This window comes from Fusibacter sp. QWL-12, from assembly GCF_058683495.1.
Map to the genome: position 1 here is coordinate 2,649,117 of NZ_CM178745.1, position 57,671 is coordinate 2,706,787.

Annotated in this window: 49 protein-coding genes and 2 riboswitches (2 of these 51 cut by a window edge); of the genes, 41 read left to right on the top strand and 8 right to left on the bottom strand. The window is 36.3% G+C overall.

All coding sequences use genetic code 11. From position 1 onward, the window contains the following. Window positions 1-1,446 carry the 5' portion of a molecular chaperone HtpG gene (gene htpG, locus AC4PID_RS12770; protein WP_492132389.1) on the bottom strand. Its footprint begins 432 nt before the window's first position, so 1,446 of the gene's 1,878 nt are visible here — the first part of the coding sequence; the start codon lies at window positions 1,444-1,446; its stop codon lies beyond the left edge, outside the window. Between the two features lie 218 nt (window positions 1,447-1,664). Here htpG and AC4PID_RS12775 point away from each other — a divergent pair, with 218 nt between their 5' ends. Together AC4PID_RS12775 and AC4PID_RS12780 are read left to right on the top strand one after the other, a co-directional pair. Beyond that, window positions 1,665-2,291, top strand: coding sequence for a CBS domain-containing protein (locus tag AC4PID_RS12775; protein ID WP_492132390.1), 627 nt, complete (start codon window positions 1,665-1,667; stop codon window positions 2,289-2,291). A gap of 394 nt (window positions 2,292-2,685) precedes the next feature. Beyond that, window positions 2,686-3,831 carry a GGDEF domain-containing protein gene (locus tag AC4PID_RS12780; RefSeq protein WP_492132391.1) on the top strand — a complete coding sequence of 382 codons (1,146 nt, stop codon included), beginning with the start codon at window positions 2,686-2,688 and terminating at the stop codon, window positions 3,829-3,831. Window positions 3,832-3,933: 102 nt separating this feature from the next. Here the strand turns inward: AC4PID_RS12780 and AC4PID_RS12785 are convergent, their stop codons facing one another. Beyond that, on the bottom strand, window positions 3,934-4,629 hold the full coding sequence (locus tag AC4PID_RS12785) for a TIGR01906 family membrane protein (RefSeq protein WP_492132392.1): 696 nt from the start codon (window positions 4,627-4,629) through the stop codon (window positions 3,934-3,936). 127 nt (window positions 4,630-4,756) lie between these two features. Between AC4PID_RS12785 and AC4PID_RS12790 the strand changes: the two genes are divergently transcribed. Genes AC4PID_RS12790 through AC4PID_RS12810 form a run of 5 tightly spaced genes read left to right on the top strand, consistent with a single transcriptional unit; the run spans window position 4,757 to window position 13,931 of the window. Continuing rightward, window positions 4,757-8,050, top strand: coding sequence for a PD-(D/E)XK nuclease family protein (locus AC4PID_RS12790; protein ID WP_492132393.1), 3,294 nt, complete (start codon window positions 4,757-4,759; stop codon window positions 8,048-8,050). Window positions 8,051-8,053: 3 nt separating this feature from the next. Beyond that, window positions 8,054-11,710, top strand: a complete 3,657-nt coding sequence (locus AC4PID_RS12795; RefSeq protein WP_492132394.1) for a UvrD-helicase domain-containing protein — start codon at window positions 8,054-8,056, stop codon at window positions 11,708-11,710. Beyond that, window positions 11,697-12,494 (top strand): 3'(2'),5'-bisphosphate nucleotidase CysQ family protein, encoded by a 798-nt coding sequence (locus AC4PID_RS12800; protein ID WP_492132395.1) that lies wholly within the window; start codon window positions 11,697-11,699, stop codon window positions 12,492-12,494. The genes AC4PID_RS12795 and AC4PID_RS12800 overlap by 14 nt, the downstream gene beginning before the upstream one ends. 9 nt (window positions 12,495-12,503) lie before the next feature. Next, window positions 12,504-13,196 carry a YjjG family noncanonical pyrimidine nucleotidase gene (locus AC4PID_RS12805; protein WP_492132396.1) on the top strand — a complete coding sequence of 231 codons (693 nt, stop codon included), beginning with the start codon at window positions 12,504-12,506 and terminating at the stop codon, window positions 13,194-13,196. A gap of 60 nt (window positions 13,197-13,256) precedes the next feature. Continuing rightward, window positions 13,257-13,931 carry a HutD family protein gene (locus AC4PID_RS12810; protein ID WP_492132397.1) on the top strand — a complete coding sequence of 225 codons (675 nt, stop codon included), beginning with the start codon at window positions 13,257-13,259 and terminating at the stop codon, window positions 13,929-13,931. Window positions 13,932-14,009: 78 nt separating this feature from the next. Here the strand turns inward: AC4PID_RS12810 and AC4PID_RS12815 are convergent, their stop codons facing one another. The 4 genes from AC4PID_RS12815 to AC4PID_RS12830 form a co-directional block, all read right to left on the bottom strand. Beyond that, on the bottom strand, window positions 14,010-15,824 hold the full coding sequence (locus AC4PID_RS12815; protein ID WP_492132398.1) for a sensor histidine kinase: 1,815 nt from the start codon (window positions 15,822-15,824) through the stop codon (window positions 14,010-14,012). Then, complete coding sequence (locus AC4PID_RS12820) at window positions 15,808-16,497, bottom strand: response regulator transcription factor (RefSeq protein ID WP_492132399.1); 690 nt, start codon at window positions 16,495-16,497, stop codon at window positions 15,808-15,810. The genes AC4PID_RS12815 and AC4PID_RS12820 overlap by 17 nt, the downstream gene beginning before the upstream one ends. A 105-nt stretch (window positions 16,498-16,602) precedes the next feature. Beyond that, window positions 16,603-17,106 (bottom strand): hypothetical protein, encoded by a 504-nt coding sequence (locus tag AC4PID_RS12825; protein ID WP_492132400.1) that lies wholly within the window; start codon window positions 17,104-17,106, stop codon window positions 16,603-16,605. Between the two features lie 91 nt (window positions 17,107-17,197). Next, complete coding sequence (locus AC4PID_RS12830) at window positions 17,198-17,668, bottom strand: UBA domain-containing protein (RefSeq protein WP_492132401.1); 471 nt, start codon at window positions 17,666-17,668, stop codon at window positions 17,198-17,200. Window positions 17,669-18,068: 400 nt separating this feature from the next. On the opposite strand from AC4PID_RS12830, the gene AC4PID_RS12835 reads away from it, so the two are divergent. Beyond that, window positions 18,069-19,253 (top strand): MFS transporter, encoded by a 1,185-nt coding sequence (locus AC4PID_RS12835; RefSeq protein ID WP_492132402.1) that lies wholly within the window; start codon window positions 18,069-18,071, stop codon window positions 19,251-19,253. On the opposite strand, the gene AC4PID_RS12840 is transcribed toward AC4PID_RS12835, so the two are convergent. Then, entirely contained in the window at window positions 19,243-19,779 is a 537-nt protein-coding gene (locus AC4PID_RS12840) for an HD domain-containing protein (protein ID WP_492132403.1), read from the bottom strand. The genes AC4PID_RS12835 and AC4PID_RS12840 overlap by 11 nt on opposite strands. A gap of 88 nt (window positions 19,780-19,867) precedes the next feature. Between AC4PID_RS12840 and acpS the strand changes: the two genes are divergently transcribed. From acpS to AC4PID_RS12880, 8 genes are all read left to right on the top strand, one after another. After that, window positions 19,868-20,239, top strand: coding sequence for a holo-ACP synthase (gene acpS, locus AC4PID_RS12845; protein ID WP_492132404.1), 372 nt, complete (start codon window positions 19,868-19,870; stop codon window positions 20,237-20,239). A 73-nt stretch (window positions 20,240-20,312) separates the two neighbouring features. Continuing rightward, window positions 20,313-21,485: an alanine racemase gene (gene alr, locus AC4PID_RS12850; protein ID WP_492132405.1), complete on the top strand. Its 1,173-nt coding sequence runs from the start codon at window positions 20,313-20,315 to the stop codon at window positions 21,483-21,485. 89 nt (window positions 21,486-21,574) lie between these two features. Continuing rightward, window positions 21,575-21,943, top strand: coding sequence for a type II toxin-antitoxin system PemK/MazF family toxin (locus AC4PID_RS12855; RefSeq protein WP_492132406.1), 369 nt, complete (start codon window positions 21,575-21,577; stop codon window positions 21,941-21,943). Between the two features lie 50 nt (window positions 21,944-21,993). Beyond that, complete coding sequence (locus AC4PID_RS12860) at window positions 21,994-24,156, top strand: DUF5693 family protein (protein ID WP_492132407.1); 2,163 nt, start codon at window positions 21,994-21,996, stop codon at window positions 24,154-24,156. Beyond that, a complete protein-coding gene (gene csaB, locus AC4PID_RS12865) occupies window positions 24,149-25,234 on the top strand; it encodes a polysaccharide pyruvyl transferase CsaB (RefSeq protein WP_492132408.1) in 1,086 nt (361 codons plus the stop codon). Before AC4PID_RS12860 ends, csaB begins: the two co-directional genes overlap by 8 nt. Before the next feature lie 14 nt (window positions 25,235-25,248). Continuing rightward, window positions 25,249-25,989: a WecB/TagA/CpsF family glycosyltransferase gene (locus tag AC4PID_RS12870; RefSeq protein ID WP_492132409.1), complete on the top strand. Its 741-nt coding sequence runs from the start codon at window positions 25,249-25,251 to the stop codon at window positions 25,987-25,989. A 29-nt stretch (window positions 25,990-26,018) separates the two neighbouring features. Then, on the top strand, window positions 26,019-27,170 hold the full coding sequence (rpsA, locus tag AC4PID_RS12875) for a 30S ribosomal protein S1 (protein WP_492132410.1): 1,152 nt from the start codon (window positions 26,019-26,021) through the stop codon (window positions 27,168-27,170). Between the two features lie 138 nt (window positions 27,171-27,308). Further along, window positions 27,309-29,759: an AAA family ATPase gene (locus AC4PID_RS12880; protein WP_492132411.1), complete on the top strand. Its 2,451-nt coding sequence runs from the start codon at window positions 27,309-27,311 to the stop codon at window positions 29,757-29,759. Here AC4PID_RS12880 and AC4PID_RS12885 read toward each other — a convergent pair. Next, window positions 29,749-30,321 (bottom strand): 5-formyltetrahydrofolate cyclo-ligase, encoded by a 573-nt coding sequence (locus AC4PID_RS12885; RefSeq protein WP_492132412.1) that lies wholly within the window; start codon window positions 30,319-30,321, stop codon window positions 29,749-29,751. The two genes, AC4PID_RS12880 and AC4PID_RS12885, sit on opposite strands and share 11 nt — an antisense overlap. Before the next feature lie 183 nt (window positions 30,322-30,504). Here AC4PID_RS12885 and ftsE point away from each other — a divergent pair, with 183 nt between their 5' ends. From ftsE to AC4PID_RS13010, 25 genes are all read left to right on the top strand, one after another. After that, window positions 30,505-31,191 (top strand): cell division ATP-binding protein FtsE, encoded by a 687-nt coding sequence (gene ftsE, locus AC4PID_RS12890; protein WP_492132413.1) that lies wholly within the window; start codon window positions 30,505-30,507, stop codon window positions 31,189-31,191. After that, window positions 31,181-32,074, top strand: a complete 894-nt coding sequence (gene ftsX, locus AC4PID_RS12895; RefSeq protein ID WP_492132414.1) for a permease-like cell division protein FtsX — start codon at window positions 31,181-31,183, stop codon at window positions 32,072-32,074. The genes ftsE and ftsX overlap by 11 nt, the downstream gene beginning before the upstream one ends. 9 nt (window positions 32,075-32,083) lie before the next feature. Further along, window positions 32,084-33,223, top strand: coding sequence for a murein hydrolase activator EnvC family protein (locus AC4PID_RS12900; protein WP_492132415.1), 1,140 nt, complete (start codon window positions 32,084-32,086; stop codon window positions 33,221-33,223). A 10-nt stretch (window positions 33,224-33,233) separates the two neighbouring features. After that, window positions 33,234-34,451, top strand: coding sequence for a S41 family peptidase (locus AC4PID_RS12905; RefSeq protein ID WP_492132416.1), 1,218 nt, complete (start codon window positions 33,234-33,236; stop codon window positions 34,449-34,451). A gap of 16 nt (window positions 34,452-34,467) precedes the next feature. Further along, complete coding sequence (locus tag AC4PID_RS12910; protein WP_492132417.1) at window positions 34,468-34,668, top strand: hypothetical protein; 201 nt, start codon at window positions 34,468-34,470, stop codon at window positions 34,666-34,668. 122 nt (window positions 34,669-34,790) lie between these two features. Then, entirely contained in the window at window positions 34,791-36,770 is a 1,980-nt protein-coding gene (gene uvrB / locus AC4PID_RS12915) for an excinuclease ABC subunit UvrB (RefSeq protein WP_492132418.1), read from the top strand. Between the two features lie 19 nt (window positions 36,771-36,789). Beyond that, window positions 36,790-39,714, top strand: coding sequence for an excinuclease ABC subunit UvrA (gene uvrA, locus AC4PID_RS12920; protein WP_492132419.1), 2,925 nt, complete (start codon window positions 36,790-36,792; stop codon window positions 39,712-39,714). A gap of 262 nt (window positions 39,715-39,976) precedes the next feature. Beyond that, entirely contained in the window at window positions 39,977-41,905 is a 1,929-nt protein-coding gene (uvrC, locus tag AC4PID_RS12925; RefSeq protein WP_492132420.1) for an excinuclease ABC subunit UvrC, read from the top strand. 267 nt (window positions 41,906-42,172) lie between these two features. Next, complete coding sequence (locus AC4PID_RS12930) at window positions 42,173-42,655, top strand: NADH-quinone oxidoreductase subunit NuoE family protein (RefSeq protein WP_492132421.1); 483 nt, start codon at window positions 42,173-42,175, stop codon at window positions 42,653-42,655. A 10-nt stretch (window positions 42,656-42,665) separates the two neighbouring features. Beyond that, the gene (locus AC4PID_RS12935) at window positions 42,666-43,031 is read left to right on the top strand and encodes a (2Fe-2S) ferredoxin domain-containing protein (protein WP_492132422.1); all 366 of its coding nucleotides are present in this window, start codon (window positions 42,666-42,668) and stop codon (window positions 43,029-43,031) included. 31 nt (window positions 43,032-43,062) lie between these two features. Further along, window positions 43,063-44,859, top strand: a complete 1,797-nt coding sequence (gene nuoF / locus AC4PID_RS12940) for an NADH-quinone oxidoreductase subunit NuoF (RefSeq protein WP_492132423.1) — start codon at window positions 43,063-43,065, stop codon at window positions 44,857-44,859. Between the two features lie 38 nt (window positions 44,860-44,897). Next, window positions 44,898-46,649 carry an NADH-dependent [FeFe] hydrogenase, group A6 gene (locus tag AC4PID_RS12945; protein WP_492132424.1) on the top strand — a complete coding sequence of 584 codons (1,752 nt, stop codon included), beginning with the start codon at window positions 44,898-44,900 and terminating at the stop codon, window positions 46,647-46,649. A 319-nt stretch (window positions 46,650-46,968) separates the two neighbouring features. Continuing rightward, window positions 46,969-47,601, top strand: coding sequence for a dTMP kinase (gene tmk / locus AC4PID_RS12950; RefSeq protein WP_492132425.1), 633 nt, complete (start codon window positions 46,969-46,971; stop codon window positions 47,599-47,601). Between the two features lie 61 nt (window positions 47,602-47,662). After that, entirely contained in the window at window positions 47,663-48,010 is a 348-nt protein-coding gene (locus AC4PID_RS12955; RefSeq protein WP_492132426.1) for a DRTGG domain-containing protein, read from the top strand. A gap of 48 nt (window positions 48,011-48,058) precedes the next feature. Further along, entirely contained in the window at window positions 48,059-48,505 is a 447-nt protein-coding gene (locus AC4PID_RS12960; protein ID WP_492132427.1) for an ATP-binding protein, read from the top strand. Window positions 48,506-48,528: 23 nt separating this feature from the next. Beyond that, window positions 48,529-49,773, top strand: coding sequence for a [Fe-Fe] hydrogenase large subunit C-terminal domain-containing protein (locus tag AC4PID_RS12965; protein ID WP_492132428.1), 1,245 nt, complete (start codon window positions 48,529-48,531; stop codon window positions 49,771-49,773). Between the two features lie 51 nt (window positions 49,774-49,824). Then, window positions 49,825-50,157, top strand: a complete 333-nt coding sequence (locus AC4PID_RS12970; protein WP_492132429.1) for a DRTGG domain-containing protein — start codon at window positions 49,825-49,827, stop codon at window positions 50,155-50,157. Continuing rightward, window positions 50,157-50,861: a PHP domain-containing protein gene (locus tag AC4PID_RS12975; RefSeq protein WP_492132430.1), complete on the top strand. Its 705-nt coding sequence runs from the start codon at window positions 50,157-50,159 to the stop codon at window positions 50,859-50,861. The genes AC4PID_RS12970 and AC4PID_RS12975 overlap by 1 nt, the downstream gene beginning before the upstream one ends. Further along, window positions 50,858-51,406, top strand: coding sequence for an ATP-binding protein (locus AC4PID_RS12980; protein ID WP_492132431.1), 549 nt, complete (start codon window positions 50,858-50,860; stop codon window positions 51,404-51,406). The genes AC4PID_RS12975 and AC4PID_RS12980 overlap by 4 nt, the downstream gene beginning before the upstream one ends. 69 nt (window positions 51,407-51,475) lie before the next feature. Then, window positions 51,476-51,646 (top strand): hypothetical protein, encoded by a 171-nt coding sequence (locus tag AC4PID_RS12985; RefSeq protein WP_492132432.1) that lies wholly within the window; start codon window positions 51,476-51,478, stop codon window positions 51,644-51,646. Between the two features lie 18 nt (window positions 51,647-51,664). Beyond that, entirely contained in the window at window positions 51,665-52,378 is a 714-nt protein-coding gene (locus tag AC4PID_RS12990; protein WP_492132433.1) for a class D sortase, read from the top strand. An 88-nt stretch (window positions 52,379-52,466) separates the two neighbouring features. After that, a riboswitch (cyclic di-GMP riboswitch) is annotated at window positions 52,467-52,548 on the top strand. Window positions 52,549-52,598: 50 nt separating this feature from the next. Next, a riboswitch (cyclic di-GMP riboswitch) is annotated at window positions 52,599-52,681 on the top strand. An 11-nt stretch (window positions 52,682-52,692) separates the two neighbouring features. Continuing rightward, window positions 52,693-53,484 (top strand): transglutaminase-like domain-containing protein, encoded by a 792-nt coding sequence (locus AC4PID_RS12995; RefSeq protein WP_492132434.1) that lies wholly within the window; start codon window positions 52,693-52,695, stop codon window positions 53,482-53,484. Between the two features lie 196 nt (window positions 53,485-53,680). Then, a complete protein-coding gene (gene typA, locus AC4PID_RS13000; RefSeq protein ID WP_492132435.1) occupies window positions 53,681-55,528 on the top strand; it encodes a translational GTPase TypA in 1,848 nt (615 codons plus the stop codon). 161 nt (window positions 55,529-55,689) lie between these two features. Next, a complete protein-coding gene (locus AC4PID_RS13005) occupies window positions 55,690-56,082 on the top strand; it encodes a hypothetical protein (RefSeq protein ID WP_492132436.1) in 393 nt (130 codons plus the stop codon). After that, a protein-coding gene (locus tag AC4PID_RS13010) for a DUF5702 domain-containing protein (RefSeq protein ID WP_492132437.1) crosses the window boundary here: on the top strand, window positions 56,069-57,671 show its 5' portion. The gene runs 377 nt beyond the window's last position; the window shows 1,603 of its 1,980 coding nt (coding positions 1-1,603); it begins with the start codon at window positions 56,069-56,071; its stop codon lies off the right edge, out of view. The genes AC4PID_RS13005 and AC4PID_RS13010 overlap by 14 nt, the downstream gene beginning before the upstream one ends.

Sequence of the window (57,671 nt, forward strand, 5' to 3'; positions counted from 1 at the left end):
GTTTAAATCGGCATCAATTCTTGAGAAGCTAACGCCTTCGCGTTTGCTTTCTAGCATAGAAATAAAGGCGGAATCAATTCCATGAGATAGAATAACTGCATCTAGGTCATGATCTTTAAACAGTTTGATATATTGTGCTTGCTGTATTGGATCGGACACATAAAAGACTTTATTTTCATGTTTTTCCTTGATGCTTTCCAGGTATTCGTCTAACGTTTTAAATGTGTTATCTAGCGTCTTATAAAGATAAATATCTTTAACCAAATCGTAAAATTTCTCATCTTTTAGGCCACCAAATTTTATGAAAGGACTAATGTCTTCCCAAAATCCTTCAAATGTTTCTTTTTCAGTTTTATATAAGCCGACAAGTTTATCAGCGACCTTTTTACTAATGTAATTTGAAATCTTCTTTACGAAACCGTCGTTTTGTAAGAAGCTTCTAGAAACGTTTAACGGTAAGTCTGGGCAATCAATGACACCTTTAAGAAGTAGTAAAAACTCAGGTATAACTTCCTTGATATTATCTGCAACAAATACTTGAGAATTATACAGTTTAATTTGACCTTCGATGGTATCAAACTCGGTATTTAATTTTGGAAAATAGAGGATCCCTTTAAGATTGAAAGGATAGTCCATATTTAAATGAATCCAGAATAATGGTTCTTTAAAATCGTTAAAGGTATTTCTATAAAATGCTTTGTAGTCGTCGTCAGTACACTCAGATGGTGATTTGGCATATAGGGGTTGCGTTGTGTTGAGCGCTTGAGGTTCTTCGATGATGACATTACCATCTTTATCTTTTTCAGGTTCTTTGCCTACTACGGTTAAGAATATTTCATAAGGCATAAATGAACAGTATTTTTTTATGGTACTTTTAAGTGTGTATTCATTTAAGAAACTGAGGCCTTCTTCACCAACGTAAAGTGTAATTTCAGTACCTCTATCTTGACGTGTTCCCGCTTCGAGTTCAAACTCAGTGCCGCCATCGCATCTCCATAGAGCAGGCTTTGCACCCTCTTTATAGGATAATGTATGAATTTCCACACGTTCTGCTACCATAAATGCAGAGTAGAAACCTAAACCGAAATGACCTATAATCTGATCTTTGTCTGATTTGTCTTTATACTGTGCTATAAAATCTTCAGCACCAGAAAAAGCGATTTGATTGATGTATTTTTTTATTTCTTCATCCGTCATACCAATCCCATTATCTGAGAATGTAATCGTTTTTGCAGCTTCATCTAAAATGACATCGATTTTATAGTTAGCAGACGTCGAAAGGCTAATCTCATTCATTGAAGCAAGCTGCTTTAGCTTAGTAATCGCATCACTTGCATTAGAAATTAACTCTCTTACAAAAATATCGTGATCAGAATAGAGCCACTTCTTAATAATCGGAAAAATATTTTCACTGTGTATGGAAAGAGAACCTTTTTCTTTTGACATATTACTCACTCCTTTGTAAACTAAATAAACTTTCCAAATTAATGATAAAACGCTCATATAAAAATGTCAATACAATTTTAGCACTCGATAGAAAAGAGTGCTAATAAATGTGGCAACTATTTTTTTTATTAATTTAATGATATAATTGTTATGGTATAAATAGTTTGGGAATAAATATAATATTGACACAACATCAACTTGATGAAAGGGGAATTTATATGAGAGTTAGGGCAATAATGACACCAGTAAAGGAATTGACTGTTTTAAAGCCATCTGATTCAGCTAAGAAGGCGATTGAATTAATTGAGGAAAATGGTTTTTTATCTTTGCCAGTAACAGAAAGTAAAAAGTTTATTGGCTTTTTATCCAAACAATTCATTTATGATATGTTTTTTAAATCAGATCAATCCGATTTACATGCTTTTTTAGAAAAACCAGTATCTGATTTTATTCATAATAAGGTAGCACCAGTAACACCAGATTTACTAATTGAAGAAGCTGCTGAAATCTTTTTCAAAGATAAACTACGCTTTATTCCTGTCGTTGGAGATGGAGAAGAGTTTTTAGGCATCGTTACACAAAATGCTTTATTTGGAATACTTACTAAGATTTATGGCCTTCACGATCCGAAAATTTCGATTCTTACAGATGATTTCAAAGGTGTATTAACTAAGATTGCTGAAACGATTTCAAAAAATGGCGGCAATATTACAAATATCGCATTGTTGGATACTGAAGTTATGGGCATCCAAGAGATTTCAATCCGTTTAGAAGGAGCTGATATCGATAAAATTGTGAAAAAACTTGAAGAAAAAGGTTTCAAAGTAAGAGAGTATATGAAATAAACTTGTTTGTTTATGCCAATATAATCCAGATATGAAGCAAGAAATTGGTATCGTATAATTAAATAACAGTGAGACGTAATAAATCGAGAAGTTTTAAATCTAATTGTGGTAGATTTTCAACTTCTCTTTTTTTAGCCACAATCTCGATTGCGGTAAAATCTGAAGACTCGATGCCTGAAGATATGTATTATTCATATTTGTTTTATGTATCTATCAGCATTAAGAGTGATAGCGAGACGAGATTGGTATACATAAAACAACAAAATAACTAATGTGAATATTGATAAAAAATAACAATATTATATAGGACTTTAGACTCATTATTTATTGTGTGTATGGATATTTTGACTCAGTGATGTATAATGAAATAGTAGTGATTTTACGAGGTGAGGAATTGGGTAAAGTATTTAAGTCCTATATGAGCGTATTAACTGTATCAGCAGCTATCTTGTTTGCAATTGCTTTATCAAGAGATTTATTTACCGTTGACGTGAGCTATCTAATCGTTTTAATAGCTTTGATTTTTGCAGAAGTAGGATACATAAGTTACGGTGGATCTAACAAGGCAACAATCACGATGCCAATCGTGACATTCGCATTGGTACGACACGAATTAGTAATGGTTTACATCGCCATTATCATATACAACTTGATTTATCGATTGATTTCAGTTTTTAGAGATAATGCAAATGAACGTATTTTTAATATAAAACTACTCTATGGGATTACTTCTCATATTGTACTAGCGGCATTTACCGCATATATTTTACGATTTTTGTCATTTGAACTAACCGTCATCACTGCGGTTTTAATATGGAGTATGTTTTATGGGCTTGTCATCCTTAACGTTTTAATGACCACAACCGCTATCTATCACAGCGGGGATAAAAGTGCCTATCGTTTTTTTAACCCACTGGCATACTTTCAATTGGTAACTTATTATACAATTGCATTTGTCGTTATATATTTACTGTCAAATGCGTATAATGAAGTTGGCCTAGCAATTGCGTTAATATCTATTTTGTACACACAAACTAGTATGTTGATGAAAAGTAGCTCAAAAGCAATTAATGATCTCTTGATTTTTGATCGTATGACTGGCGCATACAATCGCGCTTACTTTGAAGATCAAATTGCATCACACTTGTTTCGAAAGCAGCCATTCACGTTAACTTTTATCGATTTAGATGATTTTAAGCATGTGAATGATTTATATGGTCATATGACAGGGGATAAGTTGCTGGCGGATTTTGTAGCCATATTAAAAAACATGATTGGACCTGATGAACTTTTGTTCAGATATGGTGGAGATGAGTTCTGTGTCTTTTCACCAGGGAAAGATAAAATGAAGCATTTGAAAAAAGATTTAGACGATTTGATTTTCGTCTATAAGCTGGAAAACTCAGATCAGATGATTCATTATAAGATTTCCTCAGGGGAGTACTTTTATGCTGGCTATGAGACTGTCAACTACAGTGAAGTTATTCATGAGGTCGATCAGCACATGTACTTCAAAAAGAAAAAGAAGAAGATAGAATAGAAATTCTTAATGAGTTTCAAAAAATAAAGAGAGTTCAGTTGCTTTAAACTGAACTCTCTTTTTTTAAAGCCACAAACTCGCTTGTGGTAATATCTTAACGCATTATCGGTTTTCTAAACGACGCGCTGCAAAAAAACCAAGGAAGCAGTAACCAGCCAAAACGATGCCAACATTGGTTAGCCATTTGACCACAAAGGTGGTAAAGAATTCAATTGGCATGAGCATAATCAGTCGATCGGTTCTTGGATCTAGTAGCCAGAGGTCATTTGTAAAGAAAATTTCGTGAAACTTAGTAAATGCCCAGTCAAAATCCACAAAATAGAGTGCATAAAGTCCTGCTAAGGTAAAAATAGTTAGGAAAAAGCTAAGCTTAAAGGGCTTTAAAATCATCTGGAAAAAGGCGCGGTTATTTTCTTTGTTTTGCCACCAAAGTATGAAAAATCCGATGAGCATTAAAAGGTTCATCCCGATTAAAAACTGTCTGCCAAGTGAGACGAGTTTCTGAATATCAGAGAGATGAATGATCTCTTTATCATTATAGAACTGTGTGCTCACACCATTTACAGGAACCTGTAGTGTGACATCGCCACTTCCGTTATCGATATAAGCAACCAGTGCATGTGTGACTTCTTCTAAGCTTGTCTCATCTATGCCAATCACTTGATGCACATTAAGTGATTTAAATAAATCATAGTAATACCCTTCGTCAAATGCTAAGAACTGAAAGGGGAGTAAAAATGCATCTAATACAAGTACAATGCCAATTATTATTATGCTGAGATGACGTAAAAATTTCATAGCTGCCTCCATTTCTTTTTATCATTATACAACGGTCTGAATCATCTGTATAGACGGGAGTCGCTTTCTTGAAGTCTTTGATAAATGGTGGTAAAATAGAGTAATTAAGCGGTTTCAGGAGGATTTCATGTTAAGGATAATTTTCGGTAAAGCAAAATCAGGAAAGACCTACCAAGTTTATTCAGAAATTGCGAAAGCCATGCAAACCAATAAAAAAACAATTCTGATTGTACCAGAGCAATTTACTCTTGAAGCTGAGAAGCAATTGATTGGTCAGATACAGTCAGAAGGATTTATCGGTCTTGAAATCGTAAGCTTTAAAAGATTAGCTCACAAGGTAGTCAATGCAACGGATGAGGTGACATTATCCGATATTGGCAAACAAATGCTGCTGAGAAAACTTTTTTTCGAAAATCAAAGCCAATTAAGTGTCTATCGAAAAGCTTTTACTAAGTTCGGATTTATTGAAAAATTTTCTGAAACGATAAAAGAGTTGAAGCAAAATAGAGTTTCTCCCTTACTTTTAGAAGGCTACATAAAAGACATGCCAAGAAATAATATGACGGCACATAAGCTGTCTGACATTGCAAGCATTTACAGTGCATTAGAAAGCTATAAAGAAAATCAGTACAGTGACGAAGAAGACTTGTTTGAGAGATTTATTGAAGCGATTCCTTCATCTGACCTGATTTCAAATAGTCTTATTTGGTTAGATGGATTTGACAGCTTTACTTTACAAGAGCTTGCAGTAATTAAGGCTATGGCAGAACCTGCAGAGGAAGTATCGGTTACACTTTGCTCAGATGGAAAACTAACAACAGCATTATTTGATCACACCAACTTGTCCTTCCAAAGACTCACAAAAAAAGAGTCTGGTAGGTTTAAGCTCGAAGGATTGAATAGAGAAATACCTAATTCAGATATCATGCACATCGCAGAGAATTTGCAAGCTTATCCCTATCAGGTAAAAGCTATAGATGTTGATACGGCATGCATCTTTGCCTCGGATCACCAATTGGGGGAAGTGACCTATTGTGGGTCTAAAATTTTAGAGCTAGTAAGAGAGCACGACTACAATTGGAATGATATTATACTCATTACAAACAACCTATCCGCTTACTCAGGTTATATTAAACGCACATTTAAAGAAATGGGCATCCCATTTTTTATCGATGAAAAAGTGGGTGTTTCAAATCATCCACTGGTTCAATTGATAAAAACCTATATTAAACTGTTTTCAGTAGGCTTAAATAAAGAAACGGTTTTAGCTCTGGTGAAAACGGGTTTTATCGACTCAAACCCGCTTAATATTGCAGAATTTGAGATCTTTGTATTAGAAAATGGATTTTCAAGACAAAAGTTAAATCAATTACTTGAAGAAGATCATATAAAATTAAATCCAATCGTTAAAGCACTCGATCAGATTCATTATGTTAATTTAAGGCATGGCAAAATTGGTGTGAGAGTTGCGATAGAAGCGATTTATCAAATGCTGGTGGATTTAAAAGTACCGGTATTACTTGAAAATTTCGTCACTACGTTTAACGATAATGGCCTTTCAAATGAAGCACAATTGTTTTCACAAATTTGGGAAAATACAATGGATCTATTTGATCAGCTGGTTGAACTGATTGGAGAGGATATTGTTACATGGGAAGAACTCCATCAATTGCTTGAAAGTGGCTTTGATGCCATGGAGATTGGATTACTCCCTTTATCTGAAGAAGCGGTTTTAATTGGGTCGATGGATCGATCGAAATCTCATCCAGTAAAAGTATTATTCTTTCTTGGGTTTAATGATGGCGTTATTCCAGAGCAAGGCGGTGCCAATCAATTAATCCTTGACTCTGAAAAGGAATGGTTGAAAGAGAATGGTCTGCAGCTCCTTTCTGATAGTAAAATGTTTGTGGATAAGGAACAGTTCAATATTTATTTTGCGCTTTCGAGACCGACAGAACACCTTTATTTTAGCTACGCAAAAACAGATGCTGAAGGTGCAGCATTAAGACCTTCTTATTTGATTCATAAACTAAAGAAAATTTGCCCTAATATCATAGAACGCGACATCTCAGTTCACGACGATCAAGTCAGTTATCTAATAACCTCCGAACAGGCGTCGTTTGAACATTTAGCAGGTCACATTAGAAGTTATGTGGACGGATATCCCTTAAGTTCTGAGTGGATTGCTTTATTGGAATGGTATACGAATAATGCTGTAGAAAACGCTAAACTAATTGAAGCTGGTTTGGCGCACAACAATCAGACGGCTAGGTTATCAGAGGAAGCAGTGAATTTGATTTATGAGTTTCCACTTAAAACAAGTGTTTCAAAGCTAGAACAGTTCGTCCAATGTCCATTTAAGTATTTCGTAAGTGCCGGCTTGAAGCCAGTGGTGCATAAAAAGTTTGAAATTGCTGCACCTGATGTTGGCGTTCTGTTTCACAGTGCTTTGGAACGTTTTGGACGAGAAGTTTATTTAGAAAAAATCAATTGGCGAGACATGACAAGGCAGGATGTACAAATAAAAGTAGATGAGATCATCGAAGATATGACGGGTAATGATTTGTTTTACTCTAAGTTTCAATATCGATATTTGATTCATAAACTAAAACGTGTCACTAATAAAGCTGCTTGGCAGTTAACGCGACAACTTCAAATGGGTAGCTTTGATCCGATTGCTTTTGAGGTTGCATTCGGTGAAGGTCCTAATAAAGTACCGCCAATTATGATTAAGCTTAATAATGGTGAAAAGGTCTATATTCAAGGTGTGATTGATCGAGTGGACGCATTTGAGATTGAAGGTACGAGATACATTAAAATTATTGATTATAAATCAGGGAAAAAGTCACTTTCGCTCTCTGAGGTTTATCATGGACTTCAAATGCAGCTAATGGTTTATTTGAAGGCGTGCTTGGATCATCCAGAGTATTTCAAGGTGGAAGAAATACAACCAGCAGGTGCTTTTTATTTTAAAATTGATGATCCTATGATTGAAACGACAGATAAGCTACTTGAGCAAATAGAAAATAAAATTGCATCAGCTTTGAAAATGGATGGTATTTCATTAGAAAATGCCACTGTATTAAAGGGGATCGATAATGCCTTATTTGAAAATGGGACATCTGATGTGATTCAAGTAAAGGTGAAAGCGGATGGCGACTATACGAAGGATTCCAAAGTGATGCCTCTGGTTGCTTTTGATGGCATGCTACAGCATGTAACATCGGTCATTGAAGGCATTGGTGAAGAGCTTTACGCTGGAAATATCGCTATCTCTCCTTGTAAGTACGATCAATTTGTCAGTTGCCAAATTTGTGAGTATCAATCTATTTGTCAGTTCGATACAAAGTTTAAAGGCAATCAATACAGGCATTTAAAGCGTTATTCTACTGAAGAAATCGTAGAAAGGTTCAAGGGATAATTTATGGCAAAATGGACAATAGAACAAGAGGCTGCAATACGTCTGAGAGGCGCCAATCTACTTGTTAGTGCTGCTGCAGGCTCTGGAAAAACGGCTGTTTTGGTTGAAAGAATCACAAAGATGGTCTTAAATGGTGAAACGAGTATCGACAAGATGCTAATTGTAACTTATACAAATGCTGCGGCAAGTGAAATGAGAAGTCGAATTGAGTCGGCATTATCGGCAGCAATTGAGTCACAGATGGGTAATTCAAAGCAATTAAACGAACAAATCAAACTATTAAATAGAGCCAGTATTAAGACCTTTCACGCTTTTTGTCTCGATGTCATTCGCAATCATTTTCATCAAATAGATTGTGATCCTAATTTCAAATTAATGGGTGAACCTGAGCGTGTGTTGTTAACGGGACAAGCGATGGAAATGGCCATTGAAAGTGCATTTGAAAAAGCAGATGCTCCTTTTCTTTCAGTTGTAGATGCGTATTCAGGTAATAGGGATGATGAAAAGCTTAAAAGTATCCTCTTTCAGATTTTTGATTTTATTCAAAGTCAGCCATATCCGTTTCAGTGGTTAGAAGAGCAGCAAGAGTTGTATCGTTTGGGACTGCCTATTGAGTGGCAAGAAACATTGCTTGCGCTTTTTAAAGAACGGTTACAAAGTGGTATACATCTGTTGGAATATGCTCAAGATTTGTGTCAAAGACCTGAAGGACCACTTCCATACTTAAAAACCATCACAACTGACATTCAACTTTTAGAGCGATTACTCGAATCTGCTAGCTCGCTTGATTCACTTGCTGAAGCCATTCGGACGGCAAAGTTTGATCGAATTGCAAGTATAAAAAAAGATGAAAAAGAAAGTATGGATGAGACGCTGATAGAAGAAGTAAAAACACTCATTCGAGATAAAATCATTAAGAAGCAAGTGTTTGAACCGATTAAAGCAATATTAGATTACAAACCTATCGGTGAATTTCACAATGAAATGGTCCAGCTTTCTCAGGTTTTAGAAGTTCTGATAGAATTAACAATCGTTTACAGCGGGTATTATAAAGCGCTTAAAAATGCAAAGAACCTTATGGATTTCAACGATCTAGAGCATTATGCAATAGAAATCCTTGAGAATCAAGACATCTGTGACAGCTATAAAGAGAGGTTTGATGCCATTTATGTAGATGAGTACCAGGATGCAAGTGGTATTCAAGAGCATATTATTAATAGCATTTCTAAGGGCAACAACGTTTTTATGGTAGGAGATGTCAAGCAAAGTATCTATAAATTTAGATTGGCAGACCCGGAACTGTTTTTAAGTAAATATAAATCCTTTATGAAGTTTGATACGCTACTCAAGTCAAATAATATGGTTTTTGACGAGCAAGTCGATTATGAACAAGTCAACGCTTTAATTGAGGCACAAAATAGCATAGGCATTCGAATTGATTTAAAAAGAAACTTCAGAACTCGACCAGAAATCTTAGAAACCGTGAATGATTTATTTAAGTCGATTATGTCTGAGAGTCTGGGTGAAATCACGTATGATGAAGATGCGATGTTAAATCCAGGCATGCATTTTGAAGCCATAGACCAAACCATAGTCGAAGTCAACCTCATCTCGAAAAAGACTTTAGAAAGTGATAGCGAAGCTCAAAATGAAGTTTCAATATCAGGTACGTCTAGCATGGATGATTTTGAAGATGAAATTGATGCTAATGATGCAGCTGAAATACTCAAAACAGATGAAATGGAAGCCACAGCGATTGCGGTCAAAATAAAAGAACGTTTGGGTCAACCTGTATATGATCCAAAAGCTCAGAAGGTGAGACCAGCTCAATATAGAGATTTTGCTATCCTTTTAAGAAGCTCAAGATCTTGGACACCAACCTTTGAACAGGTTTTTATGGAACAGGGTATTCCACTTTTTGCAGACAGTCAGTCGGGTTACTTTGATACACTCGAAGTGAAATTTATACTTTCATTGCTTAAAATTGTGGATAATCCCTATGATGATCTTGCCTTACTAACTGTATTAAGATCTCCTATTGTTGGACTTAACATGGATGAAATTGTTCAGATTAAACGTAATGGTAATGGAAAATACTATTACGATAAGCTTCTTGCCATCGTAACTGAAGAAGGACTAGAAAATAACCTTAAAATGCAATTGTTTGGACTTTATGAACAGATAGAACATTTAAGGAAGGCATCGATGTATCTACCGCTAGACGAACTCATATGGGAGGCCTTAACGCGAACTGGGTTTTATCAATATGCAGCAGCGATGCCAGCAGGTAGAAATCGTCAAGCAAATTTGAAATTATTGGTTGATCGAGCAAGTGCATTAAAGCAATCTCGTATACTCACATTAAGTCACTTCGTAGAATTTATTGAAAAGATGCATTCTGGAAGTGCTGACTTTGGCGTAGCCAGTTTAATTGGTGAAGCAGATGATGTCGTTAGATTGATGAGCATTCATAAATCAAAAGGATTGGAGTTTAAAATTGTTATCATTGGTGGTTTAGGGCGAAAGTTTAATTTTATGGATGCTCAGGGTGATTTAATGCTTCATAAACAGCTGGGGGTTGCACTCAGTGTTGTTGATACTGAGCTTAGAACAAAATCCAAATCACTTGGACAATTTGCCATGAGAGAAGCGCTAAAGCGAGAAACCCTATCTGAAGAGATGCGTGTTTTATATGTTGCTTTAACACGCCCCGTTGATCAGCTCATTTTGTTTGCGACATTAAATGATTTAGAGTCTAGGGAGAAAAACTGGCAAAGGCCACAGGATATTTTATCGCTATCAACGGCAACTGGCTTTATTGATTGGATCATGAGTACTTGGCTGGGGCATAAAAAAATTAAAGTAAATCGAATGGATGGCAATACTTTGGCTGAGGGGGCACTTAAGGTTGAACAGGTTGAATCAGAAAGATTATTTGAAGTGCATTCAATTGTCAATGGGACTAATCCTGAGCTAAAGAAGACCATACGTGAAAGCAACGCCTATCAAGAGATTGATCAGCGATTTAATTTCGCTCAATTGGTAAAAACGGAAGCTTATAAACCACTGAAAATATCTGTTTCTGAGTTGAAATCACAAAACTCAAATCAACCTAAAGTTTTTGAGTCGCCTAAGTTTATCAAGGCAGTTAATGTGCCAACCGCTATGGCGATTGGTACGACAATGCATGCACTTCTTGAAAAAATTGATTACCACATGCTGCCTGAGTTAAGTTCGATCAATGCATTTATTGAAACTCAAGTTCAGAAGAAACTAGTGGATGAGCATTATGTGACGATGATTAATCAAAACAAAATCATTGATTTTCTGAACTCGAATTTGGCTGAGCGTATTAGGGCATCCGCTCATGTTAATAGAGAGACGCCATTTGTTTTAAAACACGACAATCAGTTGGTTCAAGGGATTATCGATTTGTATTTTATGGAGCGAGATAAATGGGTATTAATTGACTTTAAAACTGATTTCGTGACAGAATCAAGCATTCATTCAGTTGCAGATTACTATAGAACACAAATTGAAATATATAAAAAAGCAATAGAATCATTAACTGGAATGCCCGTTGGTGAAAGCTACTTATACTTTATAGGCTTTGATCGTTTATATCCGATAAAAGAGGGGGAGAACTATGCTAGAGCGTGAACTTGAGTTGGCTTTAAAAGCAGCAAAACTTGCAGGTGAGAGCATTTTAGAGGTTTATCAAAACGATTTCTCTGTCAACTATAAAAAGGATGAATCGCCAGTTACCGAAGCAGATGTGCGAGCAAATCAAATTATATTAGAGATATTAAAAACTGCCTTCCCTGGAGATGCTTTTTTATCTGAAGAAGTTAGTGATGATTCAAGTCGATTTGAAAAGGAGCGCTGTTGGATCATCGACCCACTGGATGGCACTAAAGAATTCATAAAGAAAAATGGTGAATTTTCAGTGAGTATTGGACTTATGGAAAAAGGAAAGATCGTTTTAGGGGTTATCTATATTCCAGTTAGAAAGCGTAGCTATTATGCGGTTGAAGGCGGCGGAGCGTATCGGATGGAGGGAGACTCGGAACCTATTAAATTACAGGTTTCAAAGAGAATAAAACCCTTCAATTTATTAGTTAGCCGTTCTCATCCATCTAAGAAAACACTTGCTTTACAAGCCTATCTAGGCGAGTCTATCTTAAGTGTTGCAGAAATGGGAAGCGCAATAAAAGGCTGTTTGATCGCTGAAGGCCTTTTCGATGTCTACTATAATTTTGGTTATTCAATGAAATGGGATACGTGTGCGATGGAGTGTATTGTACATGAAGCCGGTGGCATCATGAGAAAGTTAAACGGAGAGCCAATTGATTATTCAGAGGTTAATCTTCAAAACTATGGTTTTTTCATTGTGAATCATACAGCCAACATCGTCGATTTAAAAGCAGCAGGGATTGTTATTTAGGAGGAAATGGTGATACCAAAATATGAAGTTTTATTATTTGATTTAGACAATACGCTCTTCGATTTTGAAGCGGCGGAAAAAGAAGCTTTGATTGCCACAAAGGAAAAGTTGAACTCAGAATTAACATACGAAATCTTTCACGACCTTTATCAGAGTGTTAATAAACCTTTGTGGGAAGCGCTTGAAAGAGGTGAAATCACAAGTGGTGAGATTAAGACAGAACGTTTCATTCGTTTGATAGATAAACTGGGTAGCAATCATGATCCAATTGAAATTAGTGAGTTTTATACAGCGCGTTTAGGCGAGGGCATTCATCCTATTCCTGATGCGCTGGAAGTTATTGAGCAATTATCTAGTCGATATGAACTCGTCGCATTAACCAATGGCATACAAACGGTACAAGAAAACCGTATGTCTAGGTCACCTATAGGTAAATTTTTCAAGCATCTGGTTATTTCAGAAGCTGTAGGTTATAGCAAGCCTGAACCTGAAATTTTTGACAAAGCACTTTCACTAGTAAAAACAACTGAAAAAACGAAAGTTTTGATGATTGGTGATTCACTTAAAGCCGATATTGAAGGGGCATATAAATTTGGCATTGATGCCATCTGGATCAACTTGAAATCAGTAAAATCGCCTCAAAATCCGACTTACATCGCTCAGGTGAATCATTTAAAAGATTTGCTCTCCATTTTAATTTAAAGCTATCATTTTAACTTTAAAAACACTAAAATAGCAATAGGGATCATTTGGAGGGAACTTATGAAATGGGATATTATTGAAAAGTCGCATTATAATACGTCTACATGGGCACATGGTAACACTACACAACTGTACATTTATCCAGAGAACGGCGATTATGCAAAACGAGAGTTTGATTGGCGAATTAGCTCTGCAACCGTCGATGCCGACGAAACCACATTCACAGCGCTCTATGGTGTAAAAAGATGGATTATGCCCATCGATGCAGCGCTTCATTTGGAACATAAATATCAAGAAAAAGCGCTTTATAGCATCACCTTGAACCCTTATGAAGCGCATTGCTTTAGAGGGGATTGGGATACTGTTAGCAAAGGCAAGGCGAAAGACTTTAATTTGATGATGCGAGAGAACACCTTTGGACTTTTAAAGAGTGTAAAGTTATTTGAAGAGGGCCAGCGATTGGAAACGCTTTTTCCAGAGGCCTTTGATGAAAGACTACCTCACATGGGCAAAAAATTAACGCTTGGGTTTTTATCCTTTGAAGGTGAAATGGTTTTTAATAGTGAAGCAATTGAATCCATATTAGAAAATCGGTTAATAGGGAAAGATCAGCTTGTTTTTATTCATTATGAAATCGATGAAATTGATAAGATGAAAGCGATCGAAGTTAAACATATGCGCCATGAACGTCCTAATATCATCCTATTTGCGTTGACCTATGGTGAAACGGAGTAGTTTAGTATATGACAAACTAAAAAAACGCCTATGAATAGAGTGCAGTCAAATTGAGACTCTATTCATAGGCTTTATTATTTACACGTTCTCAACTACATCATCACTTTGATTTGACTCATCTGGTTCTACACTGGTTTGACAAACTTCTGCCATTTGTTCAGCAGTAGCCAATGGCAAAAATAGTGTGAAAGTGGTACCAACATTCAGCTCGCTATCCACATGAATTCTACCACCGTGCTGTTCTATAATGATCCTAGCGATAGATAAACCAAGCCCAGTTCCACCGTGCTGATTTTCTCTCATTTTGGTACGAGACTTATCCGCTCTATAAAAGCGATCAAATATATTGGGTAAATCTTCTTTTGAAATCCCGATACCATTGTCTGCTAAAGTAATAATGGCATGCTTTTCAGACTTTCTGAGAGAAATTTTTATTTCACCCTCATCAGGTGTATATTTAATCGAGTTATCAACAAAGATACGCAACGCTTGCTTAAGCTTATCAGCCGAGCCGTGAACCACGACCTGGTTTTCCACTTGTTCATTTAAAATATGTTGGCTATCGATTAGCTTCGTTTCTTTTATGGTTTCTGCCACTAAATCGGATAAACAGAAGGTGTTTAAATCCATCTTAAGTGTGCCTTTATCATTTCTTGCGATGAACAAAAGACTTTCAACCAGACTGTGCATGTTGTCGGTTTCGCTTAAAATCGCTTGTATACTCTCTTCTAAAATGGCTGGATCGTCTTTACCCCAACGGTTTAGCATGCCAGCATAGCCTTTAATAACGGCAATTGGAGTTCTAAGTTCATGAGAGGCATCGGAAACGAACTGCTTTTCACGCTCATAGCTTTTTTGGATATCATCTAACATTTGATTAAATGTAAATGCCAAATCCTTTAGCTCATCTTTCGTACCACTGACGTTTAGACGCGTATTTAAATTATTTGCAGACATATCTTTAACATCTTCTGTCATGGATAGAATAGGTTTCATATGTTTTTTTGCCATCTTTTGTGCGGAACGAATAGATGTGAGTACCAGAACCAGTGAAAGGACAAATCCAATCGGAAAAGTCGCTTCTATGGTATTGGTTTCAATCATCATGTTAGATCTCAATGCAACATAATAGAGTTGATCTTCATCAAGTAAAATCGTATCCGTTTCAAAGATGTTTGGAAAACTTGGGAAAGTACTTAAATTATATTCAGAATCTGAAAGTGCAAGGTCAAAAGCGAGAACATCCTCGTTGCTACTAAAGAGTTGCTGATAGTTCTGATCGTAAACATAATAGTCTACATTCTTATAGGATACATAATTTGTTATGGTCGATGCGTTATAGGTATTTTCACTTTGTGCAATTTCTGCAACGTATCGAATGTCTTCTTTTAGATCTTGTCCGGCCTCATAAAACAAATAATATGAGAAGGAGACATACACGATAAAGAACAATAACCCAATCAAAAAAAGTAGTCTAATGGCATAGCCAATGGTTAACTTAAAAGTTATATTAAATCTCAGAAGAGAAACAAAACGATCATAAGAAACTGAAAGATAAGATTGCCCAGTGTCTCTTTTTTGCTTTTCGTTTTGGATGTGAGTCATACGAGATTGTTTTAACTCAGCCTGAGAGGTTTTTTTCTTCGCTTTTGATTCTGAAGTTTTAGTGGCTTTGGGTATACTGGCTTCTTTTTTTGTCGATGTTGAAGCTTTGTTAGTGTTCGAGTTGCCACGATGCGTAGGTTTGTTTTTGGGCACTTCAACTAAGGCTTCTTTTCTAGAAGTCGTAGGCTTGTTTGCCCGAACGGATTCGTTTGAGCGTACCGGTTCTTTTCTTGTGTTATTTGATGCATTGCTATTTTGCTGAAGAGTGTCTTTACTTATGATCTTCATCTTTAAATAGATAACCTACCCCTCTAACAGTGTGTATAAATTTAGTACTGAAACAATCGTCTATTTTACTTCTAAGATAGCGAATGTAAACGTCTACTATTTTTGTTTCTCCAAAATAATCGTATCCCCAAACTTTGTCTAGAATTTGCTCTCTAGTTAGTGCAATATTGCGGTTTTCAGCAAGATAATGGAGCAAATCAAACTCGGTTTTAGTGAGCTCTATAGGCGTCTGATCGTAAAAGGCGATGTATTGATTGTAGTCAATTTTTAACTTACCTGAATTAAAGAGATTTGTATTGGATTGGGCTGGTGTAGCTGCTTTTCTAAAAATACGTCTAATTCTAGCCAATAATTCTTCAATTGCAAACGGCTTTGTCATATAGTCATCTGCACCAAAATCCAAGCCCATTACTTTATCCATCGTATCGTCTTTTGCAGTAAGCATAATGATTGGAACCTCTGAATTTAAGCGAATTCTTCTACAAACTTCCATACCGTTTAAACCAGGTAACATAATATCTAGTACAATCAAATCAAAATTACCATCTAGGGCTTTTTCAAGACCGCTTCTTCCGTCATTTGCGGTTTCAACTTCAAAGCCTTCATGTTTGAGTTCAAGCTCGATAAAACGTGCTATTTTCACATCATCTTCGACTACCAGTATTCTTTGCATCTATTCCTCCAAGATTAAGTCTTCTAATACAACTATAGCATTTTGAAGATGTTTTTAAAAGTGAAAAAGAGAGAAACCTAAAGGCTTCTCCCTGTTGTTTTTACATTATTCCATGCGATCTTCTTCTTTTTTAGAAGCTTCTTTTTCACCATCGAATTTAAATGTTTTCTCGAAGTTTACATTTTTGCCTTCTGCATCAAGGATACTAATGCTGTAGCCAAAGATGTAAGGCAAAATGAGTAGGAAAAGCGAGAATGGTAATGTAAATAATATGATGATTGCTGCAATTGTAAGTGGTAAATCAAGAACTTTCTTGTTTTTGTTGCCAATTATGAAGTTTGTTTTGTGCATTTTACCAAAGAATTTTCTAACATCATCAAAGAAATCACCTTGGTTGTTTCTTCTTGATTGATGCGGATTAGGTCTTTGAGGTCTTTGAGGTCTTTGGTGTCTTGTGTTTCTAGATTGTTCTGTCTTGTTAGATGCTTCAAGATAGATGAGTGCCTCTACCATATCGCCATCGTGCATTTCAAGAGCTTCTTTTGCCTCTTTATAACTTATATTTGCGCGCTCCATGAGCATATCAATTTTTTCTAAACTTACTGACATATTGAATTCCTCCTTACTGATCTTATACACCTAGTGTAACATGTGATTATTAATCCAAAACCAACAGTTGGTTAAAATTTGGATAGAAACATTATTCTTCTGATTTTGGGGTATGTTCTTTTACCCAATCTACGACATCAGTTGTTTTACCACTTTGTCTTACGATTTCCATTTTGATACCAAAGAGAAGCGGTGCGAGTAAAACAAAGATAGATACTGGTAATGTCCAAAGACCAACTAGTAAAACGACCAATGCTGGCAATTGCAGATGAACATGATCTTCTTTCTTCCACTGAACTTTGATGACCATCAGCTTGTTGGCAACTTTAACAACTTGTTTGCCTAGCCATTTGAGTTGTAACATCACTGTATTTTTCTTTTCTTCAAATGCTTTCTCTCTTGTAGATCTGGATTCTTCTTCACGATTCGCTTTTGTTTGTTCGATTCTAACGATTGCTTCTACGACGTCACCATTTGTAGCTTCCAAAGTTTCTTTTGCGACTTTATAACTAACACCTGTGCGCCCTATGATCGTATCAATATTTTCGAGTGTAACTGACATATTATTTTCCTCCTTTAAATGTGTTTCGGTTGGATTTGAATTCATTATAGGATTAAGACATTAATACGAAACCAACATAAGGTTAGAAAATAGATAGAAATCCTTTAGTAACTAGATAAAATCAATTGTTAAGAAACCTTAAGCGACCATTAATGAATGTTAATAGTTTATCTATTGACTGAATAGTTCTCAAATGATAATATCATTTACGTTGACAGGTTATATGATTGAATTGCATAAGCGTTTACATTTATCCCCCTTTTTAAATAAATGTAAATGGTCAATTCCGGCGCATTGGATGCGTCTTTTTTTTTGAATATTAATGGTAAAAAATGGCAGGTTGACTTATCCTTATAAAAGCAATAAACTAAAATAGATTCAAGCTTTAAAGGAGGGCGACATGCAAAAAAATAGAAAATTGATATTTAGCAGTTATTACGGTTTCAGCGTTATGAGTATGATCGTCATTTCATTTGGATCAACGATGCCTTACATAAGAGAGAACTTTAATTTTAACTACGAACTTGGGGGATTAATTCTCGCAATATTCTCATTCAGTTATTTGATCAATGGTTTTTTAAGTGGTCTACTGATTGATAAAATGGGCCATAAGCGTGTACTTCTGATGGGAAATATCGGTTATGTCCTTGGTCTTGTTTTGATTGCACTATCAATGAATCAGACATTCTTTTTTATTTCAGTTGCCGTTTTGGGAATTGGATGGGGTTTTTATAATACGACAGGCAATGTCATAATGAACGATGCTACAAAAGGTGACGGGAAAGCAATGCTACTATTACACATGTCATTTGGTGTTGGCGCATTTATATCGCCTTTAATATTTGGTTTTTTAATGAAACTAAGTCTAACTTGGAGAAGTTTTTACTTATTATTGGCAGTTTTTTCTGCATTGTCTTTTGCGGTCAATTTAAGACTGGAATTACCTGAGTTAGTAGATGAAGAAGTGAAAAAATCCAAGCTTAATCAACTTGAATTGAAAAAGATTGGATTATTTATGGCGATTTTATTCTTTTATGTAGGGGTTGAAAATGGATTTAGTGGTTGGATGACCAGTTATATAAAGGAATCAACTTCTATTGATGACACTTCAACACAAAGTTTGCTTTCAGTTCTTTGGCTAACCATGATATTGGGTCGATTGGGTATCGGTTTACTAGGTTCAAAGATTAGCAAAGTGTTTATGATTTTCATATCAAGTGTTTCGTTAATTGTTGGGATGCTTCTTTTTATCGTTTCAAATACATGGATGCCGATTTTAATCTCAGTAATTATAATTGGCGCTTCGATGTCTGGCATCTATCCATTGACGTTAGCGGATGCTAATCCTTATATCAAGGGATCTGGGCTAGCGACGGCTCTTGTGATTTCTGGTGGCGGCATGGGTGCATCAAGTATTCCGTACCTAAGTGGTAAATTTGCAGACATCTGGGGAACTGAGGCGATAATAACAACTCTTACAATTTCTACTGCAGTTTTAATTCTATGTACCTTTGCAAACTGGAAAATCAACCAAAAGAAATCGGAAGAAATTGAAGCAGAAAAAGTGGAAGAAATTAATGATTAAAGACCAAACGGACCTGTTTTTCAAGTTCTGAATAAAGTGGATGATCTGCTATTGGAGAAAGCAAGTTTAGTATTTCATAGTAATACCATTTTTGATCTTCATAGCCGGCATTAAAACGGTTCCATAATTGGTCGCCTAACGCATTGAGATTTCTGTAAATGCTTTTAATGTTCGTAAGCTTATCGACACAGACGATGAATAGAACATCAATCGGTGCTGTTCTTAATCGGGAAAGGTAGTTGAGCTTTCTATTTTTCCAAGTTTCACTCTTATCACATTCTGAACAGTAGTCCACATAAAGTCTGACAATTGGTCCAAATGCAAGTTCTATTTCATCCAGAGTTAATGGCGTATCTTCTACGGTATCATGGAGTATACCTGAAACGATAACTTCATCAGATAGATTGTTTTTTGCCAATATCATACCGACTTCTATAGGATGGGCAACATAAATGTCTTGATCAAGTTTTCTAATTTGACCCTCATGGGCTTTTATGGCTGTGTGGATCGCTTTATAGATATGCATAGTCGCTCCTTATGTTTTGATTATATTTTAACATAAGCAAAGCACATTAAATATATGTGAATTTTAAAATGTTTACAAGGAGTTATAAATGATTGGTGTAGATATGGTGGAATTGAATCGAATAAAAAAATCACTTGAGAAAAATGAGCGTTTTTTAGAACGCAATTTTACTGAAGCTGAGCGTGCTCTGTTCGCGGAGAAAAGTAATCCACTTCAATCGATAGCGGCAAATTTTGCTGGAAAAGAAGCCGTATCAAAGGTATTTGGTACAGGCATTCGTGGGTTTAATTTAAATGACATTAGTATTGAGCGTGATGCGTTAGGCAAACCTATCGTCATACTTTATAATGGTGCGCTTGAAAAAGCAAATCAATTGAAAATTCAAAGGGTTGAATTATCGCTTTCACATACTTCAGAACACGCTATAGCATTTGCAATGGCAATCTTTGAATCCGCGTAAAAAAGTGTGGTAATCGATTGTAAAAAGCGTTAAAATGGATGGGGTACGAAATTTATATAAGTGAGGTTTGAACATGAATCAATCAACACGACCAGTATGGGCGGAAATAAATTTGGATCATCTAGCACATAATATTTCTGAAGTAAGAAGGGTGACAAAAAAAGAAGCACTTGTTACTGCTGTTATAAAAGCAGATGGTTACGGTCATGGTGCGATTCAAATTGGTCAAACTTTGCTAAATAATGGCGCTGATAGATTTGCAGTAGCAACATTATCGGAGGCGTTACAGTTAAGAAGCTCTTTCCCTAGTGTTGAAATAATGGTGTTGGGCTATACGCCTGATGAATTGATCCATGATGCAATCTCAGCTAGAATCATTCAAACCGTTTATTCTTTGGAGCAAGCCATTTATTTTAATAGAATTGCTGCAAGTATGACATCAACACTAAAAGTACACGTTAAACTAGATACTGGAATGCGTCGAATTGGATTTGAATGTAATGAAGCGTCGGTGGATGATGTGGTTCAAATAGCGAACTTAGATCGCCTTGAGTTAGAAGGCATTTTTTCTCATTTCGCCGTTGCGGATGAGACCGATAAAACCTTTACGCATATGCAAGCACGCAAGTTCACTGATTTTGTTGAGCAGTTAAATGCAAAGGGTGTCAACATTCCAATAAAGCATATTTGTAATAGTGCAGGCATTATTGATTTTCCAGAATATCATTTCGATATGGTTAGAGCGGGTATAATGATGTATGGACTTTATCCTTCTACTGAAGTAGATATGAGTAAAGTTGTGCTGAGACAGGTTATGGCTTTGAAGGCTAAAGTCTCTCATGTTAAGATGATCGAAGCAGGTGAAGGCGTTAGTTATGGATTGAAATTTGTTTCGGAAAAACCGATGCAAGTTGCGACTTTGCCTCTGGGCTATGCAGATGGTTATACAAGACTCCTTACTGGAAAGGCAAAAGGATTGATTTCAGGAGAGTTAAAGCCAATTATTGGCAGAATCTGTATGGATCAATGTATGATTGCAGCTGACGAGCTTAAGGTTTCTGTTGGCGATATCGTCACCTTGTTTGGTAAAGATGATTGTGAAGCACTTTCAATAGATCAAATTGCTACTTGGCTGGGTACCATTAACTACGAAGTTGTTTGTATGATCGGTAAACGTGTGCCAAGGCATTATCATCGAAAAGGAACCTGTGAAATGGTTTATGATACAATTTTGAGGCAAAAATAGACATGAATGTGGTAGAATCAGTGAAATTGTGGTATGATTAAGATTATCTATGTGTAATAGCATAGTGGTAAACGGATATTTGATTGGAGATGATTAAAAGCGTGACTATTAAAAGAGGCGATGTCTTTTTTGCAGATCTTTCACCTGTTAGGGGATCCGAGCAAGGTGGACAAAGACCTGTATTGATTATACAAAACAATATTGGAAATAAATATAGCCCTACAGTGATTATCGCAGCTATAACAGCGAAAATTGCGAAAGCTAAGCTACCTACCCATGTAGAAGTTGGAGCTTCTCAGGTTGGGTTGTTAAAAGATTCAGTTGTCCTATTGGAACAAGTGAGAACGATTGACAAAACAAGATTGATACAAAAGCTCGGACAGCTAGAAGATGATGTGATGGTAAGAGTTGACAAAGCATTAATAATTAGCTTAGGGTTATATGATGATGCTACATAATACCTGTATATTTATATGCAGGTTTTTTCATGATGATGACGGAGGCGACTTTGAGAAAAAAAATATATTTGGCGATACTTTTAATAAGTTTAGTAGCAACAAGTGCCTTAGTTCTAGGCAGAGTTAACGTAGAAAAGCAGAGTAAGAGTGTTGAGATACTCGCTGATTATGAAGAGTTTGCAATCATGGCCGATCAGCAGGGGTTAACTGCTGAGGAAATGTTTGCTAAGCTAAAAGATGCCGGTGTAACTGGAGTAGCATTAAAAGAAGAAACACTTTTTTCCATGGTAGATGAACAAAAGGCAATCTCTTATGATCTACTAAAAAATGTCAAGAGTGATATTGACTGGGCTTCTAAGTATGGTGAGAAGGCAGCTGCATTTTTGGCGTCTGGAGAGGTTGATCCTTATAGCATCGTGGTCAGAACTTATGATGATTCTCTTTTTGAGTTTATGAAAAGTGGCATTGAAGCGAGATACGATGAAGCTTTTTATACCTTTTTTGATGAGTCAGTTAAAACCATCGTCCTAAACGGTACGATTAAAGACATTTATTATTCAGAAGATATTCGGTATAAAGATTATTTATCAAGAGGGGTTAAATTACCGAGAGTAGCAGTGTCTTCAACTATAGAAGATATTGGATTAGGCTTTGATCCTGAAAAAGTAGGACAGATTCAAGCATCAGGATTAGAAGTCAACTTAAGACCAAGTAATTTTGATCATTACAACACAAAAATTGTAGATGCTTATTTTGATGACGTTGAGAAATATAGTGCAATGCCCAATGCCATTATATTTAATGGTAGAGAAATCATGAGTTATAGTTCTGAAAAGGGAACCTATGATTTGGCTTTATACGATCGATTAAAAGAGCTCAATTTACCGATAGCAATGGTTGAAGCTGCTGATCAATTGGGCTTTACGGAGCAAAAGGGCATCGATGTATTAGCAAGAGACCTTGAGTACAATGTCGTTCGTGTATTCCCAATGATTGAATACATTCAACAAAGATACAATTACCTTGGCTACTATGAGGGTGGAAAAGAAATTGAGAATACCATGTATAGAGCCATTACTGAAAGAAACATTCGCACCATTTATTTTAGACCATATAAAGACAGTAAATTTACGTACTTCACTGATTTAGATGAATATAAAGTCACTTTTGATGGCTTAGCTAAGAGATTAGAGGCACATAATATTACTATTGGTAAACCTTCTGTTATGCCATATCATAATACTTCAATCTATTTGGTAATCCTTTCAGCATTTGGTTTGCTCATCCTTGGATTGATTCTATTAAAGTTGATATTTGATATGTCAGATCGATTTGGTACGATACTTTTAGGTTTAGGACTAGTGGGTATTGTGGGCATGAATTTTGTTGCACCAAATTTGAGCTTGGAAATTTTTGCTTTTGCAGCGGCTAACATTTTCCCAACATTGGCGATTTTATTTGCAATTGAGTTCACAAAAGATTTGGTTTTAAGTAAAAAAGTATTTACACTTAAAGGTATTTTAACCAAATTTGTTATTGCCCTGAGTGTATCGGTGATTATTTGTATCGTTGGTGGTCTTTATGTTGCAAGCTACCTTTCTAGAGCAGATTATCTACTTGAGATTAGCTTCTTTAGAGGGGTTAAAGTGAGTTTGGTTTTCCCAATCGTCGCATTTGTGGTGATCTATATTATTAAATATGGCTACAGACGTAATTTAGAGGACATTAACGACAATTCATTCTTTGTTTCAGATATTAAACGTTTCTTATTTGAGGACGTTAAGGTTTATTATGCATTAGTAGTTGCAGCGTTAGCAGGTGTATTTTATATCTATATCGCTAGATCTGGACATACGACAAGTATTGAAATATTGGACATAGAATTGATTTTTAGAAACTTCCTTGAGGATATACTATTGGCGCGACCTAGGAATAAAGAAATTTTCTTAGCCTTTCCTGCTTTAGCAGCTGGTATATTCTTCGCAGCTAGAAATTACAAAAAGCTACTGTTTCCGTGTCTTTTTGCGGCGACAATTGGGTTTGCTTCTGTTGTAAACACATTTTGCCATTCACGTGCACCAGTTTATCTATCAACTGTAAGAGGCTTAACCTCAATGGTCTTTTCATTGGTTATTGGTGCAATTGTTATCATAGTGTTAGAACTAATCAATAGGGCATTTGTGTCTTATTTTGGGAGTAAAAAATATGAGTAAAATTGTGATTTCCGGTTTTTATGGATTCCATAACATCGGAGATGAAGCTATTTTGAAGGCCTTGACACAGGAATTGATGGATCTAGATGCATCGATTGAAATCACAGTTTTATCGCATAACCCTGAAGAAACCATGTCTAAGTTTCCTGTTCAGGCAGTTAATCGACGTGATGTTTTTAAGGTGTTTAATGCGATAAGAAAATCGGATATTCTACTCAGTGGTGGTGGCAGTTTGCTTCAAGATGATACCAGTGCTAGAAGCATTCACTACTATTTGGCTATTTTAAGAATGGGACTTTTCTTAAGAAAAAAAGTATTTCTAATTAGCAATGGCATTGGCCCAATTAATCGACCTTCAAATCGAAAGCATGTTGCAAGAGTACTTAATCGAGTCAATCATTCAACCGTTAGAGATAATAATTCCAGAGAGCTTTTAATTGAGATAGGGGTTAAACCTGAAAAAGTTACTGTTTCTGCCGACTTAGTGGTTGGTATGCCAATGGAGTCTTTAGATAAAGGTGAAGCGATTTTAAGCAAGCTTGGAATCGTGGATCATTCTCGTAAAAATCTAGCAATTGCCATTAGACAAAAAGACTTTAGAGATCAAGAAAGACGTGATGCTCTAGTGACTTTAGCAAATGAGCTTGCGCAAGAATATAACGTTGTTTTTATACCGTTTTACTATAAAAACGATACTAAAATCTACAATGATATTCATATGGATACAGATGAACACGTTTATTTTATAACGGATAAATATAACTCTGATGAATTTATGAGCTTACTACAAAATATGCACATTCTTGTTGGCTCTCGTCTTCATTCATTGATTTTCTCTTTGGTAGCAGAAGTGCCATTTGTGGGCATAAGTTACGATCCAAAGATTGAGAATTTTATGGATATGATAGACATGAAGCCGGTCTGCTCCATGAGAAACTTTAATATCGATTCGATAAAAATTGGTGTAAAAGAGTTGGAACAAGATTACGAGCAATCTATCGTAAAAGTTTTGGCAGCCAAACAGAAGTTAAAGGATTGTCTTGCGCATAACGATGAGATGTTAAAAAAAGTGCTTTAGTAAATGGAGGATATATGTCGGATAAGACGACAGTTAAGATTTTTGGTGTAAAATTTGATAATGTTACTCTAGATGAGGCAAATCAAAAATTTATTACTTTTATGACTTCACCTAGATTAAAAACCATCTACACGCCAAACCCAGAAATCGTGATGATGGCAAATGAAGATCCTGAGTTTAAGAACGTTTTGAACGAAGGTGATATGGTTGTTCCTGATGGCATCGGAGTCGTTTTGGCATCAAAAGTACATCATCTAGGGATAAAATCAAGGGTACCTGGAATTGAAGTGATGGGCTTGATGCTTGAATATTGTAACCGCGCTGGAAAGTCAATTTATCTTTTTGGAGGCAAGCCAGGTGTAGCAGAAAATGCTGCAGAGAAAATTCTGGCAAAATATCCAAACTTAGCCATTGCTGGATTTAGAGATGGTTACTTTGATGAAAGCCAAGAACTGAAAATTCTTGATGAAATTAACGAAAAAAAACCGGATATTGTATTTGTTGCACTAGGCGCGCCAAAACAAGAAAAGTGGATTCATAAATATAAGAAAACGCTAAACGCATCCGTTGCAATGGGTGTAGGTGGTGCATTAGATGTTTGGGCGGGCAATGTAAAGCGAGCGCCTCTTGTTTTTCGTAAACTGGGCTTAGAATGGTTTTATCGTCTCTTAAAACAACCCTCTCGTTTGGGACGAATGATGATCTTACCAAAATTTATGATAAAAGCGATTTTCACAAAGCATATTGAAGGCTAAAAATATAACATTTTGACTTGGAGGTAGATATGGAAAATCAAACTATGGATGAAATGCTAGATCAATTTGGAATGACTGAGAAGCTTTATACAGGAGATATTGTAGAGGGAACAGTGATTTCATCTAATGCTGACGAAGTTATGGTAAACATTCGTTATATGGCAGATGGTATATTACCCAAAGCAGAACTTCCTGATGGCAATCCAATGGACTTCAGAGAAGGCGATCAGATTAAAGTCTACGTTATGAAACTAGATGATGGCGATGGCAACGTAATGCTTTCGTTAACAAAAGCCTATGAAGTCATCATCTGGGACGAATTTCAAGAGTTATTTAATAGTGGAAAATCTTTTAAAGTTAAAGTCAAAGAAGCCGTTAAAGGTGGCGTAGTTGCCCTATATAGAGGGGCGCGTGTCTTTATTCCTGCGTCGCAGTTATCATTGAGTTATGTTTCAGATCTAGCAGTATACGTAGGCAATACGCTTGAAGTAATTTTAACGGAATATTCAAGTGAAAATAAAAAGGTAGTTGCCTCTCACAAAGCGATCCTTCAAAAGCAAATGGCGGTAAAAAAAGCAGATTTAATATCAAGAATCAGCCCTGAAGATAAAATGACTGGGACGGTTGTGAGGATCGCCGATTACGGTGCATTTGTAGATTTAGGTGGAGTAGATGGTTTAATTCATATTTCACAAATGTCATGGAGAAGAGTCAAACATCCATCTGAAGTATTAAAAGAAGGCGACGTAGTAGAAGTTATCGTATTATCAGTTGATCGTGATAAAGAAAAAATTTCACTTAAATTGGCACAGGTACAGCAAAACCCTTGGGAGACAATTACTGAGCGCTATGCAGTTGAGGATATCGTGACTGGTAAAGTGACTAAGTATATGACCTTTGGTGTTTTTGTTGAAATAGAAGAAGGTGTGGAAGGTTTAATTCATATTTCTGAGCTATCAGAAGAACATGTGTCACGTCCGCAAGACATCGTTCAAATTGGCGATGAGGTTGAAGTAATGATTATTGAACTAGATGCTACTGCAAATAGAATGTCACTAAGCATGAAAGCGGTTGCATCAATCGATGAAGCAGATTACGAAGAATTTGCACAAGAAGAAGTTCAAAACACTACCTTATCCGATCTATTTGGAGATAAACTAAAAAAATTAAACCTTAAATAATGAATGAAGCCACAGATTCTTGAATCTGTGGCTTTTGATGTTTTCTAATGTGTTTTTCCGCATCGCTGATTAGGGTGGCGATAAAGGGGTAATATTTTATCAAATGGTTATAGTGAAATATGTATTTAGGAGGCCAGTATGGATAAGCTCAAATTAAAACCCGAACAACTTTACAACAGATGTGATCCAAGCTTACTAAGTTTTGATACTACGGAGGAATTGAGCCCAATCCGAGGTATAATCGGACAAGAACGTGCGAAAAAATCTATGACTTTTGGTCTCGGTGTGACTAAAAAGGGATATAACCTCTATGTTTCTGGACAATGGGGGACTGGAAGAAATAGTTTTGTTAATATGCTAACTGAAGAGCAAGCGATTAAACGACCTGCCCCAAGCGATTGGCTTTATGTTAATAATTTTAAAGACACTTATCATCCAATTGCAATACGTGTTGAGAATGGACAGGGCAAAAATATCATTAAACAAATCGAGCGCGCCATTCGATTTTTACGTCGTGGCATAATGGAAATTTTTTCTAGTCGCGATTATGAGAATGCAAAACAAAAATTAATTGAAGCATACAACGAACAGTCAAATACAATTGTAGAACGTTTAAATGAAGTGGGAAAAAAATACGGGTTTATGTTTTCGCTAACTGAAAAAGGGATCGTTAGCATTCCTCTTAAAGAGGGTAAGCCCATGAATGAAGAGGATTATCACAATATCTCTCAAAAAGACTATGAAGTCTTAATGAGCAATTCTCAAAAGTTAAGTCTTGAAACCATAGATTTGTTTAATAAGCTCAGGATGGAAGAGGAGAATCTTAGAACTCACCTTAAGAGTCTAGACGAGCAAATGGTTCGACATCTCGTAAAATTTCATTTAGAGGGCATTAAAGAGAAAAATAAAAATAACGAGGAAATTCGTCGTTATATTGATATGCTTGAAGACGATATAGTTGAAAATCTTGAGTTCTTTAAGGAAGAAGAAGAGGAAGAGGATGAAAGTAATCCTTTGGCTATATTCGCTGCAAGTAAAAACCCAGAAGCGTTCTTTGAGCGTTATCGTATCAATCTGTTTGTAGATAACAGTGAAGTCAAACATGCACCGGTTATTTTTGAGTCAAATCCAACCTACTATAATTTGGCGGGTAGTATCGAATATCAAAATGAAATGGGCGTGATGAAAACCGACTTTACAATGATTAAGCCTGGTGCACTCCATCTCGCGAATGGTGGTTACCTCATATTATTGGCAAAAGACATCCTAAGCAATCCATATTCTTGGAAAAGCTTAAAGAGAAGCTTGCTAGATGAAGCTGTGACAATCGACAGTAGAGCATCTTTTGCAGGTGCTTTAGTATCTCAAACGATTCGACCAGAGCCGATTCCTATTGATGTCAAAGTAATTATCATTGGTGACTATTACACCTATTCAGTATTAAATGCATATGATGAAGAATTTCAAAAACTGTTTAAGGTAATGGTTGACTTTGACGAGGAAATGGAACGAACACGTGAGAACATCGATCAATTTTCTAGATTTGTCTCTACCAAATGCCAAATGGAAGGGTTAAGTCACTTTACAGCAGAAGCAGTTGCTCTTTTAGTAGAACATGCAACGCGATTATCAGATGACCAATCTAAGCTAACCGCTCATTTAAAGACCATAGGTGATGTCATAATAGAAGCCGATGCGTGGTCAAGTTATTATAAAGAGAACTATGTCACAAGAGAACACGTACAAAAAGCACTTGATGAGCGTAAAATCAGGGCGAATAAGTACGAGGAAAACACGCTTTCACTTTATAAAGAGGGCGTTTATCTCATGGATGTAGATGGCTTTAAAATAGGTGAAATCAATGGACTTGCAGTTGTTGGTGCTGGACAGTATTCATTTGGTAAGCCGTCAAAAATAACTGTATCTACTTATCAAGGGCGTCAAGGAATCATCAATATTGAAAGAGAAGCTAGAACCAGTGGTAAAATTCACGATAAAGGCGTGATGATTCTAACGGGATTTCTAGGTCGTATGTTTGCTCAAGACAAACCATTGGCGTTGACAGCTAGTATCGTTTTTGAACAACTATACTCTGGTGTCGATGGCGATAGTGCATCTAGTACTGAACTTTACGCCTTGCTATCTGATTTGTCGGGCGTTCCTATTAATCAAGCGATTGCCGTTACTGGATCGGTTAACCAACGTGGGATCATTCAACCAATCGGTGGTGTAAATGAGAAAATTGAAGGTTATTATAATGTTTGCAAAATAAAAGGCTTGAACAATGAACAAGGTGTTATGATTCCGATTCAAAACGTAAAAAATTTAATGTTGAGCGAAGAAATCGTTGATGCAGTTAGAAAGGGAACCTTCCATATCTGGGCGATATCAAATGTAGATGAAGGTCTTGAAATTTTAACAGGTAGAAAGCCTGGTAAACGCACTTCTGCAGGTAGCTTTGAAAAAGGAACGATTTACCATTTAGTGGATGAACGGTTAAAATTACTAGCAAAAGATGGTCGTCCTACAAAAAAAGAATCGGGAGCATCAGAAAAGACGTCCCGAACAACTAAAAAAGCTAGTGAGTAAAAATTCTTAAACCAGTTTCAGTTAATAGCTTTAGTATTTTTTGATCATATTCATCTATTGGCAACTGTGAAACAACCTGACATTCAAAAGCGATTCCTATACTTGGGATCGCTTTTTTAAGTGACGTGAAAAATCGATCATAGAAGCCACCGCCGTAACCGAGCCTATAACCCTGTCGATCAAAAGCGACACCTGGTGTGAGAACTAATTCTATGTCTTCATTTGAGATTTGAACATGTGTGCTTGGATTGGGCTCAAGTATGCCATAGCTGTTTTTTACAAGAGTATTTAAATCGTCAACGAAATAAAAATGCATGGTTTTAAGTGTCATGTCAATAAGTGGTAAAACTAGCTTTTTCCTAGAAGCTAGGATGGATTGGTTGATGGTTTGCATTTCAATTTCATTTCTAAAGCTAACAAAGGATGCAACTGTTTTGGCAGTTTCAAATTCTGGCATAATTGTAAGTGATTTTAGAATAATCGATTCAGCTTTTTCTCTTTCGTCTGTAGTCATTCTATTTCGTTTTTCGAGAATTTCAGTTCTGATTTGCCTCTTGTCCATAAATTCACCTCGGTGTAATATTTATTTAATAATTATAATCAATTATACTATTAAAATCATCCTTAAGTATAGGTATAATGTATATAGGGTTTACGCGTGACACAACAATTAGTATAATAACAACAGAGCGTGAATTCTGTAAACGTTAACAGTGAACGACAAGTGCTGAATTGGGAGATTGATATGATAGAATTTCAAAATGTGACTAAAAAGTATGACAATGGTGTTCTAGCACTTGATAGAGTAAGTGTCAAAATAGATAAAGGTGAGTTTGTTTTTATCGTTGGCCCTAGTGGTGCGGGAAAATCAACTTTTATAAAAGCAGTTTTAAAGGAAGTCGATGTGACTAGTGGCCATATTGCAGTGGATGACATGGACATTACAAAGCTCCATAGACGACGTGTGCCATATTTGAGGCGAAAGGTTGGCGTTGTTTTCCAAGATTTTAGATTGTTGCCCAATAAGACAGTCTATGAAAATATTGCCTTTGCAATGGAAATAACGGGGACCCCACATCGTAACATTCGAAAGCAGGTTCCAATGATCTTAGCTTTAGTTGGATTAAATGGAAAAGGTAATTTTTATCCTAATCAACTATCTGGTGGTGAACAACAACGTGTTTCAATTGCACGATCAATTATCAATAATCCTCCTATTTTAATAGCAGATGAACCGACTGGAAACTTAGATCCGGATACTTCTTGGGAAATTATGAAAGTCTTGAGAACGATCAATCGTCGTGGTACCACTATTTTAATGGCAACGCACGATAGAGAAATAGTCGATATCATGAAAAAACGCGTCATTGCCCTAGAGAATGGACAGATAGCGAGAGATGACAAAGTGGGAGTGTACGGGTATGATGATTAAACCAATTTTTACTTTAAAAGAGGCATTTAAGAATCTTTGGCGAAATCGACTGATGAGCATTGCTTCAATATCATCGGTTTCAGCGACGCTTTTGATTCTAGGCATTATATTTGCATTAATTCTCAACATCAATGCAATGGCACAATCGGCCAAAGATCAATTTGATTCGATACAAGTTTATTTAAATGATGACCTAAGCAGCGATGAAGTAATTGCATTACAAGATAGAATTAAAAATGTTGAAGGCGTCTCCGACGTTGTTTATGAAAGTAAATCCGACGCATTAAAGAGGATGAAAGAATCTTGGCAAGATAATGCATATTTACTTGAAGGACTTGAGTCAAATCCATTACCCAGCTCATTAATTGTCTACTTGTCAGATATTTACTATTCCAGTAGCGTACTCAATGAGGTTCAAAACTTAAAAGGGATTGAAGAAATTAAATCCTACCAAGATATTGTAGAGCAACTTTTATCAATTACAGAAGGAATTAGAAAAACTGGGATAATTGTCATCTTTGTCTTAATTGCGATATCGACCTTTATCATTCACAATACGATAAAATTAACCGTTAACTCTAGACGACGTGAGATAAACATCATGAAATACGTTGGTGCAACCAACTGGTTTATTAGATGGCCATTTCTAGCAGAAGGTACAATTCTTGGTTTAATCGGTGCAGGACTTTCTGCTTTAGCGATGAAGTTTGCCTACGATTATGTCTTTGAAATGATGCATTCTGATTTTTACGTTTTAGTATCGGCATATGTGATTCCACCAACTGACTTAATGAAAGATGTCTTATTTTTATTCTTAATCATTGGAGCTGGAATTGGCGCACTTGGCAGTATATGGTCTATGCGTAAGTATCTAAACGTATAGGAGGACGAGATGAATAAAGATAAACTTAGATCCGTATTTTCTTTGTTTTTAGTGATTACACTTCTCGTAACAAGCATTTCGTTTGCAAATGATGAACTAAAAAAACGCGAACGGGAGCTAGAAGAACTCAATCAAAAATTAGAAGCCTTAGATGCTGAAATAGATGAAAATCGTAATCTACAAAGCCAAACCAATCAAAAAATTAACAGTGTCCAAAATAGCATTAAAACCTTGGAAGGCGAGATTGATCAGTTAAATATAAATATAGACAATACTGAGATTGCCATCGATGAAAAGACTAAGGAACTCGCTGAAGCAGAGGAAAAAATAGGCGAGAAGAATGAGCTTTTAAACGACCGTTTAAGAGTAATGTACAAGACGGGTACTATTGGATATGTTGAGGTTCTTTTCGGTGCAGAGGATTTCACTGATCTATTGTCTCGTATCGATATGATTCAAATGATCGTTGTCCACGATCAGAATTTAATCACATTTCTTAAAGAGCAAAGAGATATAGTTGCAACTAAAAAACTAGAGCTTGAAACCATTCAAGAAGAATTACTTGCACTAATTGATACGAAGCTTAAGAAGCAAGATGAGCTAACGGTTGCTCTTAATAATCTCATAGCATATAAGGAAGATTTGAAAAAAGATGAATCTTCAATGATTGAACTTGAAAAAGCAGCTCAAAATGATGCTGATCAACTGACGGATATTATTAAAAACATGAAACTGGCGGCTACCTATGTGGGTGGTGAAATGATGTGGCCAGTTCCTGGAAAATATTCGATAAGTTCATATTTTGGAAATAGGGTACATCCAATTTCTAAGGAATACACGATGCATACGGGGATCGATATTGAGTCGCCTAGAAAGACGCCATTTGTTGCAGCACAAACGGGAACCGTTGTCTTTGCCAACTGGTTTGCAGGATATGGAAAGGCAATTATAATCGATCACGGTGGCGGCTATACGACCTTATATGGTCACTTAGATGTAATAAGTGTCACAGTTGGCCAAGTCGTAAAAAAAGGAGAGGTTATCGGTCAAACTGGTAACACAGGATATTCAACAGGACCACATTTGCATTTTGAAGTTAGAATGAATGGCGAGTATGTGGATCCGTTGACTTATGTAAAAGGAAATTGAGGTGTATAAATTGAGAAAATCAAACGTTGTCATATTAAGCTTATTTTTAGTTGCGATCACAGCACTATCTACATTTTTTGTTACAACTTTACTTCAAGTGAATACAGGTGACAAGGTGGTTATTAGCCAATCAGCTCTCGATAGTTATCAATCGTTTGTGGATGAGTATCGAGAAGTTGAAGAGTTAAAAAACTATATCGAGCAAAATTACTACAAGGATGTAACTGATGAAACGTTGGTAGAGGGTATGAAAAAAGGGATCTTCGAAATTTTAAATGACCCTTACTCAGTATTCATGAATGACGAAGAGTTTAAAGACTATATGGAATCTTCATCAGGCGAGTATCCTGGAATAGGGATTTATTTAGCTCCAAATGACGACAATGAGATTGAAATAGTATCACCTATCGAAGATACACCTGCAGATCGTGCTGGGTTAATTGCAAAGGATTTAATTATTGGTGTGAATGGCGATACTGTAAATGCCGATGTGATGGATGAAGCGATTGCTACGATAAAAGGTGAACCGGGTACTCCTGTAACACTGACGATTTATCGACCTTCTAACAAAGAAAAATTCGATGTTGAAATTGTAAGAGAATGGATTGATATTAAGGTTGCTAAATCAAGAATGCTAGATGATCAAATAGGCTACTTGAGATTGACGATGTTTGACGAGCATGCTGCTGCAGAGTTTGAAAAACATATGGATGCACTTTTGAAAGATGGCGCTAAGGGTGTAATTATTGATTTAAGACAAAATCCAGGTGGTTATTTAAGTCAATGTGTTGAAATTGCAGATCAACTCCTTGGCGAAGGTATGATTGTATACACTGAAAGCCGCAATGGTGATAATGAAGAATATACTTCTGACGCATCAAAATACGATACAAAAATAGTTGTATTGGTTGATGGCGGATCGGCTAGTGCCTCTGAAATATTAACGGGTGCCTTAAAAGATCATAAAGCTGCTACTATTGTTGGAACGACAACCTTTGGTAAAGGAATCGTTCAAATCGTTAAACCTTATAATGCTGAAACTGGTTTTAAATTAACGACTTCTGAATACTTCACGCCAAATGGGGTAAATATTCATGGCGTAGGTATTGAACCAGATGTCGTTGTAGAACTAGACGAATCCTACTATGAACTTGAAAATCCAACAGATGCAGATGATAACCAATTACAAAAAGCAATTGAAATCATGAATACCGAATTAGGAAACTAAGCCATTAGGAGGCATTATGGATACTGCAAGGTATAAATCTGAGGCCGATGAAATAAAGAAATTAATTGATCGAATTTCAGTAGCGGTAGATGATCAAACCATTATAGAGAAGAAGGTCGAAAAAGAACCTGAGGTGAATTTTGGTATCATTGGATTGACTATTTTGGGCACTATAATTGCCATGATGACACTCTTAACATATTGGTTAACAAGATAACATGACAACCTAGATAAGCGATTTCATCGCGTATCTAGGTTGAATTATTTTATAGAGAATCTATTTGACGCTTTTGGTGTAAAGCTATATAATGTAAAGAGAACACTTGTTCGGAGGTGTAAATGAATCAGTTCGTTGTAAAATCAGAGTTTAAACCAACAGGAGATCAGCCTAAGGCGATAGAGCATATAGTCGAGCGAATAGAAAGTGGGAAAGAACACAGTATACTACTTGGTGTTACTGGTTCTGGTAAAACTTTTACAGTTGCTAACATCATTGAAAAAGTACAAAAGCCTACATTAATTATTGCTCATAATAAGACGTTAGCCGCCCAGTTGGCTGGCGAGTTTAAAGAGTTTTTTCCAGATAATGCGGTTGAATTTTTTGTATCGTATTACGATTATTATCAACCTGAGGCATATGTTGCACATTCGGATACTTATATTGAAAAAGATGCTTCTATTAATGAAGAAATAGATAAACTAAGGCATAGTGCGACTTCGGCACTATTTGAAAGAAGAGACGTGATCATTGTCGCATCCGTATCCTGTATTTATGGACTGGGTGACCCGATTGATTATTCAAGTATGACTTTGTCCATACGACCTGGAATGGAGAAGTCAAGAGATGAGATTTTAAAAAGGTTAATCGATATTCAGTATATGCGAAATGATTTGAATTTTACTCGTAATACATTTAGAGTACGGGGCGATATTATTGAAATTATGCCTTCATATGAGTTTGAGCGTGCTTATAGAATTGAACTGTTTGGCGATGAAATCGAACGCATAGGGGAGATCAATGCACTAACAGGTGAAATATTAGGCTATAGAAACCATCTTACCATTTACCCTGCATCGCACTACGTAACCCCTAAAGATAAGTTAGAGGCTGCAATTGTTAAGATTGAAGCTGAACTTGAAGACCGTGTAAAGTATTTTAAGGACAATAATAAATTAATAGAAGCTCAGCGGATAGAACAAAGAACTCGTTACGATATTGAAATGCTAAGAGAAGTTGGTTTTTGCCAAGGCATCGAAAATTATTCAAGTGTGCTTTCTGGAAGGCCAATTGGGAGTCGTCCATATACATTAATTGATTATTTCCCAGATGACTTTTTACTTGTTATCGACGAATCTCATGTTACGATTCCTCAGGTAAGAGCGATGTACGGTGGAGATAGAACGAGAAAACAGTCGCTGGTTGATTATGGATTTAGGCTCCCGTCGGCGATGGACAATCGTCCATTAAATTTTACTGAATTTGAAACCTTGATTCCACAGTCACTCTATGTTAGTGCAACGCCTGGTCCCTATGAGTATGAAAAATGCGAAGCGATTACAGAACAGATTATCAGGCCAACAGGATTACTAGACCCACACATAGACGTAAGACCGATTAAGGGTCAGATAGATGATTTGTACAGTGAAATCACGATGCGTATCGAGCGCAATGAAAGAGTCCTAGTAACTACCTTAACTAAGAAAATGGCAGAAGATTTAACCGATTATTTTAAAAAGCTTGAACTAAAAGTTAGATACATGCACTCTGATATAAAAACATTAGAGAGAATGGAAATTATACGGGATTTTAGAAAAGGCGTTTTTGATGTGTTGATTGGCATTAACTTACTTCGTGAGGGGTTAGATTTACCCGAAGTATCCCTAGTGGCGATTCTAGATGCAGATAAAGAGGGCTTTTTACGTTCTGAAACATCACTGGTTCAAACGATCGGCCGTGCTGCAAGAAATATTAATGGTAAAGTCGTTATGTATGCAGATCGTATTACAGATTCTATGAAGTATGCGATTGATGAAACCAATCGTCGTAGACAGATTCAAGAGGATTACAATACGCAAAATGGTATCGTACCTAGGGGTATTGTTAAAGGCATAAGAGAAGTTATCGAAGCGACGGTTGCTGCAGATTCAGTAGAAGAATATAAAGCAGAGCAAATTAAATCCATGAGTAAAGCAGAGCTTAAAGATTATATCGTTCAACTTGAAGAAGAGATGTTTGCAGCATCAAGAACTTTACAGTTTGAAAGAGCAGCTGAACTGCGTGATATGATTGTTGAATTAAAGACTTTAAAGGTAAAGTAAGATTAGAAGAGGACATTTTATGAGTAAAAACACCATTTATGTAAAAGGTGCGAAAGAGCACAATTTAAAAAATATTGATGTTTCGATACCTAGAGACCAATTGGTAGTCGTAACGGGACTTAGTGGTTCAGGTAAGTCGTCTCTTGCATTTGATACGATCTACGCTGAGGGACAAAGAAGATATGTAGAAAGCTTGTCCTCATATGCAAGACAGTTCTTAGGACAAATGGAAAAACCAGATGTCGAGTATATAGAAGGCTTGTCACCTGCGATTTCCATTGACCAAAAGACTACCAGTCGTAATCCACGCTCTACTGTAGGTACAGTAACGGAGATATATGATTATTTAAGACTGTTATATGCAAGAGTCGGGATTCCGCATTGTCCAGTTTGTGGCATCGAGATTTTACCACAGACTGTCGATCAGATTGTCGATAAAGTATTTATGATCGAAGAAGGTAAAAGGATACAAATCTTAGCACCAATGATTACAGGGAAGAAAGGCCAACATCAAAAACTTCTTGAAGCGCTAAAAAAAGAAGGCTATGTACGTGCACGAATTAATGGAGAAGCAAGGGACTTAAGTGAAACCATTGAACTTGAAAAAAATAAAAAGAATACAATTGAAGTCGTTGTCGATCGATTGGTGATTAAACCAGACATTCAACAAAGACTAACAGATTCTATTGAAATTGCTTTAAAGTTAGCTGAAGGCGTTGTAACCATTAATATATTAGATGAAGAGGATATAACATTTAATACGAAATTTGCCTGTTCAGAACACGGTCATGGAATTGCGGAAATGGAACCGAGAATGTTTTCGTTCAACGCACCATACGGTGCTTGCCCTGATTGTAATGGACTTGGTTTTACTAAAAAAGTAGATCCAGAGCTACTGGTTCCAGATCAAAGAATATCCGTAAGTGAAGGTGCGTTACTGCCAATAGCGAATAGTGCTGACGGTACTTTTTATGTCAATATGATTCACGCTTTAATTGAGGAAGCAGGTGCGTCTATCGATACGCCTTTTAGAGACTTACCAGAAAAAGTAAAGCACGAAATCTTTTTTGGTACAGGTGATCGGAAAGTGAAATTTATGTACGATAGCAAATACGTAGGTGAAGCAGAGTTTAATCGCCCCTTTGAAGGACTTGTTAATAACTATGAGAGAAGATATGCAGCTACCAACTCTGAATATATTCGTTCAAAAATTGATGAGTTTATGAGCTTAATTGAGTGTGATACCTGTCATGGAAGACGACTTAAAGATGAAGTGCTTGCAGTTACTGTTGGCGGGTTAAATATCCACGAAGTGACAAGCTTATCGGTTAAAGAGGCAGTTCATTTCTTCGAAAAATTATCATTAGATACTACCAATACACAGATTGCTGAGCAAATTTTAAAAGAAATCAATGCACGTTTGATGTTCCTTAAAAACGTAGGACTAGAATATCTGTCGCTATCAAGGGCTGCTAGTACACTATCGGGTGGAGAATCACAGAGGATTCGTTTGGCAACTCAAATTGGTTCGGGCTTAGTGGGGGTATTATATATTCTCGATGAACCAAGTATTGGATTGCACCAAAAAGACAATCAAAAACTTTTGAAAACTCTGAGAGATTTAACCGATTTGGGAAATACGCTTTTGGTTGTTGAACATGACGATGATACAATCCGTGAAGCAGATTATATTTTAGATTTAGGTCCAGGTGCTGGTGAGCATGGTGGACATATTATCGCAGAAGGGAATCTAAAAGCGATATTATCCAATAAAAATTCCATAACGGGTCAATATTTAAGTGGTAGAAAGAAAATTCTTTATCCAGCGCTTAGACGACCAGTTTCAGATAAAATGATCAAAATCATCGGTGCAACAGAGAATAACTTAAAGAATATTGATGTAGATATACCACTAGGTGTATTATGTGCAATAACAGGTGTATCGGGCTCCGGCAAGAGTACCTTGATCAATGAGATTTTATATAAGTCATGTGCTATTGCGATTAATAAAAGTAGAATTAAAGCAGGAAAGCATGATAATATACTTGGACTTGAAAATATTGATAAAATCATAGAAATTGATCAATCGCCAATTGGTAGAACGCCAAGGTCGAATCCAGCTACCTATACAGGCGTGTTTGATATGATTCGCGACTTATTTGCACAGGTCCCTGAAGCAAAGATGAGAGGCTACCAAAAAGGTCGTTTTAGCTTCAATGTCAGTGGTGGTAGATGTGAACACTGTAAAGGCGATGGTATTATAAAAATTGAGATGCACTTTTTGCCTGATGTTTACGTCCAATGCGATGTCTGTAAAGGAAAACGCTATAATAGAGAGACATTGGAAGTAAAGTATAAAGGTAAAAACATTGCAGATGTTCTCAATATGACAGTTGAAGAAGGGCTGGAGTTCTTTTCCAATATTCCAAGAATTAAAAGAAAATTAAAAACGCTTCATGAAGTTGGGCTAGATTATATTCGATTGGGTCAACCTTCTACACAGCTTTCTGGTGGTGAAGCGCAAAGAATTAAACTTGCAACTGAACTTAGTAAAGTAAGCACTGGCAAAACACTGTACATTTTAGATGAACCGACAACTGGACTGCATACTGCAGACGTTCATAATCTTATTAGCGTGTTACAAAGATTAGTTGATGCTGGCAATACTGTAGTCGTGATTGAGCATAATTTAGATGTAATTAAATGCTCAGATTATATCGTAGACTTAGGTCCAGATGGTGGTGATAACGGTGGAACAGTTATAGCGACTGGAACACCTGAGGAAGTTTCAAAGGTCAAGGGATCTTATACGGGTGAATTTTTAGAGCGTATGTTAATTGAAGATTACAAGGAAAAGGATAAAACAAAGAAAACATCTTCAAAATCATCTTCAAAAGCATCAAAATCTTCAAAAGCATCAACCGAAGATGTAAGTCCAGAGTAAATCAATCATAGCGTATGTACATCTTATTATAGACCAAAAGAATATCTAAAAGAATATCTTATAGTAATCCAATATTTAGGACCTGATTCGCTGAATCAGGTCGCTTTTGTATAGGCGTATATGATTTCTTAATTCACTAAGATGGCCCAGAGATTAGTTTAACATGAGTATTCTATATGCTCTGTCAGTTGACAAAGATTTAGGACAAAGTTATGATAGCGTTAATAAATGAAAAGAATGGTTGTATAGTTAAGGAGAAATCATGGAACAAGGATTTCAAGTCAAGGAAAATATAAAAGAACAACTTAAGACATTACCGCAGCTTCCTGGGATCTACATTATGAAAGATCAATCAGGTGAGATAATATATGTAGGAAAGTCAAAAAATCTAAAGAATAGAGTGAGCTCTTATTTTAGAGGATTTAACTCACATCTCCCCAAAGTTCAAACGATGGTGATCAACATCAGTGAGTTTGAATACATCATCACAGATTCAGAAATGGAAGCGCTTATATTAGAAGCAAATCTAATTAAAAAGCACTTGCCTCGATTTAACATCCTTTTAAAGGATGATAAGATGTATCCTTATATCGTTGTTTCTATAGGCGAACGGTTTCCGCGTGTTTTTATGACGAGACAGCTTCCAAAAGGTAACTATAAGGTGTTCGGTCCATACACCAGCGTGGATCAAGTAAAAACTACGCTTGAAGTCATACAGACGATATTTCCAATAAGAGAATGCAGTAAAAAGATTACAGATAAAGTGGAAAGACCTTGCCTTAATTACCACATCGGAAGATGTGCTGGAGCTTGTAATCATATGATTACAGATGAGGCATACAATGTTTATATACAGAAGATTATTCGCTTTTTAGCAGGCGACAAAAATTGGCTCATAACTGAACTGAATGAAAAGATGTTGGTTTCTGCTGAAAAAATGGCATTTGAAGAGGCAGCTGAATATAGAGATAAAATCAACGCGTTACGCGCATTGAATGAAAAACAAAAAGCAATTCAAAATACCGGTAAAAATCAGGACTATATTGCTTCGTACCGATTTGAAGATCGCGCTTGTGTCATGTTGTTTCAAATTAGAGAAGGTAAAATAATCGGTAGAGAATCCTATAATCTTTCAAATGTTGAAGGTGCAAATGGCGATGAGCTAATCAGCTCATTTATCTTACAATACTATGCTGGTAACGATATGGTACCTCCGGAAATCTATCTTTCTCAACAACTTGAAAATCAGGATCTGTATAGTGAATGGCTAAGTAAGTTATGTGATTATAAAGTGACCTTTTCTGTTCCTCAGAGGGGAGATAAGAAAAAGACCATTGATTTGGTTGAAAAAAATGCTAAAGAGTACATTATGAAGTTCCAAGAAAAGATTGAAAAGGAACAACTCTTCAGCTCGCTTTCAGAAGGTGAACTTCGAGAAGCGTTAGGAATGCCTGATAATTTAAAAATTAAGCGAATTGAAGCGTTTGATATTTCAAACATATCGGGTGTTTATTCTGTCGGTAGTATGGTCGTTTTCGAGGATGGTAAAAAGAAGCGTTCAGATTACAGACGATTTAGAGTAAAGACCATTGAAGGCCCAAATGATTATGGTTCAATGCAAGAGGTTGTTTACAGACGTTATAAACGTGTATTAGAAGAAATGAAGATGGCGGAAGAGACAGGTGTATTAGGTGATAAATACAGTGGTCTTCCGGATTTAATACTCATAGACGGTGGTAAGGGGCATGTTAATGCGGCATTAGAAGTACTGAACGCCCTTAAATTATATGTTCCTGTAGCCGGTATGGTGAAGGATGACTATCATAAAACAGAGGATTTGTATTACGATGGTGATCGAAGAGGATTAAAGGCGAGAAGAAATGCATTTAAGCTCGTTTATGAAATACAAGAAGAGGTGCATCGATTTGCAATTGAGTATCATAAGTCGTTACGTTCAAAGGAAATGACACATTCTATTTTGGATGAAATAGAAGGTATTGGTGAAAAGAGAAGAATTGAACTAATGAAGCATTTTAAAACTATAGAACGTATAAGAGATGCTAGTGTCGAAGCGCTTCAAGAAGTTACAGGAATTAATGCAAAAGTCGCACAATCCATCTATGATTATTTTAGAACACCTAATAGTGAAGTCTATAACAATTTAGATGGTGAAAACGCTAACAAAGATTAATGGTGTTAGTATAATTAAAAACACGAGAATCATCGATCAGGCTTGAGATTTCAAGCCTGATTTTTTGTTTGAAAAGTGTTAAAAAAAAAACATAAAATATAAAAAAGTTTAGTTGTATACTTTGTGAACAATATATGTTATAATTCATGATGATATGGGTTAAGGAATTAACAATCTACCTTAAACCTAGTAAAATACTAGGGAATAAGGGGTTTGACATCGCGGGTTACGGTGTTAAACAAGCAATCGATAAGGAGGAACTTTTTAATGGCAAAGAACTTTTTAACTGATGAAAATTTCGAAAAGCTTCACAAAGTGATCGAAGAGCATAAAGATATGCAAGGTCCTTTGATGCCGATTCTTCATGAAGCACAACATATTTTCGGTGCAATCCCAATGGAAGTGCAAAGAGTGATCTCGGAAAAGTTAAATACACCATTAGCTGAAATTTATGGCGTAGTTACTTTCTACTCACAGTTTACACTTGAACCAAAAGGCGATTATTTAATCTCAGTATGCCTCGGTACAGCTTGCTATGTAAGAGGAGCGCAACAACTAATTGATAAAATTTCTGAGATGACAAATGTTGGTGTTGGCAAAACATCTCCAGATGGTAAATTCTCATTAGAAGCGACAAGATGCATCGGAGCATGTGGTCTTGCGCCTGTATTAACTGTAAATGAAGATGTCTATGGTCGTTTGACTTTAAATGATATCCCTGGCATCATCCAAAAATACCAAGCGAATTAAGGAGGCACAAATGAAAACATTAGCTGAATTAACACAACTTAGAGACGAAGCACTTAAAAAAGTTGATTTAAGAAAAGATCGCAAAGGTACTAGAATTGTCGTTGGTATGGCAACTTGTGGTATCGCAGCAGGTGCTCGCCCTATCTTAGCCGCTTTGATGGATGAAGTTCAAAAAAGAGGTTTGAAAGATGTAGAGATTACTCAAACAGGTTGCATTGGCGTTTGCAGACTTGAGCCACTCGTTGAAGTCTACAAAGAAGGCGGCGAAAAAGTTACTTATGTTGAATTAACAGAAGAAAAAGCGAGAAGAATCATCGCAGAACACATCGTTAATGGCAATATCGTAACTGAATTCACGATTGGTGCAGCAGAGTAATTGTAACAAACCAAATTTAGGAGGTATATCAATGGATTTCTATAGAGCACATGTCCTTGTGTGTGGTGGTACAGGTTGTGTATCCTCAGGATCAGCAACCATCGAAGAAATGTTTAATGATGCTTTAGTAGCCAAAGGCTTAGAAAAAGAAGTAAAAGTTGTAAGAACTGGTTGTTTCGGTCTTTGCGAAGCAGGTCCTATCTGTATCGTATATCCAGAAGGTTCATTCTACTCAAGAGTTGAAAAAGCAGACGTAGAAAGAATCGTTGACGAGCACTTATTAAAAGGAAGAATAGTAAAAGATCTTCTTTATGTTGATAAATTAGCAAATGTTACTGAAATTGAAACAAGTATCAATGAAGTAACTTTCTACAAAAAACAAAAACGTGTTGCACTTAAAAACTGTGGTGTAATCAACCCTGAAATCATCGAAGAGTATATCGCATTTGATGGTTACCAAGCTCTTGGTAAAGCATTAACTCAAATGACTCCGCAACAAGTTATCGATGAGATGAAAAAATCAGGTCTTCGTGGCCGTGGGGGCGGTGGTTTCCCAACAGGCTTAAAATGGGAGTTTGCTGCTAAATCAGAAGGCGATATCAAGTATGTTGCTTGTAATGCCGATGAGGGAGATCCAGGTGCATTTATGGACCGTTCTGTCCTTGAGGGTGACCCACATGCAATCATTGAAGCTATGGCAATTGCAGCTTACGCAATTGGCGCTGAAAAAGGTTATGTCTATATCCGTGCGGAGTATCCAATCGCAGTTAAGCGTTTAGGTATTGCGATTGCTCAAGCAAATGCTATGGGCTTACTCGGTAAAAATATATTTGGTACTGATTTCAATTTCGAAATGGAAATCAGATTAGGTGCTGGTGCATTCGTATGTGGTGAAGAGACTGCTCTTATCGCTTCTATCGAAGGCGAGCGTGGTATGCCAAGACCAAAGCCACCATTCCCAGCTCAAAAAGGTATCTTTGGAAAACCTACAATCATCAATAACGTTGAGACTTATGCAGTTGTGCCTCAAATTATCTTAAACGGCGCTGATTGGTTTACTTCATTCGGTACTGAAAAGTCACCAGGAACTAAGGTTTTCGCTTTAGGTGGTAAAATCAACAATACAGGTCTTGTTGAAATTCCAATGGGAACAACGCTTAAAGAAGTTATCTATGATATCGGTGGCGGTATTCCAAATGGTAGAAAATTCAAAGCTGTTCAAACGGGTGGTCCATCAGGTGGTTGTTTAACAGAAGCACATCTTGAAACACCAATCGATTTTGATACTTTAACAGCACTTGGCTCAATGATGGGTTCAGGTGGTATGATCGTTGTTGATGATACAAACTGTATGGTTGACTTCGCTAGATTCTTCCTTGACTTTACAGTAGATGAATCATGTGGTAAATGTGTACCATGTCGTGAAGGTACTAAGAGAATGCTTGAAATGCTTGAAAAAATCACTTCAGGTAACGGTACTATGGAAGATTTAACTAAATTAGAAGAATTAGCTTACTCAATAAAAGACTCATCACTTTGTGGTCTTGGACAAACTGCACCAAACCCAGTATTATCTACACTTAAGTACTTCAAAGATGAGTACATCGCTCACGTAGTTGACAAAAAATGTCCAGCTGGTATGTGTCAAGATTTATTGTCAATCGTGATCACAGATGGCTGTATTGGCTGTACTGCTTGTAAACGAGTTTGTCCAGTTGATGCTATCAGTGGCGAAGTGAAACAAAATCATGTCATCGATCAAGCAAAATGTATCAAATGTGGCGCTTGTATTCCAAAATGTCCTAAGAAAGTTATTGTTAAGCAATAGTTGGACAACAAAGATTATATGAAAGAGGTGTACTTATCGTGAGTAATGTAAGTTTATCTATAAACGGTATTCAATATGAAGTACCAAGTAACTTAACAGTATTAGAAGCTGCTAGAACAGTTGGTATCGATATTCCAACTCTTTGCTTCCTTAAAGATATCAATGAAGTTGGCGCTTGTCGTGTTTGTGTTGTTGAAGTGGAAGGTGCTAGAGCACTTCAAGCTTCATGTGTGCTTCCAGTTCGTGAAGGCATGGTAGTTAACACTAACAATACACGAGTTAGAAAAGCTAGAAAAAATACAGTAGAATTATTACTTGCTAACCATAACAGAGAGTGTACAACATGCGTAAGAAGCAAAAACTGCGAATTACAATCACTTTCTGAAGAATTAAGCATCAGAACAATCCCTTATGAAGGCGAAAAAAGAGAGCCATCTTTTGATGATCTTTCTCCTTCAATCGTAAGAGATTCAAGCAAATGTATTCTTTGCGGTCGTTGTGTAAGTGCATGTAAAAATGTTCAAGGCATTGGTATCTTAGATTTCTTAAACAGAGGCTTCAAAACAACTGTAGGTCCTGCATTTGAAATGAGCATGAAAGATGTACCATGTATTTACTGTGGTCAATGTATGGTAACTTGTCCAGTAGGTGCTTTAACAGAGAAATCTGCTATCGATAAAGTATGGGCAGCGCTTGAAGATAAATCGAAACACGTTATCGTTCAATCAGCTCCAGCAGTAAGAGCAGCACTAGGTGAAGAGTTTGGATACCCAATTGGAACAAATGTAACTGGTAAATTAGCTACAGCGTTAAGAAGACTTGGCTTTGACAAGATTTTCGATACAAACTGGGCAGCTGACGTTACAATTATGGAAGAGGGTACAGAGTTACTTCACAGACTACAAAACGGTGGCGTTTTACCAATGATCACATCATGTTCGCCAGGTTGGGTAAGATATATCGAGTTTAACTATCCAGATCTTTTACCACACCTTTCAACATGTAAATCACCACAAAATATGTTTGGTGCATTAGCAAAAAGCTACTACGCTGAAAAACACGGTATCGATCCAAAAGATATCCTCGTAATTTCAGTAATGCCATGTACTTCTAAAAAATCTGAGATCGTAAGACCAGAGCTTGAAGTTAATGGATATAGAGACGTAGATGTATCAATTACAACTCGTGAACTTGCATTGATGATTAAAGAAGCTAGACTTGAGTTTGATAAATTAGAAGAAGGTACTTTTGATGCATTCATGGGCGACTATTCAGGCGCTGGTGTAATCTTCGGAGCGACAGGCGGCGTTATGGAAGCAGCGATCAGAACCGTTGCTGACGTATTAAGCGGTCAAGATCTTGAAAACGTTGACTATACTGCAGTTCGTGGTATTGAAGGTATCAAAGAAGCTACGGTTAATGTTGCTGGTATGGATATTAAGGTTGCTGTTGCTCACAATACAACAAATGCGGGTATCTTACTTGATAAAATCAAAAATGGCGAAGCAGATTACCACTTTATCGAAGTTATGGCTTGTCCAGGCGGTTGTGTAAATGGTGGTGGACAGCCAATTCAACCAGCTAACGTTAGAAATGTAATCGATATAAGAGCAGAAAGAGCAAAAGCACTTTATTCAGAAGATGCTGCTTTAACTGTAAGAAAATCTCATAAAAATCCAGAGATCAAACGCTTATACGATGAGTATCTTGGCAAACCAAATAGCCATAAAGCGCATGAATTACTTCATACGCACTATGTTGCTAGAGAAAAATTCCCATTAAACAAATAATTATAAATCATGGTCAAACCTTGACTATGACAAGTAATCGTTAAATCACCTGCAATTATATGGCGACATGTAATTGCAGGTTTTTTATTTAGCCACAATCTCGCTTGTGGTAAAATCTGAAGGCTCGATGCCTGAAGATTTTTAATAATCATTGAAGGCTTTTAATTTAGTGCGGTTAAGTGTTTGATATATAAGTAAATGCTTATTGAGTTTGATAGACGTATATCAAATGGCACTGAGATAGGACTTTAACTATAGTAAAGGAAGGCAAAATAGTTTAAAATGATAATGTACGTATATTAATAATGAGGAGCAAAACATGTCCAACAAGAAACCTTTAGTTATCTCTATAGAAGGTGGAGACGGTGCTGGTAAATCAACTGTTATTGAGCAGATTGCGGTTTATTTTCAAGAATTGAGTCTACCCTTTATCATTACAAGAGAACCAGGTGGCGTTAGAATTTCAGAACAAATTCGAAACATCACCTTAGATAAAAATTTACCAGAAATGGATGTAAGAACAGAAGCGCTTTTGTTTGCAGCAGCTAGAAGACAACATTTGGTTGAAAAAGTCAAACCTGCTGTTGAACAAGGCAAGTTGGTGATTATCGATCGATTTGTCGATTCATCTATGGTTTACCAAGGCTATGTTAGAGGCATTGGCATAGATGAGGTTTATAATATGAACTTATTTGCTACTGAAGGCTTTTTACCTGATTTGACATTGTATCTAGATGTTGATCCCAAAGTAGGCTTAGATCGTATTGCACAAAACCCAGACCGTGAAATCAATAAGCTTGATTTAGAAGGGCTTCACTTTCATGAACGCGTAAGAGAAGGCTATCTAAGCTTAGTTGAACGCTTTCCAAAACGTATTGTTACGATTGATGCCAATCAGTCAGTAGAAGCGGTCACAAAAGCTGTAATAAAAGAAATTGAACTCAGAATGTAAAGATGCTATAATGTAAGTGTTAATTGTTAAATAATTAACTTTTGAGTTATAGGAGGCAATGATGCACTTAAAATACATCAAAGAAATAATTAAAGCAGATGTTTTAGCATATGAACCTGGTCTAGAACTTGAGATCAATACAGCTTTTGGCTCAGATTTAATGAGTGATGTGTTAGCTTATGTAGAAGATGACACTTTATTGATTACAGGTCTGACGAATCAACAGGTTATCAGAACAGCTGAGATGCTTGATCTAAAGGCAATCCTCTTTGTAAGAGGGAAAAAACCATGTAATGAAATGATCAACCTAGCAGAAGACAAAAAAATACTGCTAATGTCAACAAGAGAGTCTTTATTTACCGTTTCAGGAATACTATATAACAATGGATTAAGAGGTATATCCATTTAATCAGTCAACCGTAATACTAATCTGCAGAGGCAAGGGGATCTGAGATTTATGAACGCCTATATGAGAAATGAATCAAATGTTGCTATGAAACTTCACTATGATATATTAAAAGATGATTTTTCAAGAGCTGGTGAGGCTTCAAGTAAGATTAAGAATATGCTTAGACAATTGGCTATTGATGCAAATATTCTTAGGAGAATTGCAATTGCAACTTATGAAGCAGAAATTAATTTAGTTATTCACTCGTTGGGTGGTACGATTGACGTATACATAAAGCCCGACTGTATCGAAATATACGTTGAAGATGTTGGCCCAGGAATTGAAAATATTGATCTTGCAATGACAAAGGGGTTTTCGACTGCCACTGCTGTTGCAAGAGAAATGGGGTTTGGCGCAGGTATGGGCTTGCCAAACATGGAAAAAGTGAGCGACGAGTTTATCATTGAATCAACTTTTGGCGTTGGTACACAAATTAAGATGGTCGTCACCTACTAATCAGTCCTCACTTGGAGGTAATAATGAGAGAATACTGGCATTCAGTAGTGCTCGAAAAAGACTACTGTAATGGATGCACACACTGTCTTGATCGATGTCCGACACAAGCCATTAGAATCATCGACGGTAAAGCACGAATCATTCAAGATCGTTGCATTGATTGTGGGGAATGCTTAAGAGTATGTCCTTACCATGCAAAAGGCGCACTTGTCAGTTCAATAGATACTCTGAACAATTACAAGTACACAGTTGCCCTTCCTTCGATTTCTTTTTATGGTCAATTTGCGGAAGAGTACGATACGAACAAGGTTTACAATGCATTGTTGAAATTAGGCTTTGATGAAGTGTACGATACGGCACATGCTGCTGAAATTTTAGCGGTTTATGAGAAATCAATGCTAGAAAAGGAACATATCAATAAACCCTTAATATCGACGTATTGCCCTGTAATTACGCGCCTCATTCAAATTAAGTATCCGGCTTTAATTGATCATATCATTAAACTTGAAGCGCCTATGGAAATCGCTGCAAGACATGTGAGAAGAAGATTGATACAAGAAGGCTATGCGGATGATGAAATCGGTATCATATATATTTCACCTTGTCCGGCAAAGATCACAAGTATAAAAAATCCAATTGGGATAGATAAATCAAGTATTGATGAAGCCGTTTCCACTGAAGAAATCTATTACAAAGTCATGAAAATCATCGATAAGGTAACGGACATAAAACCGCTTCAACGCTCAACTGGAAAAGGGATTGGTTGGGCAAGGGTTGGCGGACAAAGCTATGCGATGGAAATTGACGATTATATTGCAGTTGATGGTATTGACGAAGTCATAAAAGTGCTTGAGTCAATGGAAATTGGAAAACTCAACTCCTTAGATTTCTTTGAAGGCTATGCGTGTGTAAACGGATGCGTTGGAGGACCTTTAAATGTTGAAAACACATTTATTGGAAAAAATCGCGTTAGAAAATTAACAAAAAAATATGGTATGGATGTACCTGTAAACATTGATATTGATTTAATACCAGAAAATATGGAGTGGGATACACCTATTAAACCAATGCCGATTTTTAAATTAGATACGGATTTCAAACGAGCACTAGAAAAAATGGCAAAAATTGAAGAGTATACGCAGATGTTACCAGGTATCAATTGTGGTGCCTGTGGTGCACCTAACTGTAGAGTTCTCGCTGAGGACATCGTCAGTGGCAATGCAAAGCTAGAGGATTGTGTCTTGTTAAAAACTCAGTCTAAAGGCTAATGTTGATTCATAGAATTTATAAATTATAATTTTAGGCTGAGGAGTATAGAGATGTTTGTTAAAGAATTGATTGAGAAGTTTGGTTTTAAACACTTATCAGGAGAAAATTTAGATAGAAAAATTGAAAATGCATACTCTTGTGATTTATTGAGCTGGGTAATGGCTAAGGGTAAACATGATACAGCTTGGATAACCGTTCAAACACATAACAACATATTGGCAGTTGCTTCATTATTAGACTTTGCTTGTATTATTATTCCAGAAGGGATTAAAGTTGAACAAGAAATTTTAGAAAAAGCAAATGAGCAAGAAGTTGTTATTTTATCAACAGAGCTAGATTCTTTTGAGATTTTTAAGATTTTATATGAAGCTGGAGTAAAATAGTGAAACTTTACTATGATTTGCACATACACTCATGTCTATCTCCATGTGGTAGTGAGGATATGACGCCTAATAATATTGTGGGAATGGCGCACATTAAAGGATTAGACATAATTGCAGTGACAGATCACAACGCTTGTGACAATCTAGTAGCGATTGCTCAAGTGGCTGAAAAATTTGACATTTTGTTGGTTCCAGGTATGGAAATTCAAACAAAAGAAGAGGTTCATGTACTCTGCTACTTTAGAAGTTTATCTGATCTTTTAGGATTTAATGAAGTTTTAGCAGCTTATAGGACACCAATACTGAATAAGCCTAAACTATTTGGACATCAACTCATATTAAATGATAATGATGAACAAACAGGAGAAGAGTTAAGAGCACTAATGATGTCGGTAGATTTATCTATTGAAGCGGTTAAAGCTTTAGTAGAAAAGCATTTTGGATGTGTCGTTCCAGCACACATAAACAAAGCGTCAAATAGCATACTCGTCAATTTAGGATTCATACCAGAATCATTAGGATTTAAAACCGTTGAAGTACATCTCAACAGTCCAATATCAGAAGGGTTGACGAAAGATTTTCAAGTTATTTATAATTCAGATGCACATTATTTAGAACAAATCAGCGAGCCCATTCATTCTATGGATTTATCGGAAAGAAGTTGTTCAGCAGTAATTGATTATTTATTGGGGAAGGTATTATGAGGGAGCTTTCTTTACACATTTTGGATATTGCACAAAATTCAATTTCAGCTAAAGCAGAGTGTTTAAGAATCGTTGTAATTGAAGATATGGCGACAGATCGGTTGACGATTAAAATTAAAGACGATGGCATTGGAATGGATGCAGAGACTGTTAGAAGGGTAATTGATCCTTTTTATACGACTCGTACGACGCGAAAGGTTGGATTGGGTATACCGCTTTTTAAGTCTTCAGCAGAACAATGTGGTGGTTATTTCGAAATCAAATCACAACTTGGAGCTGGAACTGAAATCACTGCAGTCTTCAAGCACAGTCATATTGATCGTGTGCCACTTGGAGATATGCCGGAAACATTAGTGACGATTATCAATGCCTGTGAATCTATGGATATGATTTACACGCACACAGTAAATAATGAGACGTTTACCTTAAATACAAAAGAAATTAGAAAGTTGTTAGATGGGGTTCCGATTAATAATCTTGACGTCATCACATGGTTAAGAGAGTATATAACAGAAGGTCTTCAAGAAATCAAGGGTGTGCAATAGTACACCCTCTTTACATTTTGTTTTCAATTGTGATATGGTTAATTAATAAAGAGGATAAGAGGTGCCGCTTTGAACCTAAAGAAAATGGGTATAAAGGTATTACTATTTACTATAGTATTAATTGTGATAACAAAAAATATACAGATAGACCCCTATATTCGAACTGCACTAAGTGTATTTGGAATTGGATCTGGTTTAATGCTGATGTTTTTAGACAGCTATCGTCATTACGGCGACTAATTTTGAAAGAGGCAGATTATGATAAGTTGGAAAAAATGGCTATCCACAGGATTAATTATAGCAGGTTTAGGGATCGCTGCTTTCCCAATTGCTGACAAATTATATGCTGATTATTGGCAAAACAAGTTACTTGAAGCATATGACAGTCAATTGACATTAAATGAAGAAGCAGATCAACAAGCCGAGGCAGATTTTCTTGCTTTACAGGCAATTTATGAAGCTAGTGATGCGATAGAAGCGAGTGAGGAAGAAACGACAGTTGAAACATCTACAGATGTGACAGAATCAATAGAGGCATCGACGGAAGCAACAACAGAAAAAGCGAAAACTGTAGACAAAAGTGTTATTGGGAAAATTAAAATATCCAAAATCAATTTGATAATGCCGATCCTAATGGGTGCAACAGATAAAAATTTGAATAGAGGAGCTGCTGTAATTGCAGGCACTTCAGAGTTTGGTGAAATCGGAAATGTAGGTATAGCGGGACATAGAGGTAGATCATATGGCTTGTTTTTTAATCGATTGGACGAGTTAGGTAAAGGCGACATCATTGAAATCACTACAGATAATAAGGTCTATAAGTACACCGTATATGAGACCCTTATCGTAGAGCCAACTGAAATTTCTGTATTATATAAAAATAATGAAGATAAAATTTTAACCTTGGTTACCTGTGATCCTGTAAAGAACCCAACGCATCGTTTAATCATACACGCTTTACAAAATCCATAAAAAGTCGTAATGTTTTTGTAATTGTACAAAATTAGAAGTGTGGTATACTATTAGCATAGAAGTAAATATTCTGTGAAGAGATGTCTTTTCACGACAAAGGCAAACCATCGGAAACGATGGGACGCAAAACTATAGGGCCTTTCCGAAAGGAGTGGCAGCCAGTCGCCGAATGAGGAGATTTTCTATTTTTTGAAAATTTCATTACGTGAAACGAACCTCTCACCGATAACGGCAAACCATTGGAAACGATGGGACGCAAAGCTATAGGGCCTTTCCATAAGGAATGGCAGCCTAGCTACCGAAGGGAGAGAAACATGAAAAAAATATTGAGTTTATTAGTGATGACAGTTGTTTTGGTCAGTGCATCGTTTACCAGTTTTGGTGCAACTCAAACCATTCAAGCAGATTTGGCAACAGGAATCGTAAACGTTGAATATAGCACATTAAGTAGCAGTAAAATTTTATTGTTAGTTGAAAAAGATGGTCAAAGATACTCTTATCCAATCGTTGACACAGATGTTAATCAATTTCCGTTACAACTTGGAAATGGCACTTACACAGTGAGATTGATGCAAAATACCACTGGAAATAGTTACAAAGAGCTTACTAAAACATCGGTTACGTTAAATTTGGCAAACTCTAATGTCGTATATCTTAATTCAATTCAAGATATAGAATGGAATGAAGATACACTAGCTGTACAAAAGGCATATGAGCTCACAAAAAATTTAACTTCTGATGATGCAAAAGTAAAAGCGATTTATAACTATATTACCAAAAACTATAAATACGATTATAATAAAGCTAAAACTGTAACTAGTGGTTACTTCCCAAATGTTGATAGTACATTTGCTTCAAAAAATGGCATTTGTTATGATTATTCGGCATTATTCGCTGCAATGACAAGAAGTGTTGGGATTCCTACGAAACTTGTAAAAGGTTACTCAACGAATACTGGTGATGTCTATCATGCATGGAATGAAGTCTATATTAATGGTACTTGGAAAACAGTAGATACGACAGTTGATGCATCTTATGTTCAAGCAAATAAAACGGTATCTATGTATAAATTAGCAAAAGAATATAGTGTTTCAAAAGTTTATTAAGCCTTCTTAACTGTTCTGTAGGTAACTGCAGTGCAGTTTTTTTATTGATCACACATTTTTGTGGTAAAATCTGAGGATTTGATGTCCGAAGATTTTTATTTTTTTGTCTTTTTTTAAAATTATGATATCTTTTACAACAAAAATAAGATATTATTATAAGGTTGAATATTACGCTTTATTAGTTTAGGAGATATAAATGTTAAAAAACAAAGGCATCATCAATATTGCGGTTATCGCTCACGTTGATGCAGGAAAGTCAACTTTAGTTGACGCATTTTTAAATCAAAGCAATGTTTTTAGAGCAAATGAGTTCGTGCCAGAATGTGTTATGGACAGTAATGATTTGGAAAGAGAAAGAGGCATCACCATTTACTCAAAAAACTGTTCTATTATGTACAATGATTACAAGATCAATATTGTAGATACACCGGGCCATGCTGACTTCTCGTCAGAGGTAGAAAGAATAATGAAAACGGTTGATACCGTAATCTTATTGGTTGACTCTAGTGAAGGGCCTATGCCACAAACTAGATTTGTTCTTAAAAAATCTCTGGAAAGAGGTTTGAGACCAATTTTATTTATAAACAAAATAGATAAGAAAGATCAAAGAGCAGAAGAAGTCGTCGATTTAACCTTCGATTTGTTTGTTGAGTTAAATGCTGACGATCATCAGCTTGAGTTTCCTATCGTGTATGGAATCGCTAAGGAAGGTATTGCGAAGTTAAGTATGGAAGATGAAAGTACTGACTTATCACCTTTGTTTGAAACTATTCTAAACCACGTTGAGCCTTATCGTGACAGCTCTGATGAAGCATTACAATTACAAATTTCTTCACTTGATTATGACGAATATGTCGGAAGACTGGGAATTGGTAGATTGATTAGAGGTACAATCAAGCAAGGCGATCAAGTGATGATTAGTAAAAGAGATAATACGCAACAGCGAGCGAAAGTTTCTAAGTTGTATGTCTATCAAGGTCTTTCAAAGGTGGAAGTGACTGAAGCATACGCAGGGGATATGGTCGTTATAGCGGGTATACAAGATATTTCAATCGGTGAAACGATTTGTGATCCAGATAAAGTGGAAGCATTACCTATGATCGAAATCGAAGAGCCAACCCTCTCAATGAACTTTTTAATCAATGACTCACCATTTTGCGGTAGAAGTGGAAAGTTTGTAACGAACAGACACTTAAAAAGCAGATTGGACAAAGAGTTGGAAGTTAATGTTGGCTTAAGAGTAGATGCGCTAGATTCTGTTCAAGATGGTTATCGCGTATCTGGTCGTGGCGAACTTCACCTATCGATTCTTTTAGAGAATATGAGACGTGAAGGCTATGAAGTTGCAGTGTCAAAACCTCAAGTACTTATGAAAATGATAGATGGCCAAAAATACGAACCGATTGAACGCGTTATTGCGATCGTACCGGATGAGTATTCAGGTGCTGTTATTTCAGAACTTAGCTTAAGAAAAGGCTTGCTAGATGGCATGCATTCTGAGGATGGATTTACTAGATCTGAGTTTTTAGTACCTACTCGAGGTCTTCTTGGATATAGAAGTGAGTTCATCAATGTTACTAGAGGAGAGGGCGTTCTGCTCAGATCATTCTTTGAATTCCAACCATATAGAGGCGAAATACCTAAGAGAAGTAACGGTGTTCTAATCTCTCAACAAGGTGGCGTAGCGATGGCGTATTCCTTATTTAACTTATCTGATCGTGCAACGATGATGATTGATGCAGGAACGGAAGTGTATGAAGGTATGATCATTGGTATCAATTCGAGAAAAGAAGACATGGTTGTCAATCCGACAAAGAACAAGAAATTAACCAATACTAGAGCATCTGGTTCTGATGATGCAATCAAGCTATTACCACCAAAAGTATTTAATATGGAAGAAGCACTTACTTTCATAGAAGATGATGAATTGCTTGAAATCACACCAGATTCATTAAGAATGAGAAAAAGAATTCTTAATGAAACAGATCGTGTAAGATATAGAAATAAAATGAATAAAGAGTTAGAAGCTCAAGAAGTCGTTTAAGACTTAAATCCCTGTTCTAAGAACAGGGATTTTTTATATCCAAAAACGTGTTCGTAATGATATCAGATGATTAAAAAAAGAATGGTAATAATTGACAATTTTAAACTATAGATGTAAAATAATACCAAACGAAATGTAAAATAATGGTATTCGGAGGCGAAATGACATCTCTTGAACTCGTGATTATAATTCCACTAATTTTATTTTTATTAATGGCTGGTATGATGCTTGTATTTTATGTGCAATCTATTGGCATTGAAATGATATTTCAATCAAGAATCTTTTTAGAGAGTACTGCGACGCATGCAAGTATGAATACATATGAATTTCAAAACGCCAACTTCATCTCAATGCATAATATTGGAGTAGGGAAAATGTATGAGTCAAATACTGAGCTAGAACAGATCAATCCATATAAGTTTCCTGGATTAAACGAACGCTACGCTATAGTGCACCGTTTTTCTTATATCAGTTACAATAGAGGGGTTATTGCAACCTTGAATGAAGCATCTAAGATTTTCGGTGGAGGATGGCAAATTCATGAGACAGAGTAAATCAAAGAGACAGAGTAAATCAAAGAGACAGAGTAAATCAATGGCCTACTTTCAAACTCAAGAGGGTGCAATTTCAATTTTTATGGTCATATTGATTCCAGTCATTATAATCGGTAGTTTATTAATATTCCAATTGGTAGATAGCTATAAAAGAGAGAATGATATGCAGAAAGTTGCACATGCAGCGAGTGACGGCATATTGTCAAAATATAGTGAGGTTATGATGTCACAGTTTGGGATGCTGGCATCGCCAACGGATCAACCGTTTGAAAATATTGTACAAAAATACGCTGCTTTAAATGGTGTAAGCGAAACTGGCTATCCGCCAGAGGTTGACATTACTTTTGATAGAATTTCATCGCCAGAACACTTCAGTAAAGCGCTTAAGCAAGCGGCTGTTAGTTCTAAATGCATCTCACTTGTGGATTATGGAACGACACTTCTTGAGCAAAATAAGGCATATGCAAAGCTGCAGTCGAATGTAAAAACCCTTCAAAGCTATGAAAAAAAAGTTTTTGAATGGCTGGATTTCGAAACGGTAGAAGACAGGCTGAAGTCTATAAATGCATTTGGGTCAATTTCGGATATACAAAATCATATTAGTCAGCTTGAGCAAGAGATTCATTCAGCCAATTTACTTTTTGAAGTGGACTATCAAGAATTGGCATTCCAGCTTGAGTCGCTACAGTCAAACGATGATAATAGTGATACAACTACCTTTTATGCGAATATGAAAGATAATTATAGCGAAGGCAAGGTGGATTTCAATCTTAAAATAGATCAAATAACGGATATTCTCAATTCTGTTTCACAAAATGCAAATACAGTTTCAGAAGTTGAATCGAGCATAGGAGAAAATCTAAATAAAATAGATCTCTATACTAAGGAAGTAAGAGAGCTTTATGAATCAATAAAGAGACTTGAAAATGAAGAAAATGAAGAAAATGAAGGGGAGAATGAGATATTAATTGCACTTTTTACTGATAAAATTGAACAGATAGAAGTGGCGTTGAGCAAACTACGTGAAGAAAACGATCGGTTATCACAAGTAAGCAAAGAAATAAGACAGGAAATCGATGCTAAATTGAATCAGTTTATCATAAATCATCAAAAGTCGCTTTATTTGAAAATTCTAGATGCAATAACCAAACTTGATGAGCTCTTTAAAAGCGTTACAATTGAGGATGTTTCACTTGAATTAAATGAGTCCATTGACTACAGAAACCATGAAGGTGTAATCAATTATGACTTAACTACGAAAATTCTTGTCTCAGAATACTTACTTTCAATTTTTAATAGCTTTGACCAGAATTGTCCTAGAAAAATTCCTTATGGAGAGCGATTAAATGTGGAACGTTCCATTCAAGGCGAGATTGAATTCATATTAACGGGATTGCATCATCAAAGACAGAGCTTGGCTGAAATAAGATTGAAAATATTAGGTATTCGCGTACCGTTTAATTTGGTTTCTCTCATTCAATCAAAATCTCAAATGAATCAGATCAATGTGCTAACTGCGTCGATACCACAACCATGGCGAATTTTTGCTTATTCGGGTGCGATTGCATTATGGTCGACAGCAGAATCTT

Bases quoted from the DNA above. Each gene is read 5' to 3' on its own strand.
- AC4PID_RS12900 (WP_492132415.1), top strand. From the start codon at position 32,084: ATGAATAAAGATAAACTTAGATCCGTATTTTCTTTGTTTTTAGTGATT.
- nuoF (WP_492132423.1), top strand. From the start codon at position 43,063: ATGGATTTCTATAGAGCACATGTCCTTGTGTGTGGTGGTACAGGTTGT.
- AC4PID_RS12790 (WP_492132393.1), top strand. From the start codon at position 4,757: ATGTTAAGGATAATTTTCGGTAAAGCAAAATCAGGAAAGACCTACCAA.
- csaB (WP_492132408.1), top strand. From the start codon at position 24,149: ATGAGTAAAATTGTGATTTCCGGTTTTTATGGATTCCATAACATCGGA.
- AC4PID_RS12885 (WP_492132412.1), bottom strand. From the start codon at position 30,321: ATGGACAAGAGGCAAATCAGAACTGAAATTCTCGAAAAACGAAATAGA.
- AC4PID_RS12990 (WP_492132433.1), top strand. From the start codon at position 51,665: ATGATAAGTTGGAAAAAATGGCTATCCACAGGATTAATTATAGCAGGT.
- AC4PID_RS12930 (WP_492132421.1), top strand. From the start codon at position 42,173: ATGGCAAAGAACTTTTTAACTGATGAAAATTTCGAAAAGCTTCACAAA.
- AC4PID_RS12815 (WP_492132398.1), bottom strand. From the start codon at position 15,824: ATGAAGATCATAAGTAAAGACACTCTTCAGCAAAATAGCAATGCATCA.
- AC4PID_RS12840 (WP_492132403.1), bottom strand. From the start codon at position 19,779: ATGCATATCTATAAAGCGATCCACACAGCCATAAAAGCCCATGAGGGT.
- AC4PID_RS12810 (WP_492132397.1), top strand. From the start codon at position 13,257: ATGAAATGGGATATTATTGAAAAGTCGCATTATAATACGTCTACATGG.
- AC4PID_RS12835 (WP_492132402.1), top strand. From the start codon at position 18,069: ATGCAAAAAAATAGAAAATTGATATTTAGCAGTTATTACGGTTTCAGC.
- rpsA (WP_492132410.1), top strand. From the start codon at position 26,019: ATGGAAAATCAAACTATGGATGAAATGCTAGATCAATTTGGAATGACT.
- AC4PID_RS12775 (WP_492132390.1), top strand. From the start codon at position 1,665: ATGAGAGTTAGGGCAATAATGACACCAGTAAAGGAATTGACTGTTTTA.
- AC4PID_RS12935 (WP_492132422.1), top strand. From the start codon at position 42,666: ATGAAAACATTAGCTGAATTAACACAACTTAGAGACGAAGCACTTAAA.
- AC4PID_RS12970 (WP_492132429.1), top strand. From the start codon at position 49,825: ATGTTTGTTAAAGAATTGATTGAGAAGTTTGGTTTTAAACACTTATCA.
- AC4PID_RS12855 (WP_492132406.1), top strand. From the start codon at position 21,575: ATGATTAAAAGCGTGACTATTAAAAGAGGCGATGTCTTTTTTGCAGAT.
- AC4PID_RS12980 (WP_492132431.1), top strand. From the start codon at position 50,858: ATGAGGGAGCTTTCTTTACACATTTTGGATATTGCACAAAATTCAATT.
- AC4PID_RS12955 (WP_492132426.1), top strand. From the start codon at position 47,663: ATGCACTTAAAATACATCAAAGAAATAATTAAAGCAGATGTTTTAGCA.
- AC4PID_RS12870 (WP_492132409.1), top strand. From the start codon at position 25,249: ATGTCGGATAAGACGACAGTTAAGATTTTTGGTGTAAAATTTGATAAT.
- acpS (WP_492132404.1), top strand. From the start codon at position 19,868: ATGATTGGTGTAGATATGGTGGAATTGAATCGAATAAAAAAATCACTT.
- ftsE (WP_492132413.1), top strand. From the start codon at position 30,505: ATGATAGAATTTCAAAATGTGACTAAAAAGTATGACAATGGTGTTCTA.
- AC4PID_RS12995 (WP_492132434.1), top strand. From the start codon at position 52,693: ATGAAAAAAATATTGAGTTTATTAGTGATGACAGTTGTTTTGGTCAGT.
- typA (WP_492132435.1), top strand. From the start codon at position 53,681: ATGTTAAAAAACAAAGGCATCATCAATATTGCGGTTATCGCTCACGTT.
- AC4PID_RS12910 (WP_492132417.1), top strand. From the start codon at position 34,468: ATGGATACTGCAAGGTATAAATCTGAGGCCGATGAAATAAAGAAATTA.
- AC4PID_RS12795 (WP_492132394.1), top strand. From the start codon at position 8,054: ATGGCAAAATGGACAATAGAACAAGAGGCTGCAATACGTCTGAGAGGC.
- alr (WP_492132405.1), top strand. From the start codon at position 20,313: ATGAATCAATCAACACGACCAGTATGGGCGGAAATAAATTTGGATCAT.
- AC4PID_RS12820 (WP_492132399.1), bottom strand. From the start codon at position 16,497: ATGCAAAGAATACTGGTAGTCGAAGATGATGTGAAAATAGCACGTTTT.
- AC4PID_RS12880 (WP_492132411.1), top strand. From the start codon at position 27,309: ATGGATAAGCTCAAATTAAAACCCGAACAACTTTACAACAGATGTGAT.
- AC4PID_RS12830 (WP_492132401.1), bottom strand. From the start codon at position 17,668: ATGTCAGTTACACTCGAAAATATTGATACGATCATAGGGCGCACAGGT.
- tmk (WP_492132425.1), top strand. From the start codon at position 46,969: ATGTCCAACAAGAAACCTTTAGTTATCTCTATAGAAGGTGGAGACGGT.
- uvrB (WP_492132418.1), top strand. From the start codon at position 34,791: ATGAATCAGTTCGTTGTAAAATCAGAGTTTAAACCAACAGGAGATCAG.
- AC4PID_RS12960 (WP_492132427.1), top strand. From the start codon at position 48,059: ATGAACGCCTATATGAGAAATGAATCAAATGTTGCTATGAAACTTCAC.
- ftsX (WP_492132414.1), top strand. From the start codon at position 31,181: ATGATGATTAAACCAATTTTTACTTTAAAAGAGGCATTTAAGAATCTT.
- AC4PID_RS12800 (WP_492132395.1), top strand. From the start codon at position 11,697: ATGCTAGAGCGTGAACTTGAGTTGGCTTTAAAAGCAGCAAAACTTGCA.
- uvrC (WP_492132420.1), top strand. From the start codon at position 39,977: ATGGAACAAGGATTTCAAGTCAAGGAAAATATAAAAGAACAACTTAAG.
- uvrA (WP_492132419.1), top strand. From the start codon at position 36,790: ATGAGTAAAAACACCATTTATGTAAAAGGTGCGAAAGAGCACAATTTA.
- AC4PID_RS13005 (WP_492132436.1), top strand. From the start codon at position 55,690: ATGACATCTCTTGAACTCGTGATTATAATTCCACTAATTTTATTTTTA.
- AC4PID_RS12965 (WP_492132428.1), top strand. From the start codon at position 48,529: ATGAGAGAATACTGGCATTCAGTAGTGCTCGAAAAAGACTACTGTAAT.
- AC4PID_RS12785 (WP_492132392.1), bottom strand. From the start codon at position 4,629: ATGAAATTTTTACGTCATCTCAGCATAATAATAATTGGCATTGTACTT.
- AC4PID_RS12825 (WP_492132400.1), bottom strand. From the start codon at position 17,106: ATGTCAGTAAGTTTAGAAAAAATTGATATGCTCATGGAGCGCGCAAAT.